The sequence below is a fragment of the Yoonia sp. genome, assembly GCF_030731595.1.
Lineage (GTDB): Bacteria > Pseudomonadota > Alphaproteobacteria > Rhodobacterales > Rhodobacteraceae > Yoonia.
This window is the reverse complement of sequence record NZ_JANQTS010000050.1, coordinates 1-50,389: the sequence shown is the minus strand read 5'-3', so window position 1 is coordinate 50,389 and position 50,389 is coordinate 1. Positions and strand designations below refer to the sequence as shown.

At 59.9% G+C, this 50,389-nt stretch carries 42 protein-coding genes; 23 read left to right on the top strand and 19 right to left on the bottom strand.

Annotation, left to right across the window (positions count from 1 at the left end; genetic code table 11):
- Positions 1–399 precede the first annotated feature (399 nt).
- From NWQ23_RS05085 to NWQ23_RS05030, 12 genes are all read right to left on the bottom strand, one after another.
- A complete protein-coding gene (locus NWQ23_RS05085; protein ID WP_306165169.1) occupies positions 400–1,248 on the bottom strand; it encodes an ABC transporter permease in 849 nt (282 codons plus the stop codon).
- Between the two features lie 3 nt (positions 1,249–1,251).
- A complete protein-coding gene (locus NWQ23_RS05080) occupies positions 1,252–2,493 on the bottom strand; it encodes an ABC transporter permease (protein ID WP_306165168.1) in 1,242 nt (413 codons plus the stop codon).
- Between the two features lie 54 nt (positions 2,494–2,547).
- Positions 2,548–3,594, bottom strand: a complete 1,047-nt coding sequence (locus tag NWQ23_RS05075) for an ABC transporter substrate-binding protein (RefSeq protein WP_306165167.1) — start codon at positions 3,592–3,594, stop codon at positions 2,548–2,550.
- Positions 3,595–3,655: 61 nt separating this feature from the next.
- On the bottom strand, positions 3,656–4,747 hold the full coding sequence (locus tag NWQ23_RS05070; RefSeq protein ID WP_306165166.1) for an ABC transporter ATP-binding protein: 1,092 nt from the start codon (positions 4,745–4,747) through the stop codon (positions 3,656–3,658).
- 152 nt (positions 4,748–4,899) lie between these two features.
- Complete coding sequence (locus NWQ23_RS05065; RefSeq protein ID WP_306165165.1) at positions 4,900–5,694, bottom strand: creatininase family protein; 795 nt, start codon at positions 5,692–5,694, stop codon at positions 4,900–4,902.
- Positions 5,691–6,329 carry an NAD(P)H-dependent oxidoreductase gene (locus NWQ23_RS05060; RefSeq protein ID WP_306165164.1) on the bottom strand — a complete coding sequence of 213 codons (639 nt, stop codon included), beginning with the start codon at positions 6,327–6,329 and terminating at the stop codon, positions 5,691–5,693. The genes NWQ23_RS05065 and NWQ23_RS05060 overlap by 4 nt, the downstream gene beginning before the upstream one ends.
- Positions 6,329–6,910: an NAD(P)H-dependent oxidoreductase gene (locus tag NWQ23_RS05055; RefSeq protein ID WP_306165163.1), complete on the bottom strand. Its 582-nt coding sequence runs from the start codon at positions 6,908–6,910 to the stop codon at positions 6,329–6,331. The genes NWQ23_RS05060 and NWQ23_RS05055 overlap by 1 nt, the downstream gene beginning before the upstream one ends.
- A complete protein-coding gene (locus NWQ23_RS05050) occupies positions 6,910–8,316 on the bottom strand; it encodes an FAD-binding oxidoreductase (RefSeq protein ID WP_306165162.1) in 1,407 nt (468 codons plus the stop codon). Before NWQ23_RS05050 ends, NWQ23_RS05055 begins: the two co-directional genes overlap by 1 nt.
- On the bottom strand, positions 8,313–9,593 hold the full coding sequence (locus tag NWQ23_RS05045; RefSeq protein ID WP_306165161.1) for a cytosine deaminase: 1,281 nt from the start codon (positions 9,591–9,593) through the stop codon (positions 8,313–8,315). The genes NWQ23_RS05050 and NWQ23_RS05045 overlap by 4 nt, the downstream gene beginning before the upstream one ends.
- On the bottom strand, positions 9,590–10,468 hold the full coding sequence (locus NWQ23_RS05040) for an ABC transporter permease (protein ID WP_306165160.1): 879 nt from the start codon (positions 10,466–10,468) through the stop codon (positions 9,590–9,592). Before NWQ23_RS05040 ends, NWQ23_RS05045 begins: the two co-directional genes overlap by 4 nt.
- Complete coding sequence (locus NWQ23_RS05035) at positions 10,468–11,268, bottom strand: ABC transporter ATP-binding protein (RefSeq protein ID WP_306165159.1); 801 nt, start codon at positions 11,266–11,268, stop codon at positions 10,468–10,470. The genes NWQ23_RS05040 and NWQ23_RS05035 overlap by 1 nt, the downstream gene beginning before the upstream one ends.
- A 61-nt stretch (positions 11,269–11,329) precedes the next feature.
- Positions 11,330–12,316 carry an ABC transporter substrate-binding protein gene (locus NWQ23_RS05030; RefSeq protein ID WP_306165158.1) on the bottom strand — a complete coding sequence of 329 codons (987 nt, stop codon included), beginning with the start codon at positions 12,314–12,316 and terminating at the stop codon, positions 11,330–11,332.
- 222 nt (positions 12,317–12,538) lie between these two features.
- Here NWQ23_RS05030 and NWQ23_RS05025 point away from each other — a divergent pair, with 222 nt between their 5' ends.
- From NWQ23_RS05025 to NWQ23_RS04930, 20 genes are all read left to right on the top strand, one after another.
- Positions 12,539–12,934, top strand: a complete 396-nt coding sequence (locus NWQ23_RS05025) for a RidA family protein (protein WP_306165157.1) — start codon at positions 12,539–12,541, stop codon at positions 12,932–12,934.
- A gap of 302 nt (positions 12,935–13,236) precedes the next feature.
- The gene (locus NWQ23_RS05020) at positions 13,237–14,328 is read left to right on the top strand and encodes a LacI family DNA-binding transcriptional regulator (protein ID WP_306165156.1); all 1,092 of its coding nucleotides are present in this window, start codon (positions 13,237–13,239) and stop codon (positions 14,326–14,328) included.
- On the top strand, positions 14,325–15,584 hold the full coding sequence (locus tag NWQ23_RS05015) for an ABC transporter substrate-binding protein (RefSeq protein WP_306165155.1): 1,260 nt from the start codon (positions 14,325–14,327) through the stop codon (positions 15,582–15,584). Before NWQ23_RS05020 ends, NWQ23_RS05015 begins: the two co-directional genes overlap by 4 nt.
- Before the next feature lie 63 nt (positions 15,585–15,647).
- Complete coding sequence (locus NWQ23_RS05010; protein ID WP_306165154.1) at positions 15,648–16,715, top strand: carbohydrate ABC transporter permease; 1,068 nt, start codon at positions 15,648–15,650, stop codon at positions 16,713–16,715.
- Position 16,716: 1 nt separating this feature from the next.
- Positions 16,717–17,595: a carbohydrate ABC transporter permease gene (locus NWQ23_RS05005; RefSeq protein WP_306165153.1), complete on the top strand. Its 879-nt coding sequence runs from the start codon at positions 16,717–16,719 to the stop codon at positions 17,593–17,595.
- Between the two features lie 3 nt (positions 17,596–17,598).
- On the top strand, positions 17,599–18,582 hold the full coding sequence (locus NWQ23_RS05000; protein WP_306165152.1) for a levansucrase: 984 nt from the start codon (positions 17,599–17,601) through the stop codon (positions 18,580–18,582).
- 3 nt (positions 18,583–18,585) lie between these two features.
- Positions 18,586–19,656: an ABC transporter ATP-binding protein gene (locus NWQ23_RS04995; protein ID WP_306165151.1), complete on the top strand. Its 1,071-nt coding sequence runs from the start codon at positions 18,586–18,588 to the stop codon at positions 19,654–19,656.
- A gap of 202 nt (positions 19,657–19,858) precedes the next feature.
- A complete protein-coding gene (locus tag NWQ23_RS04990) occupies positions 19,859–21,472 on the top strand; it encodes a GMC family oxidoreductase (protein ID WP_306165150.1) in 1,614 nt (537 codons plus the stop codon).
- Positions 21,469–22,641, top strand: coding sequence for a mandelate racemase/muconate lactonizing enzyme family protein (locus tag NWQ23_RS04985; RefSeq protein WP_306165149.1), 1,173 nt, complete (start codon positions 21,469–21,471; stop codon positions 22,639–22,641). Before NWQ23_RS04990 ends, NWQ23_RS04985 begins: the two co-directional genes overlap by 4 nt.
- A gap of 149 nt (positions 22,642–22,790) precedes the next feature.
- Entirely contained in the window at positions 22,791–24,191 is a 1,401-nt protein-coding gene (locus NWQ23_RS04980) for an aspartate aminotransferase family protein (protein WP_306165148.1), read from the top strand.
- Positions 24,184–25,572 carry a glutamine synthetase family protein gene (locus NWQ23_RS04975; protein ID WP_306165147.1) on the top strand — a complete coding sequence of 463 codons (1,389 nt, stop codon included), beginning with the start codon at positions 24,184–24,186 and terminating at the stop codon, positions 25,570–25,572. Before NWQ23_RS04980 ends, NWQ23_RS04975 begins: the two co-directional genes overlap by 8 nt.
- A gap of 306 nt (positions 25,573–25,878) precedes the next feature.
- Complete coding sequence (locus NWQ23_RS04970) at positions 25,879–27,741, top strand: SLC13 family permease (RefSeq protein WP_306165146.1); 1,863 nt, start codon at positions 25,879–25,881, stop codon at positions 27,739–27,741.
- Between the two features lie 342 nt (positions 27,742–28,083).
- The gene (locus tag NWQ23_RS04965; protein WP_306165145.1) at positions 28,084–29,178 is read left to right on the top strand and encodes a succinylglutamate desuccinylase/aspartoacylase family protein; all 1,095 of its coding nucleotides are present in this window, start codon (positions 28,084–28,086) and stop codon (positions 29,176–29,178) included.
- A 19-nt stretch (positions 29,179–29,197) separates the two neighbouring features.
- On the top strand, positions 29,198–30,796 hold the full coding sequence (locus NWQ23_RS04960; protein WP_306165144.1) for a peptide ABC transporter substrate-binding protein: 1,599 nt from the start codon (positions 29,198–29,200) through the stop codon (positions 30,794–30,796).
- Between the two features lie 51 nt (positions 30,797–30,847).
- On the top strand, positions 30,848–31,768 hold the full coding sequence (locus NWQ23_RS04955; protein WP_306165143.1) for an ABC transporter permease: 921 nt from the start codon (positions 30,848–30,850) through the stop codon (positions 31,766–31,768).
- Positions 31,761–32,633: an ABC transporter permease gene (locus tag NWQ23_RS04950; RefSeq protein WP_306165142.1), complete on the top strand. Its 873-nt coding sequence runs from the start codon at positions 31,761–31,763 to the stop codon at positions 32,631–32,633. Before NWQ23_RS04955 ends, NWQ23_RS04950 begins: the two co-directional genes overlap by 8 nt.
- The gene (locus tag NWQ23_RS04945) at positions 32,608–33,597 is read left to right on the top strand and encodes an ABC transporter ATP-binding protein (protein ID WP_306165141.1); all 990 of its coding nucleotides are present in this window, start codon (positions 32,608–32,610) and stop codon (positions 33,595–33,597) included. Before NWQ23_RS04950 ends, NWQ23_RS04945 begins: the two co-directional genes overlap by 26 nt.
- The gene (locus NWQ23_RS04940; protein WP_306165140.1) at positions 33,594–34,571 is read left to right on the top strand and encodes an ABC transporter ATP-binding protein; all 978 of its coding nucleotides are present in this window, start codon (positions 33,594–33,596) and stop codon (positions 34,569–34,571) included. Before NWQ23_RS04945 ends, NWQ23_RS04940 begins: the two co-directional genes overlap by 4 nt.
- Positions 34,568–36,382 carry a prolyl oligopeptidase family serine peptidase gene (locus NWQ23_RS04935; RefSeq protein ID WP_306165139.1) on the top strand — a complete coding sequence of 605 codons (1,815 nt, stop codon included), beginning with the start codon at positions 34,568–34,570 and terminating at the stop codon, positions 36,380–36,382. Before NWQ23_RS04940 ends, NWQ23_RS04935 begins: the two co-directional genes overlap by 4 nt.
- Positions 36,379–37,956 (top strand): N,N-dimethylformamidase beta subunit family domain-containing protein, encoded by a 1,578-nt coding sequence (locus NWQ23_RS04930; protein ID WP_306165138.1) that lies wholly within the window; start codon positions 36,379–36,381, stop codon positions 37,954–37,956. The genes NWQ23_RS04935 and NWQ23_RS04930 overlap by 4 nt, the downstream gene beginning before the upstream one ends.
- Here the strand turns inward: NWQ23_RS04930 and NWQ23_RS04925 are convergent.
- Genes NWQ23_RS04925 through NWQ23_RS04900 form a run of 6 tightly spaced genes read right to left on the bottom strand, consistent with a single transcriptional unit; the run spans position 37,953 to position 45,389 of the window.
- Positions 37,953–38,969 (bottom strand): histone deacetylase family protein, encoded by a 1,017-nt coding sequence (locus NWQ23_RS04925; RefSeq protein ID WP_306165137.1) that lies wholly within the window; start codon positions 38,967–38,969, stop codon positions 37,953–37,955. The genes NWQ23_RS04930 and NWQ23_RS04925 overlap by 4 nt on opposite strands.
- Positions 38,966–39,448: an N-acetyltransferase gene (locus tag NWQ23_RS04920; RefSeq protein WP_306165136.1), complete on the bottom strand. Its 483-nt coding sequence runs from the start codon at positions 39,446–39,448 to the stop codon at positions 38,966–38,968. Before NWQ23_RS04920 ends, NWQ23_RS04925 begins: the two co-directional genes overlap by 4 nt.
- On the bottom strand, positions 39,445–40,371 hold the full coding sequence (locus NWQ23_RS04915; RefSeq protein WP_306165135.1) for a 3-keto-5-aminohexanoate cleavage protein: 927 nt from the start codon (positions 40,369–40,371) through the stop codon (positions 39,445–39,447). The genes NWQ23_RS04920 and NWQ23_RS04915 overlap by 4 nt, the downstream gene beginning before the upstream one ends.
- The gene (locus tag NWQ23_RS04910; RefSeq protein WP_372340109.1) at positions 40,368–41,762 is read right to left on the bottom strand and encodes an aspartate aminotransferase family protein; all 1,395 of its coding nucleotides are present in this window, start codon (positions 41,760–41,762) and stop codon (positions 40,368–40,370) included. Before NWQ23_RS04910 ends, NWQ23_RS04915 begins: the two co-directional genes overlap by 4 nt.
- Positions 41,763–41,814: 52 nt before the next feature.
- A complete protein-coding gene (locus tag NWQ23_RS04905; RefSeq protein ID WP_306165134.1) occupies positions 41,815–43,329 on the bottom strand; it encodes a trimethylamine methyltransferase family protein in 1,515 nt (504 codons plus the stop codon).
- On the bottom strand, positions 43,326–45,389 hold the full coding sequence (locus tag NWQ23_RS04900; protein WP_306165133.1) for an FAD-dependent oxidoreductase: 2,064 nt from the start codon (positions 45,387–45,389) through the stop codon (positions 43,326–43,328). The genes NWQ23_RS04905 and NWQ23_RS04900 overlap by 4 nt, the downstream gene beginning before the upstream one ends.
- A 130-nt stretch (positions 45,390–45,519) precedes the next feature.
- On the opposite strand from NWQ23_RS04900, the gene NWQ23_RS04895 reads away from it, so the two are divergent.
- The 3 genes from NWQ23_RS04895 (at position 45,520) to NWQ23_RS04885 (ending at position 49,540) form a co-directional block, all read left to right on the top strand.
- The gene (locus tag NWQ23_RS04895; protein ID WP_306165132.1) at positions 45,520–47,529 is read left to right on the top strand and encodes a CocE/NonD family hydrolase; all 2,010 of its coding nucleotides are present in this window, start codon (positions 45,520–45,522) and stop codon (positions 47,527–47,529) included.
- Between the two features lie 3 nt (positions 47,530–47,532).
- Positions 47,533–48,150, top strand: coding sequence for a TetR/AcrR family transcriptional regulator (locus NWQ23_RS04890; protein ID WP_306165131.1), 618 nt, complete (start codon positions 47,533–47,535; stop codon positions 48,148–48,150).
- Between the two features lie 112 nt (positions 48,151–48,262).
- Positions 48,263–49,540 (top strand): MFS transporter, encoded by a 1,278-nt coding sequence (locus tag NWQ23_RS04885; protein WP_306165130.1) that lies wholly within the window; start codon positions 48,263–48,265, stop codon positions 49,538–49,540.
- A 270-nt stretch (positions 49,541–49,810) separates the two neighbouring features.
- On the opposite strand, the gene NWQ23_RS04880 is transcribed toward NWQ23_RS04885, so the two are convergent.
- A partial coding sequence (locus NWQ23_RS04880) for a sulfotransferase domain-containing protein (protein ID WP_306165129.1) occupies positions 49,811–50,389 on the bottom strand: 579 nt, incomplete at its 5' end.

Here is a 50,389-nt window from a genome sequence, read left to right as displayed (position 1 = left end):
GCGAGAGCGGCATCGGATAGTTCCCGCCTTCAACGTTTCTCCAAGTCTAGAGAAGAGTTGCATGGTCAACTTGCTTCAGGCTGCAGAGATACCTTCACAGTCTACGGATACGGTGAAATACCGCAAAAAGAGCGAGGGATTTTCAACCGGGCACGGCGCAAGACATTGGATGTGCAGCCAATAGATCAATGTTCACAGGACTAAGGCTTCCGCGGATGGCCCATGTGATCTTTTCTATCGTCTTCACCCCTAGACCTCTGGGCTTTGGTCTTGCAAAGAACTGCGTCGCTCTTTTGGGATGTCCCGCGCATCCTTGAGGATAAGGTGTAACCCATCTGTTCAGCATCGACACTCCGACACCCAAATTATCAGCCATTTATTTGCGGGTCAGCCTACGGGTCATCCCGTTCCACCCAATCGCACAGATCGGCGGCGCAGAGCCTCTAGGGTGAAAAGCATTGCCGCAGAAAGCACGACCAGAAGCGTTGCTACGGCCAAGATCGTTGGATTGATCTGTTCGCGCAGTCCAGAAAACATCTGACGCGGGATTGTCCGCTGTTCCGGTCCGGCAAGGAACAGCACCAAGACGACTTCGTCAAAGGACGTCACGAATGCGAAGAGCCCGCCGGAAATCACGCCGGGGCGGATCAACGGGATCACCACGTCCCAAAACACTTTTATCGGCGAGGCTCCAAGGCTCAGGCCCGCGACATAGAGCGAACGGTCAAAACCACTCAGGGTCGCGGTGACCGTAATGATGACGAATGGCACGCCAAGGGCGGCGTGAGCGATGATCAGACCGGTGAAGGTGCCGACCAGATTGAACTGCGTGTAGAAAAAGAACATCCCCGCCGCGATAATGATCAACGGGATGATCATTGGCGACAGCAATAGCGCTGTGATCACCCGTTTATAGGGCATCCAGGGGGACGCCAATCCAACAGCGGCCATTGTGCCAAGGATCGTCGCAATCAATGCCGCGGCGATACCCACAACAAAACTGTTGCGGATCGCAATGAGCCATTTCTGATCGTCGACAATCGCTTGATACCAGCGCATCGAATAGGCCTCGGGATCAAGTGACAGCATACCTTCGGTAAAGGTAAAGAATGGCTCTGCGTTGAACGACAAGGGCATGATGACGATGATTGGCAGCATCAAAAAGATCAGCACCACGAATGCGGTGACCCGCAGACCATAGTGACCTGCAATATGCCAGAACGAATAATACTCTGGAAAGCGCTTCATGATCTATCCCAGCTTCAAGTTGTCGGTGCCGACGAAGCGGTCGAACAACCAGTAAAGAACCAAAATCAGCAACAGAAGAAGGGACCCCAAAGCCGCTGCGAGTTCCCAGTTGTTGGACACTTGCATGTGGAAAGCGATGATGTTCGAGATCATTTGCCCATCCGTGCCGCCGACCAAGGCTGGCGTGATGTAATAGCCGATCGAGATGATAAACACCAAGAGCGCTCCCGCAGAAAGGCCCGGCAAACTCATGGGCAGATAGATCTTGGACCATGCCCCGAGTGGCGAGCTTCCCATGGAAATCGCGGCGCGCATAAAGCTGCTGTCGATCCCACGCATCACGGCGTAAAGGGGCAAGACCATGAATGGCAGCAGGATATGCGTCATCGCGAGGATCGTCGAAAATTCGTTGTACAAAAGCTCGAGCGGTTCATCGATGATACCTAGCCATTGCAGGGTTGAATTCACCACGCCACCCGTTTGTAGCAAGGCAATCCAGGCGGTTGTGCGCACCAAAAGCGACGTCCAAAAGGGCAGCAGGACAAACACCATCAGAAAATTTGCCAGACCGCTTGACGCATGTGCCATGAAAAAGGCGAGCGGATAGCCCAAGATGATCGTCAATCCGGTGATGATAAGCGCCATCTTCAGGGTTTTGGTGTAAAGCTGCACGTAAATCTGCGTGTCACGCTGGACGATATTGCCGTCTCTATCGCGTTCAAGGTCAACGGATGTCAGGTAGTAGCTGGCTGAATAGATCGCCCCCGCATCCCGTATGGCCCGCCAAGTTGCAGCTTCGCCCCAACGATCGTCAGCCTCAAGCAGCAAAGCAGCCCCGTTCGTTGCGATGTCGGTATCTTCAACGCGGCGCAGGTCACGCGCCGTAGATTTTGTGACGCTCGACATCCCCGGCAAAGCGCGGTTGATTTCATCGGCAAGCTGACCGGACGTGCGGTCATTCGCCATGCGCTTCATGTCGGTGGCAAATTGAATCAAAACCGCATCATCCGGCACACCTTCGCCAGACCAATCCTCAAGAGCTGTCAAAGTCTCCGGCACGAGGTTTGCAACTGTCGGGTTGTAGATACTGCGGTACAGCATCGTCGTGATCGGTGCGACGAAGGCAAAGATCAGAAAGACCAGCAAAGGCACCACAAAAAGAAACGCTTTCAGGCGCTGCCTGCGCACTTCACGCGCGGCATTGCGCGCGTCCTCAGGGGCAAGAGTTTGGGAGATGTTGGTCATGTGATGCTATTTTCAAGTATTCCCCGCGCCGGATACCGGCGCGGGGAAGGCTGCTTATTGCAGCAGCCATTCGTTGAACTTTTCACCAAGGCTCTCGCCAAAGTCAGCCCAGAAGATACCATCGGCTTTCAGGCCTTGCTCAAGGTGCGCTGTTGGCAGATCTTGCTTGATGCTCTCAGGCAGAAGCGCCTGTGCAGAAAGACGCGTTGGACCATAAGCCACATCTTGCATGCCCGATAGCGGCACAGTGCGCGTTGCAAACTTAATAAAGTCCATGGCCAGATCCAAGTTCTCTGTACCCTTCATGATCGCCCAGACGTCAAGGTCGTAGACATGGCTGTCCCAAACAATCTCAAACGGGGCGCCATCATCTTGGATCGCGGCAAAGATACGGCCGTTGGCAGATTGCACCATAGCGGCGCCACCGTCATTCAGCAGAACGGGGGCTTGCGACCAGCTATCGTACCAAACGATGTTTTCCTTGATGGTGTCGAGCTTGGCAAATGCGCGCGCCTGCCCTTCTTCGGTCGCCAGTGTTTCATAGACGTCCTCTGGCGCCACGCCGTCGGCGATCAGCGCCCATTCCATATTGACCTGTGGACGCTTGCGCAAACCACGGTTGCCTGGAAAGGCTTCGACGTCAAAGAACTCTGCGATCGTCTGCGGACCAGGTCCGTTGGTCGTGTTTGTCGCAAAGACAATGGACCAAACAATATTGCCGACGCCACATTCATTGGCCAAAGCATCGGGGATGAAATCATCCGCAGCCGCAACCCCATCGTCGCCGGCAGGCAGCACGCTTTGGTCGATCACTTCAAGATAGCCTTCCGCGCAGGCACGCTCGAGGTCGATCACTTCGACGTCGACCACGTCCCACAGGATATTGCCAGCTTCGACTTGTGCCTTCATCTCGGCGATGCCACCGCCGTAGTCTTCGAACAGGACATTCACGCCGGTTTCAGCCATGAAAGGCGCGATCATATGTTCCATTTGTGCAGCGCCATAAGCCCCGCCAAATGATGTGACCGTCAGGTCTTGCGCCACAAGCGGGCTGGCAGTCAGCGCCGCGGTCGTGGCCAGTAACGTCAGATGTTTTCTCATCGGTTTCTCCTTGTCATATCCGGGTGATTTGCAGAGCCCCGGTTTGCCCTGAGGTCGCCTTTCACGCTGGAAAGGCGGTGCAATCTTTCGCCAGCGAAAGAAGCTGGGCTTGCGCACCTTCGTCAAATTCAGGTGCGGCTAAATCGTTCAGAACCTTGACGATAATATCCGTACCGTCGGGCAGTTCGAAATAGTAGCGAATGAAATCACCAACGTAGATGCGCGTGTTGAACTTCACCGTCAGGGCGTTGTCATACGCATGGTCTGTGGGATGAATAAACAGTTTCTCCGGACGGATCGAAACGCGGCATGCCGCACCATCCCTGAGCCCCTCTGCCGGACGCGCAGCAATTGTACCCGCGTCCGTTTTCACCTTTGCGAAGCCATCAGCCGTTCGTGTAACTTCACCCGCTATAAAGTTGTTTTCACCGATAAAATCAGCGACAAAAGCATTCACGGGCCGCTCATAAAGCTCGGACGGAGGCGCACATTGCTGCACAACGCCATCGTTGAACACAGCAATGCGGTCAGACATCGACAGGGCCTCGGTCTGGTCGTGGGTGACGTAGATGACAGTGAATCCGATCTGCTTGTGCAGACGCGTGATTTCAAATTGCATCTGTTCGCGCAGGTTCTTGTCCAGCGCACCAAGGGGTTCATCCATCAAGATCAGCGAGGGTTGGAAAATCATCGCACGCGCCAAGGCAACACGTTGCTTTTGACCGCCCGACAGTTGTCCGGGGCGACGATTGCCAAAATCTGACAACTCGACCAGTGCAAGATACTGCGCGACGCGCTCTTTTATTTCGGCCTTCGGCATCTTGCGCACACTCAAAGGGTAGGCGAGATTTTCAGCCACCGTCATATGCGGGAACAAGGCGTAGTTCTGGAAGACCATGCCGATGTTGCGCTTGTTCGGAGCGGTTTTGTTTATCGATTGACCACTGATAGCGATATCGCCTGAGGTGACACTTTCAAATCCGGCAAGCATCATCAGAACTGTCGTTTTACCAGAGCCTGACGGACCGAGAAGGGTAATGAACTCACCCTGCTTCACGTCCATATCAAAGCCCTTTACGACCAGATTCTTTTGGTCATAGCTTTTCTTCACATTGTCGAAACGAAGAAATGTATCTGTTTCAAGGTCCTTCATATCAGCGCGAGCACTCCCCAGTGGCTTCGAACACCTAAACAGTTGATTGATGACTTTACAACACCAGTCGCTCTCGAGCAGTCACAAGAAGGATTTTTGCCGCCCCGTTCCACTGGTCAAGGACTGATGCGGTCCTTGGTTCCTGTCCCACCTCAGGTAAAGGGCGCGTTCACGGGCGCGAAACTCTCCAGTGGGGTCGCTTCGATCTTGCGCAGCAGGCCGATCATATCCGTGACCATTTTATCCGCTGTAGCCGCCCCTTTGTCCGGCGTCGCAAGATGCGCCTCGCCCACCACCCCATGCGGGTTCACATCAGAGGCGATCCAGCCATAGGCCACCGGACCCACCGGCGGGATCAGCGTCGTTTCAGCGGACGACCGGAAATCCTGTGCCGCCGCCATATCCACTGTCTCTGGCCGAAAATGCAGCACGAGCGATGTTTCCACATCCCCGCCGTGAATGCCGAAACCGCGTTCCTGATCCCCGTAAAGGCCCTCTGGCAACCCGTAAGCGCCCCAACCGGTGCGCACCACATACATGCCCGCCCTGACCCGCAGCTCGCGCGCGACAATCGAGATCAGATCGGTATTGCCGCCGTGGCTGTTCACGATCAGCATCTTGCGGATGCCAGCGCGCGCCACCGACAACCCGATCTCGACCCAAGCCTTCAGTGCGGTCTCGGCCGTCAATGTCAGCGTGCCAGCAGCCCAGAGATGTTCGTTGGATTTGCCCACGGTCTGCACCGGTATCAACCGCAAATGCAGATCGTCGGGGCATTGGGATTTGAGCGCGTCCAGCAGACCTTCGTTGATGATCGTATCAGTGCCCACAGGCAGATGCGGCCCGTGTTGTTCAATCGCGGCTGTGGGAAGCACGGCGATGGTGCGCATGGGGTCGATGTCCAGAAACTCGGGGGCGCGGAAGTCTTTCCAGTCGCGGGCTGTCATGATGTGACCTCTGTGTGTTGGGGGGCGGGGCTGGATTTGGTGCCGATCAATTGATCCATTTTGCGCGCGACGCGCGCCAGATGCTTGGCGCGGCTGGCCGCGGTCGAACTGTCCATCAGGAAATGAGCAGCAAACACCTTTTTGGCGCGCGGACGCAGCAGCAGACCCACACCGCGCAGTAGCGTGCGCTTGCCGGGTGCGCCGACAAAGAAGGTCAGCCACCAGCTTGCACCGCAGGTCGTGAAAACGCCCAGTTTGTCGATGTGCAGCAGCCCGGGGCGAATAGTCTCGTTCTGCGCATCAGGCATCATAAAGGCCACATCGGGCAGCATCACTCTGTCCAGCCAGCCCTTGAGCATCGCAGGCAGGCCATACCACCAAGTGGGATAGACAAAGATCAGCGTGTCGCACCATTTGAGGTCGTCGCAATGCTCGGCAACCGGTGCGCGATTTGTCGGCGCGTCCTCGTAGCCGGTCCATTCGTCGGGTGTCAGCACCGGCTGGAAACCCATGGCGTAAAGGTCAATCAGCCGCGTTTCCGCACCCGCCTGCCCCAGTTTTTCCAGCACAAGATCACGGATCGCCGCATTGAAGCTGCCTTCTTTGGGATGGCAATAGACGACGAGCGCACGCATCAGAACACCGCCATTTCCGCGCTCACTTTTTTCAGGAACGTGCCGCGTTGATCGGCTGTCGCGTTGTTCATGTCATGCAAGGCCAGATAGCGGACCTTGCCGGGCTTGGTCACACCCCAGACCGCCCGTTTGATCAGTTTGCGCGGCGGATCACCCGCCAGAAAGGCCCGCATGGGCGTGGCCCCATAGGTCGTTACCGCCGCCAGTTTGCGGATATTGGTCAGGCACCCCTGGACACCACCGTTTTCAAGCTTGAACGATACGCCGGGAATGAACACGCGGTCGAAATAGCCTTTCAGGATTGCCGGATAGCCGAAGTTCCACACCGGAAAAACCAGCACCATCGCGTCAGCGGCGCGCAGCCTGTCCACATAGCCCTGCACGGGGGCGGTGTTGATCTCGGTATTGTGGTAATTGCGTCGTTCCTCTGCGGTCAGCACGGGGCTAAAGCCTTCTGCGTTCAGGTCGCAATCATCCACCTCCCACCCTGCTTTCGTCAGGGCCTGAACCGTCGTTTCATGCAGAGCGGCGCTGAAGCTTTCGGCGCAGGGATGGGCATAGACGACCAGAACGCGTGGCATTATTCGGCGGCCTTTGTCAGTCCGGGCCAGGCATACATGCCGTCATAGCTCCAATCAGGATCATCCCATGCGATCATCTTGCCGGGGTTGAGCAATCCCTTGGGGTCGGCCTCGCGCTTGAATGCCAACTGCCGTTCGTCGGTGGACTGCCGCCCGCCTTCCTCTAGCGTATAGCGGTGCGGGTTGAAGATCATCGCGCCGTTGTCTTCGTGCAGGGCGACAATCTCGTCCAGCCGCGCTTCGGTCGTGTATTTGACAAGGCTCAGCCCGCCCATCGCCACACGCCCCTGCTGGCGGGTGACTTCGACGTGTTGCAAGACCTCGGGCGAGAAGATGCCGCGTATCTTTTCAACCAAGGCAATGGGGTCATCGGCACCATAGCCCACCTGCAAATAGGTGATCGTGGGGTCCACCTTGAGCGCACGCAAAGTCGTGTGGTTCCAGCCGTATTCAAAGGCATGGCCCGGATGGCGCGCCCAATCGTGATCGTCAGACCGATAGATCACCTTTGCATTCGGGAAACCCTTGGTAAAGGTCTCGAACCCGGGCATGGCGTGCGGGGCCACCATCAGAGCGACCATCGCGTCATCCGCATCGACGTAGGGGGCGACGCGCTGGAAATAGTCCTTTGAAATCGGGGCCTCGAAGACGGTGGCAAGCTTGATCAGCAGCCCGTCACAAGCGGCCAGATCGTAACTGTAGTGCAGCGCCTCCTTGAAATCCTTGAAAGTCACGAAAAGGTCGATCCACTCGTAGGCCGGAGCCAGCGGTATCTCGATTTCTGTGATGATGCCGTTGGTGCCATAGGCATGGCTGACGCGGTGCAGATCATCGCCTGTGATCTCGATCACGCGGGGGGTTTGCTCCATCGTCACCACGCGTAGCCGGATGATATTGCCCACGTCACGCAGACTGCCCCAGCGCACGGACCCCACCCCTCCAGAGCCGCCGGCAATGAAGCCGCCAATGGTTGCAGTGGCCCAAGTGGATGAAAACATGCGGATTTCCTGACCGGAGTCTGCCTTGCAGGCCGCGTCGATATCCTTGAGCAGGCAGCCCGGTTCAACAATGACCCGTCCGGGGTGGATTTCCTTGACCGCCGCCATCTTGTGCAGATGCAGGATGCAGCCCCCCGCCAGTGGCATCGCCTGACCGTAATTGCCAGTGCCTGCCCCGCGTGTGGTCACGGGCACGCCAAGGTCATAGCAAGTCTTGAGCACCTCGATCACCTCGGCCTCTGATTTGGGCGAGACCACGAAATCCGCCACAACCCCGTCAAGCCGGTCTTTCAGCACCGGCGAGTACCAGAAAAAATCGCGGCTCTTCGATTTGACCGCAGCAGGGTTTGTCTCAACGTCCAGATGCGAGAGCGCCTCTATGGCGGCGGCGATATGTGGGGCGGTCATGCGGTCCTCATCAATGGGTCAAGTTCGGCGTACTCGGGCAGTGTGGTATCAATCGCCTCGCCTGCACGCAGGACGATGCGGTCAAACTGCGGGCGGGCAAAAAGCTCGGTCCAGTTGCGGGCCTTGCAGATCACAAGATCGGCAGAGGCGCCCGGCCTCAGGCTGGGCGCGTCGAACCCGCAGGCCTTGGCGGGATTTGTGACAAAGGCATGGGTCCAATCGGGATCAGCGTGATCCAGATGCCCGATGCGGGTGGCCTCGCGCATCACCTCGATCATGTCCATGTCGCCATAGGCATAAAAGGGATCGCGGGTATTGTCCGACGAAAAGCTGACATTGATCCCGCGCGCCTTCATTTCATGCACCAGGGTGATCCCGCGATTGCGGGGTGTGCGGCTGGCGTGCCGGTCTTGCAGATAAAGGTTGCACATCGGCAGGCTGACCACGTGCAGGCCCGCGCGGGCGACGAGATCAAGAGTATGCAGCGCCTCGGCCTCTGGCATGGTGGACAGAGAACACAGGTGGCCCACGACGACGGGCTCTGTGAAGCCGATATCAAGGACCTTCTGCGCAAGATCACGCAGGGTATTGACGGTCGGGTCCATCGTTTCATCGACGTGGAAATCCACCGCCAGTCCGCGATCCAGAGCTGCCGCAAAAAAACCGTCGATCTGGGCGGCTAGGTTCGCTGTCGGATAGGTGACCATCCCAAGCACGCCACCTGCGGCGGCCACACGATCTGCGGTGGCGCGGAAATTGGCAGGGTCATCGACATAGTCACATGACATCAGGCAGGCCGCTTGCAGGGCAATCCTGTCAGCCCAGACTGCGCGCATTTCCTCGAAAACGGGCCAGCTGATGCTGTCCTGCGGGGCGTGGCTGTCCAGATGCGTGCGGATCGCCCGCGTGCCATGGGCATAGGCGCTGCGCAAGGAAAACGACATCCGCGCGCGCAGATCATCGGCGCTCCAATTGGCAGGGGCATCGGCGCGGACGGCATTGATCGCCCCGTCAAAGGTCCCGTCCCGATTGGGGTTGCGGGGCGAGATATGGCCTTTGTCCAGATGCGTGTGCATATCGACAAAGGCAGGAAAAACCATCGCCCCGCCCATATCGACGACCTGCGCATCGGAGCGTGCATCGGTGATCTTGCCATCCGCAATGGTCAGGCTGATCTGCGCCAGCGGTTCAGCTACGCCGATCAAACAGCCGGGCACGGTCAACTGGTCCAGCTGCACTGCGCCGGCGTTGGGTAGTGTCATAAAGCCTTGGGTCATTCGCGTTTCACCGCACTTTCATGCCATTTGCGCAAGGCAAGGTGACTGATCAGCGACGTGGTCGCGAAAATCACGACCCCCGTCAGCGCAATCAACAGCAATGCCGCGAACATGCGCGGAATATTCAATCGGTACCCCGCCTCCAGGATACGGAAGGCCAGACCGGACCCGATCCCGCCGGTGCCCGCCACATATTCGGCCACAACCGCACCGATCAGCGCCAGACCGCCCGCAATGCGCAAACCGCCCAGAAAATAGGGCAAAGCGGAAGGCAATTGCAAATAGCGCAACCGCTGCCAGCGGGTTGCCTTGTAGATGGTCATCAGGTCCCGCAAGTTGTGATCCGCAGATTTCAGCCCCAGCGTGGTATTCGCGAGGATCGGAAAAAAGGCCACGATCCAAGCGCAAAGCAGCAATCCCACCAAACGGCTTTCGACATAGATGAAGATCAGCGGCGCAATCGAGACGATGGGCGTGACTTGCAGGATCACCGCAAAAGGCGAGAATGACATCTCGGCAAAGCGGCTTTGCGCAAAGAGTACCGCAAGCCCGACGCCGCCGATGATCGCGACCGCAAGCGCCATGAAGGTGATCTGCAGCGTCACGAGCAAGGACCACCCTAAGGTAACGCGATCCTCGATCAAGGTTTGGACAACAAGCCCCGGACCCGGCAAGATGTAATGCGGGATCTCGTTCCAGACCACGACACGGTCCCACAACCAGATCGTCAACGAGATCACAAAGATCGGCAGCACCCATTTTGCAATCGATTCAATGCGTTGCGCGCGGGCGAACCGCTCTTCTTCGGCGTCGAACATTGGGCCAGCGCCAGATTCGTTCACGGCTTTTCCGGTGGTGTCTTCGACGACGGCCATCAGTGGATCTCCTCGGGTCGGAGGGTGCTTGTCAGCGTATCTGACGTTTCACGGGCGATGCGGGCGTATTCGGGCGATGTGCGCCAATCCAGCCCGCGCGGATAAGGTGCATCAACGACGATCTCTTTCACGATCCGACCGGGACGCGCGGCCATCACAAGAATGCGGTCCGAGAGGAAAACGCTTTCAAAGACCGAATGGGTGACGAAAATAACTGTCGCCCCCATGTTTGCCTTCAACGCCAACAAATCATCGTTCAACTTCTGGCGCGTGATCTCGTCCAGTGCGGCAAAGGGCTCGTCCATCAGGATCAGGCGCGGGTTGGTCACCAGTGCGCGCGCAATGGACACACGCATTTTCATACCCCCCGACAGTTCGCGCGGATAGCTGTTTGCGAACTTCTCAAGACCGACAAGGGCGAGGCTTTCGGCAATCTGGTCCTTGACCGAGGCATAGGACTTACCGCGCAACCGGAACGGCAGGTAGACATTCTGGGCCACGGTCGCCCAAGGCATCAAAGTGGGTTCCTGAAACACAACACCCAGATCATCGCTGCCCTGCCCGCCTTCCCACAGAATACGCCCCAAAGACGGGCGCATCAGGCCGGCGATCAGCCGCAGGGCCGTCGATTTGCCGCAACCCGATGGCCCCAAGAGCGATATGAAATCGCCCTGATTGACCGTCAACGACAGACGGCGCAGCGCGACGATGCCGCCGTTGAACGTCTTGTCCACCTCTTGCAGGCGCAAGACGGGTTCGCGTTGGCCGATGGGCGGAATGGATCGGTCGTGTTTGGTCATGAGGCAGCCTTTGATGGAGGAATCAGGCGGGTGGATCACCCGCCTGAAGGACCGGTATCAACTAGGGGCGCAGATCAAGACCAAGCCCCGCATTGACGAATGCGGTCGTGTAGGATGCGGTGATATCCAGCCCGCCGGAAATCACACCTGCGTCGACCATCTTGCTATAGAAATCCTGCATCCTCGCATCCGTCATCGCACCAATGCCCAGTTCCAGCGTGTCGCCGCTGTCAACGATGCCCTCTTCCTTCATCTTGGAAATGGCAAAGTCGATCTTGTCTTGCGACATGTCGGGATTGTCAGTCAGGATCAGCGCGTCGGCCGCAGCATTGTCGCCATACAGGTAATTGTACCACCCCAGGATAGAGCCTTCGACAAAGCACTTTACAACCTCGGGCTGGGTTTCAACTGTTTCGCGTGTGGCCTGGATCGTCGTCGAATAGGCGCTGAACCCTGCGTCCGCAATCAGCCAAACATCGGGCACCATGCCCGTTTCGCTGGTGATTGCATAGGGTTCGGACGAGAGATAGCCCTGCATTGCGGACTCTTCATTCACCAAGAACGGGGCTGCGTTAAAGGTATAGGGCTGGCGCTGTGCATCATTGAACCCATAGGCCGCTTTCATCCATTCATAATACGTCGCCCCGTCCTGCACGATCATGGTGAGGTCCTTAAGCCCCTCAAAGCTGCTCACTTTGCCCGGATGCGAAATGATGACCTGCGGGTCCTTCTGGAAAGAAGCCATCACGTTGACGATCGGCAGACCCTGCTCGATCCCAAAGAAGGCATCCAGAGTGCCGCCCATGTAAAAATCAAGGCGACCTGCCACCATCAGGGCTTGATTGTTCACCTGAGGACCACCCGGAACGATGGTCACATCAAGACCGCAGGCGGCATAGGTGCCATCTGCGACGGATTGATAGAAGCCACCATGCTCTGCCTGCGCGACCCAGTTGGTCCCGAACGTCACAGCGGTGTTTTGCGCGCTGGCTGTGGTGGCAGCAGCGACTGCACCAATCACAGTCAAAATTGTTTTTTTGTTCAGCATTTTTTTCCCCTCAGAAAACTCTTCTCTTAGCGAATGAAAGAAGCGATGCGTTGGGAAGCCCCATGAAGGTGAACCTTTGCAAACCCTGTTCGATTGCACGTTTCATCAGCAATACGCATGGGCGCCGTCCAAATAATGTGCGATTTATCCTTGGGTCTTCGTTAACCTAAAGCTGATGATGCCAACTGCCCCGCAAGAGGCAATCATGCAGCAGGAGAATCCATGAACAAATCGCTTTCGCCTGTCGGTATGCCACCGCCTTTCGCCAAATACGCCCATGGGGTCGCGGTGCCTGCGGGCAGCCGTTTCGTGTTCACCTCGGGGCAGTTGGGCATTGATGCAGCAGGGCAAATCCCTGCGTCGACCTTCGCGCAGGCACAGCTGTGCTTTGCCAATTGCGCCGCTATCCTTGAAGCGGCGGGGATGTCTGCGGCAGATGTTGTTCGGATCAATGCTTTCGTGACGGACCGGACGCACATGGCCGACTACATGGCCGCGCGTGATCTCTTTACCGCGGGATGCACACAGTTGCCTGCATCGACTTTGGTGATCGTTGCGGGCTTTACGCGGCCGGAATTCACGGTCGAAGTAGAAGTGACAGCAGCGAAAGCACCCTAACCGACCAACGCTTTTCGCCAGCCCTTGTCGCCCGGGTCAGTAGTGATGTGCAGCGCTCATTCACGAGCGCAACGCCCGGACAGCGACTGTGAAAAGACAGCGTGACTGCCCTCTCCCAATCAGTGTCCCACAAATTGTAGCCAAGAGACTTTGCGGGCCACAGGGTCAAGGCCGCGCTTCATGCAATCGAAAAACGAAAAAAATGCTTTGACACCATAATGACATCGGTGTCATGACATCGGTGTCATTATGGGCATCGTCGATTCTGAGGCGCGCCCGATGAGGTTTGGGAGGATACTCAGATGGCGACGATCTATGATGTTGCGCGTGCCTCCGGGGTATCGCCCAAAACAGTCAGCCGCGTGATCAACAGGGATGGAGCGGTCAAGAAGACCACCAAAGATGCCGTCGAAAAGGCCATCGCTGAATTGGGTTATGTGCCCTCGACAGCCGCCCGCGCGATGCGCTCTAACAGGTCAGGTTTGGTCGGGCTCATTACCGGGGCCATCTCCTTGTCGCCAAGCCGGACCGACAATTCGGGTTTGCCCGATCTGTTCATCGTGCAAGGCATTCAAAAGGCGATGGAGTCCAGCGGCAAAACGCTGCTGATCGCTGACACAGGCGGGCGCATGGACCGCGTGCCTGAACTGATCCGCACCTTTGAAGAGCACCGTGTGGAAGGCCTCCTTTATGTGGCCGACCATCACAGAGAGGTATCACTGCCGCCCGTGTCGAAGACAACCAAACTGGTGCTGGCAAATTGCTACGACACAAAGGGCACGCCCGCTGTTGTGCCGAACGATTACCAAGGCCAGCTGAATTTGGTAAAAAGCCTGATCGCCAAGGGCCACCGCCGCATCGCCTATCTGACGCTAAGTCCGCGCCTGGTTGCGACACGGCATCGCTCGGCTGGGTATAAGGACGCCTTGGAAGCTGCTGGAATCGCTTTCGATTCTTCGCTTCTGGTCGCGGCCGATATCGACAACCCTGACAGTGATGCCGAGGTTCAACTGCTTTGGGATGCCATTGACCGCGTACTGGCCCTGCCGGAACCGCCCACTGTCATCTGCTTTGGCAATGACCGTATGGCAATGCGTGCCTATGGCATCTTGCGCAGCCGCGGGTTGTCCTTGCCCGAGGATTTGTCGGTTGCGGGCTATGACAATCACAAACTGATCACGCAAACGCTCTACCCCACATTGACCTCTGCCGAGTTGCCTTACGCCGCCATCGGCATTCGCGCGACAGAACTGTTGCTGGGGATGATCAACGGCACCACCGACGAGCCCTCTGCGCCGATTTTGGTCAGCGGCCCCGTCACCCCCGGCAATTCCGTTCGCAACTTGCCGGCACCTATCACCAAACTTTCGTCAATAGGGAGGACGACTCAATGAAACTCGGATTAACCTTTGGTGCAGCGCTTGTTGCATCCGTCAGCTGGGCCAGTCTGGCCGCGGCGCAAACAGAACTGAGCATGTGGTATCACGGAGCGGGCAACGAGGTTGAGGCCAATATTCTCAACGGGATCGTCGCTGATTTCAACGCAAGCCAATCCGATTGGACCGTCGTGGTCGAAAGCTTCCCACAGGAAAGCTATAACGACTCTGTCGTCGCTGCAGCCCTTGCTGGAAACCTGCCTGACATCATCGATGTTGACGGCCCCGTCATGCCAAACTGGGCCTGGTCAGGTTACCTGCAGCCATTGACGATTGATGAAAGCATCATCGAAGGCTTCCTGCCCGGCCCAAAGGGGTATTGGGATGGCCAGCTTTACTCTATCGGTCTGTGGGATGCGGCCGTTGCGCTGGTCACACGTCAATCCACGCTTGACGCACTCGGCCTGCGCACACCCACACTGGATCAGCCTTGGACAGGCGATGAATTCATGGCCGCCCTTGATGCCGCCAAAGCATCCGGCAACTATGAGTATCCCCTTGATCTGGGCATGGCTTGGACCGGCGAATGGTACCCATATGCGTTCAGCCCGTTTCTGCAGTCCTTCGGAGGAGATATTGTTGATCGCTCAACCTATCTGACAGCAGAAGGCGCCTTGAACGGCGATGCAGCACTGGCATTCGGCGAATGGTGGCAGACCCTGTTCACAGAGGGATACGCACCTGGCACCAGTCAAGACCCCGCAGACCGCGACACAGGTTTCATTGACGGCAAATATGCCTTTTCGTGGAACGGGAACTGGGCCGCATTGGGGGCTTTGAACGCCCATGACGATACGCTGTTTCTGCCAGCCCCCGACTTTGGCAATGGACCGAAGATCGGGGCCGCTTCTTGGCAGTTTGGTGTGTCTTCCGCCTCAGAACATCCCGAAGGCGCGTCTGCGTTCATCGAATTCGCTTTGCAGGACAAATACCTTGCCGCCTTCTCTGATGGCATTGGCCTGATCCCGCCGACGACCACATCTGCCGCAATGACCGAAAACTATGGTCCCGATGGTGCGATGGCCGTGTTCTACGACCTGACAAAAGCTCAGGCTTTGGTGCGCCCTGTCACACCCGGGTATGTGGTCGGCGCGAAGGTCTTTGAAAAGGCGCTTGCCGACATCGCCAATGGCGCTGATGTGGCCGATACGCTGGATGCGGCCGTTGATGAAATCAACACCGATATCGAACGCAACGGCGGCTACGGTCACTGATACTTCCCTGGTCGGGGGCGGCCCAAACGCCGCCCCCGGACATCCGCGTGAAGGAGCAAAACAATGGCATCCAAGCTGACAACCTCGAACCGCGCAGGCTGGGCCTTTGCCCTGCCCGGCTTTGGCCTGATCGCGCTGTTCATCGTGGTGCCCTTCTTTTTCGCCTTCTACCTGTCGCTGACCAACCAGCGCCTCATTTCCCCCAACCCGACCGAGTTCGTCGGGCTGGAAAATTACCGCAATCTTCTGAGCATCAGCGTGCTGTCCATTGAACCTGAAGTCGACGAGACAGGCGCTCTGATCCGCGACGCTGATGGCAATCTCGCGTATCCCCGCGTGCGGACCTTCACCCGCGATAATCCAGATTATCCTCAATATGCTGGCATGCGCGAATGGTTCCGCTGGCACAGCGGGGACACGGCCAAAGTCGTTGTGGCCACCGATGTCGTGTTCTGGAAATCGCTGCGTAATACTTTGATGTTCGTTCTGGTTGTCGCACCGGTGCAGGGCGCGCTGGCGCTTGGCCTTGCGCTGCTGATCAACCAGAAACTGCGGGGCATAAACATCTACCGCGCCATCTATTTCATGCCTGTGGTGGTCTCGATCGTCGTCGTGTCCCTGCTCTGGCGGTTCCTTTACGCTGAAGAGGGATTGCTGAATTCAATCCTGAGCGCGTTCAGCTTCGGACTGTTCGAAGGGCGCGATTGGCTGGGCGATGAAAACACAGCCTTGGGGGCCATCAAGGCGATGTCGATCTGGCAGGCTGTCGGGTTTCACATGGTGATCTGGCTGTCAGGGCTGCAAACAATCTCGCCGACGTTGTACGAAGCGGCGTCCATCGAAGGTGCGTCCAAATGGCAGACCTTTCGCTATGTGACATGGCCGGGACTGCGCAACACGGCTGTTCTGGTGCTGATCGTGATCACCATGCAGGCCTTTGCCCTGTTCGCTCAGATCGACGTGATGACAAATGGCGGCCCGTTGGACAGCACGACGACTGTCGTGTTCCAAGCGGTTGAACGCGGCTACGGCAAGCAGGACATCTCTGGCGGCTCTGCCATCTCGGTCATCCTGTTCTTGCTGGTCCTGTCGATCAGCCTGATCCAACGCTATCTCACGCGGGAGAAATAAGATGGCGGCCATCACACAAGACAACCACGGCCTGCGCCTGATCATGCGCTATGTCGTTCTGACCCTCATAGCGATCATCTTTATGTTTCCGCTGGTGTTCATGGTGATGTCCAGCTTCAAACCGGACCTGCAACTGCTGCGCGATACATCCAGCATTCGGGCGTTTCTGCCTGTCGGAGATTTGAGTTTCGACAACTACCGCGACGCATCCAGCCGCGTTCCTATCGGGACCTTTGTCTTTAACTCTGTTCTGGTGACGGGGGTGACGGTCCTGTTGTCCTTGCTTGCATGTTCACTTGCAGCCTTCAGTTTCGTGTTTCTTAACTGGAAGGGGCGCGATGTCTTGTTGTCGATCATTCTGGCGACGCTGATCGTCCCGTTCGAGACGATCGCAATTCCATTGCTGCTGCTGGTCAGCCAGATGCCATGGATCGGGCTGGAGGGATTTCAGGTCGGTTGGCTGAATACCTATCGGGTACAGATCATTCCGTGGATCGCTGACGGGCTGACGATCTTTCTTTTTGTGCAATATTTCAAGGACTTGCCGCGCGATCTGATCGAAGCAAGCCGCGTTGAAGGCGCGTCTTGGCTGCAAATCTATCTTAAGGTTGTCATGCCCCTGGCCGGCCCGGTGATCGCCACTGCCGCAATCCTGAAATTCCTTGTGATGTACAACCAATACCTGTGGCCGCTGATCGTGGTCCAGCAGGAAACCTACCGCCCTGTGATGGTCGGGCTGCAATACTTCTTTCAGCTCAACACAGCATGGGGAGAAATCATGGCCTATCTGACGATCATCACGGTCCCGGTTCTGGCGTTTTATCTTGTCTTGCAACGGGCGTTTATCGCCTCGATTGCCTCAACTGGTGTGAAAGGTTGAACGATGGTTCTCGCACTTAAAGATCATTTTGTCTGGGATAGCTGGTATATCCACGACGGCTCCCGGTGGCACGGCTTTTTCCTCAAGGCACCGCGGTCGATCGGCAACCCCGAACTGCGCCACTTCAATGTCAGCTATGGTCATGCGGTCAGCGATGACCTGACAAACTGGGCCCATCTGGGCGAGACCTTCCAGCCAAGCCAAGGGCCGGCATGGGACGATTACACGACATGGACGGGTTCGACCGTGAAAGGCGACGACGGCTTGTGGCACCTCTACTACACGGGCAGTTGCAAGGCTGAACAGGGCCTGAAGCAACGGATCGGTCACGCGACTTCGACCGATCTGCACAATTGGACCCGCGTCGGGGATGGTCTGATCCTCGATCTGGTGGGACCTAACGCACACCACTACGAAGCGGACCACACCGGAAAATGGCACGACCGCGCCATGCGGGACCCTTGGGTGATGAAGGACCCGGAGAGCGAAGGCTGGCTGATGTACTTTACCGCCCGCGCGGATGGCGTGTCAGAGGCGAATGCAGGCGGCTGCATCGGCTTTGCAACCTCGCCCGACGGATATGCGTGGACATTGCAACCTCCCGTGTTTGTCGGCGGGTTCGGGCAGCTTGAGGTGCCGCAGGTCTTTGAAGTGGACGGCACGTGGTATTGCCTGTTTTGCACCGCAGATGAACATTTTTCCAAAGAGCAGGCCGCAAAGACGACGCCGGTGACCGGAAACCACTATCTGGTCGGCGACGGTCCGCGCGGTCCGTGGCGGATCGCCCCCGGTTTCCTTGATGGTGATCTGCCATGCCGCCGCTACGCCGCCCGCATTGTGGATACGGGCGACGGTCTGGTCATATTGGGCTTTGCTGACAGGCCGGACGGGGTCGACTTCATCGGCCATGTGATGGACCCGGACCCCGTCGAAGTCACCTCGGAGGGGCTGCTGAGAATTGTCCCCCGCCTCAAAGCGGCGGAGTAGATCATGGCCAACGTCAGATTGCGCAACATCCGCAAGAACTATGGCAAGGTGGAGGTCATCAAGGGCGTCGATATCGATATCAACGATGGAGAATTCGTCGTCTTTGTCGGCCCCTCGGGGTGCGGCAAATCCACCCTGCTGCGGATGATAGCGGGCCTTGAGGATATCACCGACGGTACGCTTGAAATTGACGGCACATGCGTCAATGATCTTGAGCCGTCCAAACGCGGCATTGCTATGGTATTCCAGTCCTACGCCATCTTCCCGCATATGACCGTCCGCGAGAACGTGGCTTTCGGATTGACGATCAAGAAAGCCAGCAAAGCCGAAAAAGAAAAGAAGGTGGCAGAAGCAGCCCGCATTTTGCAAATGGAAAACCTGCTGGATCGCCGCCCCTCTGAATTGTCGGGCGGTCAGCGGCAGCGCGTCGCAATCGGCCGTGCAATCGTGCGTGACCCCAAGGTTTTTCTATTCGACGAACCGCTCTCGAACCTTGATGCCGCCCTGCGCATGGACATGCGGATGGAGATCGGCAAGCTGCATCAGGACCTTGGCGCCTCGATGATCTATGTCACGCATGATCAGGTCGAGGCGATGACGCTTGCAGACAAGATCGTGGTCCTCAAGGATGGGCAAGTGATGCAAACCGGCGCACCGATGGAGCTTTATCACGAACCGGCCAACCTGTTTGTCGCGGGCTTTCTGGGGGCTCCCTCGATGAACTTCATGGATGTGACGGTCAATGCGGTCAACGACACGACTGTTGCGGTCAGTAATCCGTCACTGGACCGGATCGAGGTGCCGCATAAAGGACGTCCTTTCACCGTCGGGCAAACCGCAACCTTGGGGGTGCGACCGCAGTATCTGCAGCCAGCCGGCGACGGAGCCGGCAAGCTGCATGGCAAAGTCATCCTGACCGAACGGCTTGGCAGCGAGACCGTCATCGAAGTCGTGCTTGCCGATGGCAGCAAGATCATCGCGGCATTGGCTGAGGACAGCATTCAATCACCCGGCACTGCCGCCAACTTCGACTTTGATCCGAACCGGGCGCATATCTTCCCCGAAACCCGATGACCAATCCATCCTGACCTGCGGCAAAGGTTCCTTTGTTTTTGGCAGGTGCGGCGCTTCTTTAGGGCCAAGCACCGTCTAAACTGTCGCTGTTGTGGCCCGCCTTGTGACTTTGCTCTGGCAATTCCCGACCAACTCCAGTTTGGATTTGAAAGACCGCGACTCATTGGTCGTGTTCGGGTGCGTTGTGTCCTGCAGGGGTAAAATGGCAGACTTTGATTACATCATCATCGGCGCGGGATCAGCCGGTTGTGTGCTTGCGGAAAGACTGAGTGCGTCGGGACGCCACAAGGTGCTTGTTCTTGAAGCGGGCGGGCGCGGCCGGTCGCCTTGGATCAGTTTGCCGCTGGGCTATGGCAAGACTTACTTTGATCCGCGCGTGAACTGGAAATACCATTCCGAACCGGAAGAAACGCTCGCAGGTCGCGCAGGCTATTGGCCCCGCGGCAAGGTGGTCGGCGGCTCCGGGGCGATCAACGCCTTGGTCTATGCGCGCGGACTGCCGCGCGATTTTGACGATTGGGTTGCCGCCGGAGCCTCGGGCTGGGGTTGGGAGACAGTACGCCAAACATACGAGGCGATGGAAACCCAAGTCAGCGCAGATGGCACCCGGCGGGGGAATGGGCCGATGCATGTGCAGGATGTCTCGGACCAGATCCATCACGCGAACCGGTTTTTCTTTGCTGCTGCCAAGGAACTGGGCCTTCCGGCTACGGACGACATAAACGGTGCCCAGAACGAAGGGGCCGCGGTCTACCGGATCAACACGAGTGGCGGGCGGCGGATGCATTCGGCCCGCGCCTTTCTGGGTCCGGCCCTGAAAAGACCCAATGTCACGCTGATGACAGGCGCTTTTGTCGAACGGATCGTTTTTGAGGACAGACGCGCCAGCGCAGTCGTGCTGCGCCACAAGGGGCGGACCGTGACCCTGCGCGCCGGACGTGAAATCATTCTGTCTGCGGGTGCTGTGGCATCGCCCAGCATCCTGCAGCTTTCCGGGATCGGTCCGGCAGAAACGCTGAAGGGTCTGGGCATTGCGCCTATTTTGAATGCGCCGCACGTCGGCGGCAACCTGCAGGACCATCTGGGCATCAATTACTATTTCCGCGCCACTGAACCAACACTGAACAACGTGCTGAGCCCTTTTCACGGGAAGGTCCGCGCCGCTTTGCAGTTTGCGCTCAGCCGGCGGGGGCCATTGTCGCTGTCGGTCAACCAGTGCGGGGGTTACTTCCGCTCTGCACCGGATCTGGCCCAGCCGGACCAGCAGCTTTATTTCAACCCTGTCACCTATACCACCCTGCCTGTCGGAAAACGCAGCGTGGTGCGTCCCGATCCCTTCCCCGGCTTTATCATCAGCTTTCAGCCGTCGCGGCCAACCAGTCGTGGACGCATCGACATTCGTGCAAACGACCCCGATGCACCGCCGCTGATCTGTCCCAATTCGCTGGCAACTGAGGAGGATCGCAAGCAGGTCGTCGCCGGTGGCCAATTGTGCCAGAGACTGATGAACACATCCGCCCTCAAGCAACTGGTCGAAAGCGCGGTCGCGCCGGATTTATACAGCATGTCACCAGACGACATACTTGCCGATTTTCGGCAGCGGTGCGGCACCGTGTTTCACCCTGTAGGCACCTGCCGGATGGGCGCGGATTCAGCGACCTCGGTGGTGTCGCCACGGCTGAAATTGCATGGGCTCGCAGGGCTTCGCGTTGTGGACGCGTCGGTTTTTCCAAATATCACCTCGGCCAATACCAATGCACCGACCATGATGCTCGCTCACCGCGCAGCAGACCTCATTTTGGAGGATGCACATTGAGCACCCCTTACTCATCCTCCGGTGCCGTACCCGTCAGTTTTGACCGTGGCAAGGATGACACCGGCCTGCGGATCAGCCAGATCGAGACATTCTGCACTCCACTGGTCGGTTTCGTGCGCGTCACTGCCGAAGACGGGTCTACCGGCTGGGGTCAGGTTTCGACCTATAACAGTGATCTGACCTGCGAGATCCTGCACCGTCAGGTCGCCCCCTGGGCACTGGGGCGCGGCATGGATGCACTTGAGGCGGTGATTGCCGAAATTCCGCTGCGCGAACACAAATACCCCGGCACCTACCTGCGCAGAGCCATGGCCGGGCTCGACACGGCGGTCTGGGATTGGCGTGGCAAAGCGGCAGGCAAGCCGGTGGCGGAGCTGCTGGGGGGCGCGGCGGGTCCGGTGCGGGCTTATGCGTCCTCGATGCGGCGCGATATCACGCCCGAGGATGAGGCAAGACGTCTGTCCATTTTGCGCGACACGCAGGGATTTGATGCGTTCAAGGTCCGCGTTGGAGCGGAATGCGGGCAGGACCGCGATGAATGGCCGGGCCGCACCGAAGCGATCATTCCTGCGATCCGCAAGGCGCTGGGACCTGACGCAGCGCTGCTGGTTGACGGCAACTCCGGCTTTAGCCCTGCCCGCGCCATCAAGGTGGGCCGGATGCTCGAAGACAACGGTTATGAACACTTTGAAGAGCCCTGCCCCTATTGGGAACTGGAACAGACCGCGGAAGTGGCGCGCGCCCTGTCGATTGATGTCGCAGGAGGCGAGCAGGACTGGGACCTTCAGAACTGGAAACGGATGATCGCGCTGTGTGCGGTGGACATCATCCAGCCCGACATCCTTTATGTCGGCGGCATGTCACTTGCCATGGACGTGGCCCGCATGGGACATGCACAGGGTCTGCCCTGCACGCCGCACGCTGCAAACCTGTCCCTTGTCACCCTGTTTACCATGCACCTGCTACGCGCCATGCCCAATCCGGGCCGCTATCTCGAGTTTTCGATTGAGGGCGACGATTATTATCCTTGGCAGCGCGACCTGTTCCGCAATGATCCTTACAGGATCGAGGATGGCCAAGCGGTCGTCACTCAGGCGCCCGGCTGGGGTGTAGAGCTGAATCCGGAATGGCTTGCAAAATCGCTTTACAGGACCAGCACGAAAGGCTGATTTAACAAGCGGCACCCTCTGCCCTGCCCTATCCCAAGCCTGCGACTTTGTGTGGTGTGGTCCGCGCCTTGACGCGCCGCACATGCGCCAGATGCTTGGCAAGGCAGTTGCACGCGAATAGGGTTGTTGCACCGCCTTTCGGAGCTTTTATGTCAACACTTTCTCCTGATTTCGCAATGGCCACCGTGGCCGGTGTGCATGGACAGCGGCTTGAGGCTTTCCGCGCCAAGGAAGCCGCCCGTTTCGAGGCCGCGCGCCCCCGCAGCCGGGCCGCACTTGATGCGGGTGCGGCCCCTTGGCTGAACGGGGTGCCGATGCACTGGATGCGCGACTGGCCCTCACCCTTTCCTTTGGTTGTGAAGACGGCAAAAGGCGCGCGATTGACGGATCTGGATGGTCACAGGCTGGATGATTTCTGCCTTGGGGATACCGGATCAATGTTCGGTCACGCGCCCCCCGCCGTGGCCCGCGCCATCCGCCGTCAGGCCCGGCGTGGGTTGACCTATATGCTGCCCTCCAAAGCGGCGCTGCGGGCGGGGGCGCTGATGTCCGCGCATTTCGGCGATTTCATCTGGCAGATGACGCTGAGCGCGACAGACGCAAACCGCAATGCCTTGCGCGTGGCCCGTGCCATCACAGGGCGACGCAAGGTTCTGGTGTTCAACGGCTGTTATCACGGCACGCTGGAGGACACGATGGTAGAGCTGCACGCAGGCCAGACCGTCGCGCGGGCAGGTCTGGTGGGGCAAGGCTTTGATCTTGTTGAAGGGGCCGTTTGCGTTGAATTCAATGATCTGGAGGGGGTTGCTGCCGCTTTGTCCAAAGGCGACGTGGCTGCGATCCTGACCGAACCTGTGATGACAAATTCCTGCATGGTCTTGCCGCAGCCGGGATTTCTGGACGGCTTGCGCGCCCTGGCCGATGCGCATGGTGCGCTGTTGATTATTGACGAAACCCACACGCAATCGACGAGGCACGGCGGGTATACCGGCCAGCACGGCCTTGCGCCCGACATCTTTGTGATCGGCAAATGCGTGGCGGGCGGGATGCCAACGGCTCTTTGGGGTATGACAGATGCTGTGGCAAAGCGGTTCCAAACCTATGACGCGGCCCGTCCCTCGGGGCATTCGGGCATGGGGACCACATTGGCCGGCAACCCGATGCAGTTCGCCTGTCTGGAAGCGACCTTGTCAGAGGTCGCAACGCCCGAGGCCTTTGATCATATGAATACCGGTGCCGCGCGTCTTGCCGAAGGACTGCGCGCAGCGATTGCGCAGGCGGGGCTGCCTTGGCATGTGGTGCGCGTGGGCGCGCGGGTGGAATTCATCTGCGCCCCGGGGCCGTTGCTCAATGGCAGCCAAGCAGCGGCGGCGCATCATCCGGCGCTGGAAGGTGCCGTGCATCTGGGCCTGCTGAACCGCGGCTGTCTGATCGCGCCTTTCCACAACATGATGCTGGTCAGCCCCGTGACCACCGACCGGCAAATCGACAGGTTGATCGCGGCCTTCACAGCGGTGATCACAGAACTTAACGGAGCCATTCATGCCTGATACCTGCCCGTCGGGCGCCAGCCTGCAAGAGGCCACCGATTTCCTTGCGGCCCACCCCCAGATTGAAGCCATCGACATCGTCTTGCTCGATTCCAACGGGATCGGGCGCGGCAAGATTATCCGCCGCCACGAACTCGAAGCGCTTTACAAGAGCGGGCGGCATTTGCCGATCTCGATCCTTGGCCTTGATGTGGTTGGCGAGGATGTGGACGAGACCGGGCTGATCTGGGACACCGGTGATGGTGATCTGCGGGCCTGGCCTGTGCCGGGCTCGCTGGTGGCCCAGCATGGCACGATGCCGCCGCGCGCCGAACTGCTGTTGTCGCAGTACCATCTTGATGGCACGCCGATGCTGTCAGACCCGCGCCATGCGCTGCGCCGTCAGATCGATGCGATGGCGACCCTTGGTCTGCACCCGACCGCGGCGCTCGAGCTTGAGTTTTTCCTGCTTGATCCAGAGCGCGACAGCGCAGGCCGCGTGCAGCCAGCGCGCGATGTCGTGGACGGACGCAGATCGCGCAAGACCGAAGTCTATTCCGTGGACCACCTGATCGGTATGCAGCCGCTCTTTGCGGATATCTATGCGGGGGCAGCCCTGGCCGGGATCAAGGTGGAAACGCTGATTTCGGAATATGCGCCCGGGCAATACGAACTGACGCTGCACCACCGCGCCGACATCATGCAGGCCGCAGACGATCTGGTGCGGCTCAAACGGATCGTCCGCGCGCAGGCGCGACGGCACGGTGTGGTCGCCTGCTTTATGGCAAAACCGATTGCGGATTATGCCGGTTCCGGCATGCACCTGCACGTGAGCCTTTGCGATGCGGCGGGCCACAACAGACTGGCCGAAGAACCGGACGCGGGCTGGACCGACATCTTGCGTCACGCCATTGGCGGTATGCTGTCCACAATGGGAGAAAGTATGCTGGTGTTTGCCCCGCACGCCAATAGCTGGCGCCGCTTTGCCAATCAAAGCTATGCGCCGGTCGCGCCGACGTGGGGCGTCAACAACCGCTCTGTCGCGGTACGTGTCCCCGCTGGTGCGCGGTCTGCCCGCCGGGTCGAACATCGTCTGTCCGGCGTCGATGCCAACCCCTATCTGGTCGCCGCCACCGTGCTGGCCGCCATGCGCAAAGGCATCACCGAACAGATTGAGCCCGGCCCGGAAACCACCGGCAACGGCTATGACGCGGACACAAGCCGCGCGCTGCCGCGAGACTGGAACGCGGCTATTGCTGCGGCCCAAGCATCAGCTTTCCTAAAGGATGCCTTGGGGGAAGAAATGCACCGTACCTTTACCGCCGTGAAGGCCGCCGAATATGCGCGCGTCGCCCGCACGATCCCTGATGTGGATTATGATCTCTATCTGCATACGATCTAGGGTCTGGGACAGTGGCCACTGTGGCTAACCGCTTGTCGGCATAGACCTGCGCAGGGGTGCTGACGTCGGCCTCACCCCGCGCCTGCCGCAAAGCGCGGTCAAGCCCATTGCCTTGCACAGCACCGGTCACATGCGCTAGCTTTACGTTGGGCGTAAGAGTGAAACTTGCTTTCGTGACGCAAACCCGGCGAGTGGACCGTGATCGCCCAATGCCATTTGATCAGAAAGGGTCTGCTGTGCTGACCCGGATCAGCACCACGTCGCAAAACCTGCGCTAAGCCAAGACCCAGCACGAAAGCCGTTTTGTTGACCGATCCACAGATTCTGATTTTCGCGATGATTGCTGCCATGATGGGGCTGTTCCTTTGGGGGCGGTTTCGCCATGACGTGGTAGCCCTCGCTGCCCTTTTGGCCTGTGTCATCGCGGGCTTGGTCCCGCCAGACGCTGCCTTCGCGGGCTTTGGCCATCCGGCGGTGATCACAGTGGCCTGTGTGCTGGTGCTCAGTCAGGGATTGCGCAACACAGGTGCTGTGGATTGGCTGGCGCGGAGTCTCCTGCCGCGCGATGCCGGACGGATCACGACGATGCTGGCGCTGATCGGACTGGGTGCCGCGCTGTCGGGTTTCATGAACAACGTGGGTGCTATGGCGCTTTTGATGCCTATCGCCGTGCAGGTGTCTGACAGGCTTGGACTAGCGCCCGGACAAATCCTGATGCCGCTTGCCTTCGGGACGATATTGGGCGGCATGACGACGCTTGTGGGCACGCCCCCGAACCTGATCGTATCAGGCTTTCGCGAAGAGGCCGGACTGGGCCAGTTTGCCATGTTCGACTTTGCCCCAGTGGGCTTGGCGGTTGCAATCACGGGCGTTCTTTTTGTCGCGATCATCGGTTGGCGCTTGGTACCTGCGCGCAAATCTGCCGCCGGCAGCAGTTTTGACACAGGCACCTATTTGACCGAGGTCCGCGTGCCCGAGAAAGGCAAGGCCGTCGGCCTGACAATGCGCGGTTTCGAGGCCGAGATCGACGACAGCGGCGCACAGATCGTCGGTCTGGTGCGCAACGAGGTGCGCATGACCGCGCCGCATGGTGCGCGCAAGATTCATGCAGGGGACGTTCTGGTGATACAGGCCGATGTCGACGCATTGGCCGAAGCTTTGTCGGTCTTTGGGATCACGCTTGAGGCACAGCAAACCGCCCCGCGTGACAAAGACGATGCGCCCGGGAAGACATCGAAAACGGCCAAAGCGGAAACTTCCACCGGCAAGACGGACAAGGTCGCCGACGCCGATCAAAGCGATCAGCGTGACGAAGATATTGTCTTGCGGGAACTCGCCGTCCTGCCGGGCGCGACGATCGTCGGGCGTTCGGCCAGCGATCTGCGCCTGCGCACCCGATATGGGCTCAATCTGCTTGCCCTCTCGCGGGAAGGGCGCCAGCCACAGGCGCGGCTTCGCAAACTAAAACTGAAATCCGGTGATCTGCTGCTCTTGCAGGGCCCGGCCGAGATGATGGCCGAATTTATCAACGACACGGGCTGCGTTCCTCTGGGCGAGCGCGAGTTGCGCATCCCCGACAAGCGCATGGCCATCATCGCGGGCGCGATCATGTTGGGCGCTGTCGGCATTGTCACGCTGGGTCTGCTGCCTGCACCGGTGGGCTTTGCCCTTGGGGTTCTGGCCTCCATGCTTTTGCGGACGGTCCCGCTGCGGAAAATCTATACGACAATTGATTGGCCGATCATCGTCCTGCTGGCGGCGCTGATCCCAGTTGCGGGCGCGATGCAGACCACCGGAGCCGCCGACATGCTGGCGCGGTTTCTGGTCGGGACCATCGCACAAGGCAATCCGATCGCCGCCTTGGCCGTGGTGTTGATCACCACGATGTTCCTGTCGGACGTGATGAACAACGCCGCCACCGCCGCCATCCTGTGCCCCATCGCCCTTGGGATTGCCGCGACACTTGGCGTCAATCCGGACAGTTTCCTGATGGCGGTCGCAATTGGCGCGTCTTGCGCGTTTCTTACCCCGATCGGACACCAGAACAACACGCTGATCCTGGGTCCCGGTGGATTCCGGTTCGGTGACTACTGGCGGCTGGGACTTTTGGTCGAGGTCATCGTGGTTGTTGTCAGCATACCGCTGCTGTTGATCGTCTGGCCGTTGTGACCGGGTTTTGGACTGGTCTGGCCCGCAGAGCGAAGACAAGCAAACGGCGGTGATCAAAGAGGACGATGCGGAAGCTGACAATATCCGACGCCTGACGCGCGATTTGGCGCGGGTGCCAGAGGTCGCGGCTTTTCACGTTGACGGCTTCTTGGCGCGTTGTATAGTCGTTCAATAGCTGGAGCTGCCAGCATCCCTGACATCATGATTTAGGCGCTGCCTGATGCCAAATAACCGGTGGGACATTCCCCGAATAGCCAGGCAATCAGTCTTGCCGGGGATGCCTATTTCAGTTGATGCGTCCCATCATCTAGGAGACCGACCATAAGGTCGGTCCGCCATATCATGGCCGGGGACAGCCCCGGCACGACCCGCACGCTTGATGCCCGGGTCTGGGGCAAAAGCGACGCCCGCCCAAAGGTTTACATCCAAGCCGGTCTGCATGCAGACGAAATGCCGGGCATTCTGGTAGCCGATCATCTGACGGAAATGCTGGACGCGGCAGAGGCGCAAGGACAGATCACGGGCGAGATATGGCTTGTGCCCATCGCAAACCCGATCGGTCTGGAACAATGGATCGCGCATAAACCGCAAGGGCGTCAGGACCTGACTGCGATGCGCAATTTCAACCGGGGCTTTCCTGATCTCGCCGCACTGGCAGCAGACGCCTTGGAACCAGTGCTGACCGGATCGGAAACCGAGAACCTGACCCTGATCCGCCGCGCTTTTGGAGAGGCTTTGGCCGCTTTGCCGCGCGGCAATGCGCTGGCGGACCTCCAACTGGCCCTTTTGACGTGGTCGCATGATGCCGATTACGTCCTCGACCTGCATTGCGACCATCAGGCGGTCTTGCACTTTTACGCGTCACCGGCGCGCCCAAAGGACACAGCCCTGCTGAGTCGCGCCACAGGTGCAAAGCTGGTGCTGGAGCAAGAAGTATCCGGCGGCAATGCCTTTGACGAAGCGCATACTGCCCCTTGGGCCAGCCTGCGCCAGCGTTTCGGCAAGAGCTTCCCGATCCCGGCGGGCTGCTTTTCCGTCACGCTGGAATATCGCGGCCAGAACGATGTGAGCGACGCGTTAGCCACAAAGGATGCCGCAGAATTGATGGTGTTCTTGGGAGCAATCGGAGCTGTCAACGGTCAGTCGCAACCCGCCTTTGAAGAAGCCCCTGTTTTGCCGCTGGGCGGAGCCGGTGAAATCTTTGCGCCACAAGGCGGAGTCGTGCTTTGGCGGGCCGCGCCGGGCGATTGGGTAACCAAAGGCGACATCATCGGCGAAGTGCTTGATCCGGTCACGCGGGTGCGTGCGCCCGTCCAAGCCGTTACCACCGGTCTGTTGTTTCGCATCGAACTCTGGCCGTCGTGCCTGCGCGGACAAAGCCTTGCCCATATCGCGGGAAAAGACGTCCTGCGTGCGGGTCACTTGTTAACAGATTAATCATTAAAGGAGGATTGAAATGACCACGACACGACTTTCTATCTTGGCTGGCAGTTGGCTGGCTCTGGCTTGCGCCTTTGCGGCGCCTGCATTTGCGCAAGACGACACGCTTGATCGCGGGATCGGGTCGGAATGGTCGTCAATGGATCCGCATGTGAACTTTGACGCCGCCGCAGGGTCCATCCTCAGCGATGCCTATGAGGGCCTTGTGAATTATAACGGCTACGACATCCTGCCCGGTGCTGCCGAAAGCTGGGAGGTCAGCGAAGACGGTCTGACCTATACATTCAACCTGCGCGAGGGACTGGTCTGGTCAAACGGCGATCCGCTGGTGGCCCAGGATTATGTGGACGGGCTGATGCGCACGCTGCTGCCCGATACCGGATCAGAGCGCGGCTATTACTTTACTTCGGTTGTGCAAGTCGTGGGCGCTGCTGACATCATCAACGGCGATGCGACAGATGCATCCGGCCTTGGCATGACAGCACCGGATGACCGGACTGTCGTGATCCAGCTGGAAAATCCTGCACCCCATGTCATGAACATTCTGGGCGGGGCCTTTTCGATGCCACCGCTGCACAGCCCCAGCGTTGATGCGGGTGGTGCGGGTGTCTTTGTCGATCCCGCGCGCGTCGTCACCAACGGCGCCTATCTCATCCGCGAGATCGTCCCGCAAAGCCATGTGCTTCTGGAACGCAACCCGCTCTACTGGGACGCGGCCAATGTCTCTATTCCTTTCGTGAAGTATCATGTGACCGAGGACGCCTCGACCGAATTGCTGCGCTATCAGGCGGGTGAATTGGAAGTGACCTATGATATTCCGCTCGCCCAGATGGAAAGCTTGCAAGCCACGGTTCCTGACGAGGTCAAGATCACAGCAGGTGTCGATATTGTCTATTATTCGTTCAACCTGCTGCGCGAGCCGTTTCAGGACATCAACCTGCGCCGTGCGCTGACCATTGCGATCGACCGCGAAACGCTGGAAGGGCGGATTGTGCGTTCGGGGGCTACGCCCAACTATTCCTTCTCGGGCGGTTTTGACCCGAACTACAACATGCCGGTCTTTGACGAAGCCGCGATGACACAGGAAGAACGTAACGCCTTGGCGCAAGAACTCTATGCCGCCGCAGGCTATGGGCCGGACAACCCTTTGACGATCAACATCCTGCCGACCGTCGCCGAAGAATCCGTGCGCAGAGCGCAGGGGATCGCCTTGATGTGGAAACAGGTTTTGGGCGTCGATGCGGTGGTCGAACCACAGGAACGCAAAGCATGGCTTGATGCCTTCTATGCCGGCACATGGGACGTCTTTGCCGATAACCTTGTGGGTGATTTCCCGGGGCCAGAGACATTCCTTCCTTACATGCGCCCAAGTGCAGAGGCAGGTTACAACTGGGTCTCGCCTGAATACGAGGCGGCAATGGACGTGGCATCGGCGCAGACCGACCCGCAAGCGCGGCTTGATGCGCTGGCGGTTGCGGAAAAGATCCTGCTGGATGACTACATCGTCGCTCCGATCTCGATCATCCCCACACGGCAGATGGTCAGCCCAAGGGTCGGCGGCTGGGTGGAATCGCCAGTGGGCTATCACAACAGCCAATACCTGACGCTGGAATAACAATCGGCATTGGGGCGCGGTCCGCCGCGCCCCGTTTATCGCAGGGATGGTATGCTAAGATTTCTGACCAAACGGGCGGGCGACGGAATTCTGACCTTGGCGGCACTTGTGACGCTGACGTTTTTCGTCATGCGGCTTGCCCCGGGCGGTCCGTTTTCCTCCAACCGCAAGATTTCCCCCGATATCTTGGCCAATATCGAGGCGACCTATCATCTGGACGAGCCGCTCTTGCAGCAATTCCTGCGTTATGTCTGGGGCGTCGTGCGGTTCGATTTCGGCCCTTCCATCCGTTTTCGGGATTATTCCGTCGCCGATATCCTGATCTCTGGATTGCCCTATTCGCTGACCATCGGGTTCTGGGCCGTCATGGTGGCCACGGTCACGGGGGTGACGCTGGGCATTCTGGGTGCGCTCAAGCGCAATTCGATCATCGACTATTCGGCCGGCGTCATCGCTGTGATCGGCATCGCGGTGCCCATCTTTGTGCTGGCCCCGCTGATGCAAGTCTACTTCGCCCTGACACTGCGCTGGTTGCCGGTGGGCGGATGGGGCGACAGCTGGCGCAATCTGGTGCTGCCCATCGTAGCGCTGTCATTGCCCAATATCGCCTATATTTCGCGGCTGACCCGTGCCGCAATGATCGAGACATTGCGCGAGAACTATATCCGCACCGCGGTGGCAAAAGGGATCGGCGGCCGCAGGGTTGTCTGGAACCACGCCTTGACCGGTGCTGTCTTGCCGGTGGTCGCCTATCTTGGGCCCGCAACAGCGGCGATCATCACCGGGTCTATCGTGATCGAGACGATCTTTGCCTTGCCCGGCATCGGGCGTCATTTCGTGGATGCGGCACTGAACCGCGACTATCCTTTGGTGATGGGGATCACGATCCTTTACGGCGGTTTCCTGATCGTGTTCAACATTCTGGCCGATATCCTGCGCGGCTGGCTTGACCCGAGGGTGCGCAATGAGTGACACCAGCCTCGCCCCGATCCCGCAAAGCACCCTGTCGCTTCAGATGGGCCGCTTTCGGCAAAACCGCTTGGCCATGGCCAGTATCGTGGTGCTGACAGCGATCATTCTGGCGTGCTTTATCGGGCCATTCTTCTTTCCCTTCACAGGCGAGGATGCAAATTTCGACGCCATCAATCAGGGGGTCGATTTCACTTCGATCCATCTGTTTGGCACCGATAACTTTGGGCGCGATCTGCTGGTCCGCACCCTGGAAGGGGGCCGCGTTTCACTGACGATCGGATTTCTGGGGGCGCTGGTGGCGGCGCTCATCGGCGTGCTTTATGGCGCGATCTCGGGGTTTATCGGCGGCAGGATCGACCGGATCATGATGCGTCTGGTCGAGGTCCTTTACGGCTTTCCCTATGTGATCCTTGTTATCCTGCTGTCGCTGCTCTTTGGCGGCGGCAATATCGCGCTGTTTGCGGCCATCGTGTTCACGCTCTGGCTGACCCCTGCCGTGATCGTACGCGGCCAGGCCCAATCGCTGGCCCGGCGCGAATTCGTGGAGGCCGCCCGGGCAGGCGGCATGACTGACGGCCAGATCATCGTGACCCATATCGTGCCCAACACCCTGTCCACCGTGATCGTCTATTCCAGCCTGTTGGTCCCCGAGGTGATCCTGTCGGAAAGTTTTCTGTCCTTCCTTGGCATCGGCATCAAGGAACCGCAGGCCAGTTGGGGCAACCTGATCCAAAGCGGCACAGCAGCGATGAGCACCGATATCCGCCTGCTCTTGCTGCCCGCAGGTATGCTGGCAACTGTTCTCTTCTGTCTCAACTTCATAGCGGACGGGCTGCGCGATGCCTTTGATCCCAATGACAGATAGCCTGCTGCGCGTCCGCGACCTCAGCGTGCGGTTCCGCCTGCCCGAAGGTGAAGTGACCGCCGTGGACCATGTCAGCTTTGACGTGGCCCCGGGCGAGGTTTTGGGCATCGTCGGCGAAAGCGGTTCGGGCAAAAGCCAGATCCTGTTTAGCCTGATGGGACTGCTGGCCGGAAATGGACGGGTCAGCGGGGCGGCACATTTCGCGGGGCAGGATCTGCTGGCGATGTCGCCGCGCGCGCTGGATCATGTGCGCGGCGTGGCGATGTCGATGATCTTTCAGGATCCGATGACCTCTCTCAGCCCTTACAAACGTGTCGGAGATCAACTTGCCGAAGGGCTGATCGTGCACAAGGGCCTGTCGCGGCGCGATGCGGGGCGCGAGGCTGTGCGGATGCTGGACCGTGTGCGCATTCCCGACGCGGCGCGGCGCGCGCGGTCCTATCCGCACGAGTTTTCCGGCGGCATGCGCCAGCGGGTCATGATCGCGATGGCGCTTTTGGTGAAACCCCGGCTTTTGCTGGCGGACGAGCCGACGACGGCGCTGGATGTGACAATTCAGGCGCAAATCATTGATATTCTTGCCGAACTGGCCCGCGAGATAGGCACAGCGATCATTTTTGTGACCCATGACCTGGGGGTTGTCGCCCGGCTTTGTGATCGGGTGATCGTGCTTTATGGCGGGCGGATCATGGAAGAAGGTCCCGCAGCACCCCTTTTCGCAGCCCCCGCACACCCTTATGCCAAGGGGCTTTTGCACGCCACGCCGCGTATTGCGGCGCCACTTACGCCACGCTTGGAAACGATAGCGGGCGCACCGCGTGCGGGCGGTGCGATGCTGCCCGGTTGCCCCTTTGCCCCCCGTTGCGACCAGCGGATCGACATCTGCCAGACGACCCCGCCACCCTTAAAGGCCATTGCACCCGGACGCCTTGCCGCCTGCCACCTGACGGGAGAGACCGCATGAGCCCGCTGCTGGAGGTACGCAATCTGAACGCAGGCTATCCGCTTGCAAGCGGTCTGTTTTCGCGTCCGCGTCACCTGCCCATCGTCCATGATGTGTCTTTCACGCTTCAGGCAGGGCAGACCTTGGGGATTGTCGGGGAATCCGGCTGCGGTAAATCCACTTTGGGACGGGCGATCCTGCATTTGCTCCCACCTGTTTCCGGTCAGGTTTTGTGGGAAGGCGAGGACCTTGGCCAACTGCCCCCCAAAGCCCTGCGCAAAAGACGGTCGGAATTCCAGATCATCTTTCAGGATGCAGTCGCCGCACTTGACCCGCGCATGACATTGGGCCGGATCGTCAGCCAGCCCCTGATCACCTTCGAGCCGGGCCTGAACCGCGCAGCCCTGCACGAGCGCGCGGCCGAGGCCCTGCGCCTTGTGGGCCTGTCGCCGGATTACGCGGCCCGCTATCCGCATGAACTCTCGGGCGGGCAAGCCCAGCGCATTGGCATTGCCCGCGCGATTATCGCGGGGCCAAAGCTGATCGTCTGCGACGAACCCGTCTCGGCCCTCGATGTGTCGATACAGGCGCAGGTGGTTAACCTTCTGATGGACCTGCAAGACCGGCTGGGGCTGGCCTTGATCTTTATCTCGCACAACCTGTCTGTGGTGCGCCATATCAGCCATGATGTCATGGTGATGTGCCTTGGCCGCACGGTCGAAGCAGCGGGGCGGGATGCGTTTTACGCAGGCCCACTGCATCCCTATGCCCAAGCACTCATGGCGGCAGTTCCGGAGCCTGATCCGGTTCGCGAACATGCACGTTTGGGCCAATCGCTGCCGGGTGAATTGCCGTCTGTCCTTGCCCCGCCACCCGGGTGCGTCTTTGCCAGCAGGTGCCCGCATGTCGTCCAGCGCTGCAATACAGCGCGGCCCGCGTTGCGCGAAATTACGTCAGGGCACAACGCTGCCTGTCACTTTGCCGAGGTCCTATGACACCTGTTCAGACCCTTGCCCGAACATGGGCCGCCCTACCCCAGATCGAAACGCTGCGTGCCTCGGGCGATGGGGCATGGGCCTTTTGGTCATGGTCCGGCCTGTCTGAGGTCTCTGAAATCTGGATGGCCCCCACCGATGGGTCATCCCCGCCAATGCCCCTGACCAAAGACAGTGCCGACCACCTGACACTCCGTGATGTGAGCCACGATGGCCACCGCCTGATCCTCGCCCATTCGCCCGATAGCTGCGAACACGATCAACTGCTATTGCTCGACCGCGACAAGGGGAATGCCCTCACACCGCTCACCCCGCTCCAGCGGGATCACTATGTCTACGGCGGTCAGTTTTCGCCAGACGGGCGCTCCATCAGCTATATCAGCGACTATGATGATGAGGCCCAAGAGGTCATCGCGGGCAATCTGATCTATCTGCACGACTTGGAGACCGGAGCGCGGAAAATCCTGTTCCGCAACCCCGACCCCTTCGGCGCTGGCACGGAATGGAGCCCCGACGGGCAGCATCTTTTGTGGCATCGCCATCGCCTGGCCCCCGGCGCCACGCAAATCTGGGTGATCGGTGCTGATGGTAGCGCTCCGCGGGAACTGGTTTGTCTGGGCGAAAAAGCCGTCGCAACGGGCTGGTGGCTGGATGCCGACCGCATTGCTGTCGTGGCGGATGGGGCAGAGGGCGACCGTGTCGGCATTGTGACCCTGGCTGACGGGGCCATCACATGGCTGGCGGCAGAGCCGGAACTGCGCCCGCAAACGCTGGTGATTGGCGCAAACGGGCAGTTTGCCTGTCACAGCTTTACCGATGCGGCGCTTGAAACCGTCGTGTTCACCGATGGCACCTATGCACCGCTGCCCAACCGTTCTGGCAGGCGGTCGCTCTTGCCGCTGGCAGGTCTACCGGACGGTGGCTGGCTGGCCGAAGGCTATGACGCCTCTGCCCCGCACGACGTTGTCCACATCGGACCTGATGGCACCTGCACAACGCTGGCCTCCGCCCCGACCAAAGCACTGTTTAGCGTGCCGGAAAGCCTGCATTGGACAGCCCCCGATGGTGAAACCATCCAAGGCTGGCTTTATCGTCCAAAGGGTCCGGTGCGCGGGCATATCACCTATGTCCACGGCGGGCCGACTTGGCATTCCGAAGACTGGGTGAACCCCAAGATCCAGTTCTGGGTCGCTTTGGGCTATTCCGTGCTTGACCCCAATTACCGTGGCTCGACCGGACGCGGCATGCGCTGGCGCGAAAAGGTCAAGGAAGACGGATGGGGCGGACGCGAACAGGCCGACATCCGTGCAGGCACCGAAGCGGTGATCGCCATGGGCGTCGCACCCACAGACAAGATCGCCGTTGCAGGCAATTCCTATGGCGGCTTTTCAAGCTGGTACGCCATCACGCGCCACGCCGATCTTGTGACTGCGGCGATCCCGATGTGCGGGATGTACAAGCTCGACATCGACTATAACGCGACCGAAATGCCTTGGGGGCGTGCCTACAGCGAAGAAATGATGGGCGGTTCGCCTGATGAGGTGCCTGAACGCTATGCCAATGCAAGCCCCGGCAATTTCATCGACCAGATCCGCGGGCATGTGATGGTCGTGCATGGCCTGGCCGACAGCAACGTGGGACCGGAAAACACCCATGTCGCCGTGCGCGAACTGACGGCGGCCGGAATCCCGCACGAGGTGATGCTGTTTGCCGACGAAGGCCACGGGGTGACGCGGCGTGCCAATCTGACCGCCTATCTGGAAAGGACAGCCGCGTTTCTGGAACGCGCTTTTGCAAAGGGGCGGCGGTGAAAGGCTTTTTCGTCGCGGGACCACTGGATGACGGCGATCCGGTCACCGGACATTATTACGAGACCGCATCCGATGACCCTGCCCGCCCGCAGGTCTGGGCCTATACCGACAAGATCAGCTATGCGCCGGGCGAGGTGCTGCGCCTGCATGCGATCTCCCATACCGACCAGATCGCTGTCACAATCTGGCGCGATGATCTGGTCCCTGACACGGTGCTTTCTTCCACGATCCCCGGCGGTTTTGCCCCCACACCACCCGATTGCGCGATGCGCGGCTGCGACTGGCCACAGCGGGCGGCCATCACGATCCCCGATCATTGGCGGTCGGGTGTTTACCGCATCACCTGCGATGTGCCGGGGCATCGGTCAGAGCATGTCTTTGCACTGCGGGCAAAGGACCGGGCCGCGCCTTTGGTGATGATCCTGTGTACTGGCACTTGGTGTGCCTACAACGACTGGGGCGGGTCGAACCACTATCAAGGTCTTAGCGGGCCTTCGGGTCATGAATTTGCGGCGCATGTATCGCTCCACCGCCCTTGGGCCACGGGGTTCGCGCAATGGCCTTCGGCGGCACCGCGCATCCCCCATGCCTCGCCTTTGCGGACAAGACCGCGCTATCCGCATATGGAATTCGCACGCGCCGAAGGGGTCTCAAAGAAATACGCGTCTTCCGGCTGGGCCGCCTTCGAGCGACCCTTTATGCACTGGTGCGCAGCGCAAGACATCGCCTGCGATGTCATCACCCAGCATGATCTTCACCATGACCCTTCGGCCCTTGCCGCCTATCGCCGCGCCGTCATTGTCGGCCATGATGAATACTGGACATGGAACATGCGCGACCATCTGGACGCATGGGTCGATGCAGGTGGGGAACTCGCGCGCTTTGCCGGCAATTTCTTTTGGCAAACCCGCCTGTCTGACGATCTGAGCATCCAGACCTGCCACAAGTCACGCGCCGAAGCAGAGGATGATGTCGCGGACCCCCAGCACCTGACCTCCTATTGGGATCACCCCGCCGTGGGGCGCCCTGCGGTGGCAACCATGGGGCTGACCGGCAGCGCAGGGGTCTATGCCGGTTGGAGCCGCTGCGCCGCCCATGGCACAGGCGGTTTCACGGTCTATCGCCCTGATCATTGGGCCTTGCGCGATACCGGACTGGGCTATGGCGATATCTTGGGCGCTGCCGCGCGGGTCTTTGGCTACGAGGTGGACGGGATCGACTATACAATGACCCACGGTCTGCCCTCTCCCGCAGACGGAACCGGACTTGCCGGTGATCTGACGATCATCGCCTTGTCGCCTGCGACGACGCTGGCCCATGCCACAGGGCCGGACGACGCCGACGGCTTCATTGGTTCAGCCGATGCCGAGGATCTGGCCTTGCGGGTCTTTGGCAGCACCGATCCGGAGGCACTGGGCAGGGCATCACGGGGGAACGGCTGCATCGCGGAATACAGGCGCGGCAAAGGGGCGGTCTTTAACGCGGCCTCTTGCGAATGGGTCGCAGGGCTGATCGCGGCTGATGAACCGGTGGAAGAGGTCACGCGACGGGTCTTGCTACAGCCTTGGCGCTAAAGGAAGGCCCGCAACACCGCGTCAAGGTTCTGGCCGAGTTCCGGGCAAAGATACCCGCCCTCTTGCACGATCACCACAGGCAAGCCGAGCGCCGCAATGGCTTGGCCGATCCGGGCAAATCCTTGCGTGGTCACGGCAAGGCCCGCAAATGGATCGCCTTCGAAGGCATCAAGCCCCAGCGCAAGCACCAGATGCGTGGGCGCAAAATCCGCCACACGACCAAGGGCCATATCCAAGGCCGCCAGAAACCCGTGATCGCCCGTCCCGCGCGGCAGCGGCAGGTTGAGGTTGACCCCTTCGCCCGCACCTTCCCCCGTTTCAGTCGCATAGCCCCAGAAGAACGGGTAATAGCGGACGGGATCCGCATGGATCGACACCGTCAGAACGTCACCACGGCTGTAGAATATGCCTTGGGTGCCGTTGCCGTGATGCAGGTCAACATCCAGGATCGCCACGCGCGCGCCCTGCCCTGTCAGGCTTTGCGCTGCGATGGCGCTGTTATTGAGATAGCAAAAGCCACCCGCAAGTTCGGCAAAGGCGTGATGGCCGGGCGGACGGCACAGCGCATAGGCCGCGCGTGCGCCAGACCGCACCAGATCGGCGGCCTCTAGGGCGGTCTGCGCACTGGCATAGGCCGCCTCCCAGGTGGCGGGACCGATGGGGCATGACGTATCCATCATATGATAGCCCGCCTGCCCGACGGCCGAAGCGGGATACCCCACAAGCCGGTGGTCGGGGTGGATATTCGGGATGACCTCGGCACTGGCGCCTGCGATGCGTTGCCAGCGCTGGTGGATATTCTTCAGGAAAGTCAAATAGCGTTCGGGATGGACGGCCTCGATTGGGGCCACGCCCCGATCCGTTGGTTGCTTGACGGTCAGCCCAAGCTGCGTGACAGCCTCGAGCAAGGCTTGCGCCCGGTCAGGCTTTTCCGGGCATGGCTGCGGCGCACCGGACGACAGAAAGAACTGCGGATCATGCGCCGCCTGACGCGGATCAAAGACTGCGATCATGCGCTGACTTTCCGCGCGAAACGCGCCAGCGCTGCCCCGTCAAGGATCAATAAATCGCCGCGTTCGCGCAGGGCGAAACCCTGTCTGGCGTACCAGCCCTGTGCCGTGATGTTGTCTTGATCCACCATCAGCGTCACATAGCTGGGGTCCCAGTCCTCACAGCAAGCGAGCGCCGCACCGATCAAGGCAGAGGCCACGCCCTGCCCCCGCGCCGCTGGCTGGACATAAAGGTCCTGCACATAAAGCCCCAGGGCACCACGCCAGCTTGAGTATTCGGGAAAGACCAGCGCCAGCCCGATGCTTTGCCCTTCACGTTCGGCCAGAACCGCCCGAAACCGCGGTTCAGGGCCAAAGCCGTACTTGCGCAGGGCCGTGTCAGACCCCGCGATACTGCGGCCCGCTTCGGCCGCCATCTGCTGCAAAAGCGCATGGATCGCCGCCACGTCCGCCGCGACCGCCCTGCGATAGCCGACGGTCAAACGCCCACCCCCGCCCGTCCCTTGAGGTGGAGCATCGCGCGCGCCTCGGCAGGCGTGGCCACCTCGCGTCCCAACCCTTCGACGATCGTGCGGATCCGGGACACCTGTGCAGCGTTCGACGGGGCCAGCACCCCTTTGTCCAGATATAGATTATCCTCGAGCCCCACGCGGACATGCCCGCCCATCGCGGCGGCCATCGTTGCCATAGGGATTTGCATCCGGCCTGCTGCGAGGACAGAAAACAGATAGTCATCGCCGAAAAGCCTGTCGGCGGTCCGCACCAAATGGGTCAGCGTATCCGGTTCGGCCGCCATCCCGCCCAGAACGCCAAAGACGAACTGGATGAAATAGGGCGGCTTGACCAATCCGCGATCCACGAAATGGCGCAGCATGGTCAGATGCGACAGGTCGTAACATTCGAACTCGAACCTTGCGCCGCGCTGCGTCCCCATCTCGTCGAGAACCTGCGCGATATCGCGCGGCGTATTCTTGAAGACAAGATCGTCCGTGCCTTCCAGAAAGGGTTTCTCCCACGGATGCAAAAAAGTCTTGATCCGGGGGATCATGGGATAAAGCGCGAAATTCATCGTGCCCATGTTCAGGCTGCACATTTCGGGTGCGACAGCGCGGGGTGCTGCCAGTCGCTGGTCAAGCGTCATGACCGCCGAACCACCCGTCGTCATATTCACAACCGCATCGGTACCCACAGCGATCTGTGGCAGGAAACCGGCCCAATGATCGGGGTCCGATGACGGGCGTCCGGTGGCAGGGTCACGCGCGTGCAGATGCAAGATAGCGGCACCCGCTTCAGCAGCCCCGATGGCCTGTTCAGCGATCTGCGCGGCCGTAATCGGCAGATAGGGCGACTGCGACGGCACGTGGATAGATCCGGTGATGGCGCAGGTGATCAGGATCTTGCTCATGACAGCGGCAATTCGGATGCGATGGCAAAGGCCGTCAGCGCGTCGGTCAGTAGCGCCACGATCTCGTCGGCCTGTTCGATCGTGGTGATCATCGGGGGGGCAATCAGGATGTGATCCCCCTCGTATCCACCCCGGGACCGGCGCGGATAGACGATCAGGCCAAGGGCATAGGCGGCCTCGGTCAGGCGGTCGTAGGCTTTCATCGCCGGTGGCAAAGGCGCGCGTGTGATACGGTCGGAGACAAGCTCGATCGCCAGCAGCAGACCCATGCCGCGCACATCGCCGATGAAGGGAAACCGGTCCATCAGTCCCACCAGACCACGCTTGAGGTGGTCACCCACGACTTGAGCATTGCGCATCATGTCCTGCCGGATGATTTCATCCAGCACCGCAAGACCCGTCGCGCAGGCCAGCGGATTGCCTGCATAGGTAAAGCCATGGGCAAAGCCGCCTTTGGCCATCACCGCCTCGACAATCTCGCCGCGTGCGACAATGGCACCAAGGGGGATGTAGCCCGCCCCGAAACCCTTGGACAACGCCAGAATATCGGGTGCGCCTGCCCAATGCTGCCCGCCCAGAAAGCGCCCTGTGCGACCGCCACCCGACATCACCTCGTCATGGATCAAGAGCACGCCGTGACGGGTGCAGATGTCGCGGACGGCCTCCATATACCCCGCAGGCGGGACAAGCGCCCCTGTCGAGGCACCGCCAATCGGCTCGAGTAGGAAGGCAAGAACCGTGTCCGGCCCTTCGGCCAGGATCGCCGCCTCCAGCATGTCGGCGTAATGCGCTCCGGTGGCCGGATCGGCTGGGTCCAGACCGTCCAGCCATGCACGCGGTGCAGGCACCTTGGGCATGGCCTGCATCATCGGCGCGAAAGGATCGGTCAGGCTGTCATAGCCTGTCACCGAAAGCGCCCCCAGCGTGCAGCCATGATAAGACGGCCAGCGCGAGATCACTTTCCAGCGGCTCCCCTCTCCCACCGCCACCGCATAGGCGCGGGCAAGCTTCATCGCCGATTCCACGGCCTCTGATCCGCCCGAGACAAAGAACACGCGGTTCATGCCGGGCCAGACCAGTTCGACCGTGCGCTCGGCCAGCGCTTCAGAGGCTTCGGTGACAAAATGCAGGCGGTAGCCAAAGGTCGACTTGTCCATCTGGGCGCGCATCGCTTCCAGCACGGCAGGATTGCTGTGGCCGATATTGCAGACCATCGCCCCGGACGATCCATCAATGAACCGCCGCCCTTGGGTGTCCCACATGTAAATGCCTTCGGCCCTGTCCAGCATCGGTCGGGGGTGCTCGGTCTGGTAGAACAGGTAGGATGGTCTGTTGCGCAGGGTATCGGGTGACATGGCGCTGAATTCTCCACGGATGGTCAAGAGTTGCATGACAAAGGACGTTTGAGAAGGGGCCTCCTGAACGGGGACCGTTGTCGCGCGGTCAATTCATCGGCGCGCCGCCTTCGGCTTTGCGGCGGGTGATATAGGCGTCGATGGCCTCAAGCCGCGCAGGATCAAGCGGGGGTTGCTCGTAATCGGCAAGGAGCTGTTTCCAGACCCCATTGGCCCGTTCTCGTGCGGTGATACCCCCGTTTTCAAGCCACTGTCCGTGGTTGTCCCAATTCGACAAAAGCGGTGTGTAGAATGCGGTCTCATAGCGACTCATCGTGTGGTCCGCGCCAAAGAAATGGCCGGCAGGCCCGACCGCACGAATCGCGTCGACCGCCAAGGTATCGGGCGTCACCACGATGGGGTCGAAATAGGCCGCCATCATCTGCAACAGTTCGGCATCAAGGATCAGCTTTTCAAAACTGGCCGTCAGCCCGCCATGCATCCAGCCCGCGGCATGATTGACCAGATGCGCCCCGCCCATGCAGGCCCCCCAAAGTGACATCTGCGATTCGTATGCCGCCTGTGCATCGACCTCGTTCGCAGCGGTCACATTCGACGACCGGAAAGGCACACCGATAGAGCGGGCCAGTTGCCCGCTGGCCTGTGCCGCCTTGACGTATTCGGGCGTGCCAAAGGCAGGCGCACCCGAGCGCATATCCACGTTAGAGCTGAAACCACCATACATCACCGGGACACCGGGCCTGACGATCTGGGTCAGGGCAATGCCTGCCAAAGCTTCTGCATGTTGCTGGACGAGCGTGCCCGCCAAAGTCACAGGCGACATCGCCCCCGCCAGCGTGAAAGGCGTGATCACATTGACCTGACCATAGGTCGCCAGACAGATCAGCCCTTCGGCCATCGGGATATCAAGCTGCAACGGCGAATTGGTATTGATGATCCCCAAAAGCGTCGGCCTGTCCTTCAGCCCGTCAGGGGTGGTGCCCAGCGCAAGCGCGGCAAGTGCGATTCCGTCCATCGTGCGCGCATGACCGAGCGTCTGGGTTTGCCAGTTCTTGTCCAGCAGGGTGATCTGCGCCCGAAAGATATCCAGATGCCGCGTTGCGGCGGGCAGGTCCATCGGCTCAAAGGGTCCGCCGCCCTCTTGGTGCAGGATGTTCAGGCTTTGAATGACGCGCATGTAGTCGCACATCTCGGCAAAGGTGCCGTCACGCTTGCCACGGTCGTTGTCCATCACATAAGCGGGCCCGCCCACCGCGCCGAAAATCAGATCGCGCCCGCCAAGCCGCAGGTTGCGGGCCGGATTGCGGGCTTCCAGCGTGAAATGCCGTGGCACGGTCTGAATAAGCCGGGGGATCAGATCGGGATCGAACTGCACCATATCGCCTTGGACCGTTGCCCCTGCCGCGCGGAAATGATCCCGCGCGGGGGGGTGCAGCACTTTCATCCCAATTTCTGCCAAGACCCGTAACGCAGCCTGGTGGATCATCGCGACCTGATCATCACTCAGCACCGCTACCGGATCATAGGGGCGGGTGAGTTGCGAAAAGGGCGGCTGGTTCACCACGCCGATCATCCGCCCTTCGCGGGATTTGCCCCGCCTCACGTCACAGGCTCGGTCAGCGGGACAGGCCCGTCGCGGCGCAGCGCGGCATTGGACGGGGCCAGATCAAGGCCGCGGGCTGTCTCATGCGCCTGATAGACCGCATGCACCAAGGCACCGGGCGCGCGCGCGTCACCGGTGACAGAAAGGGAGAAGCTGTCATCTCTGCCCCCTGCCAGACTGTCAAAGAGCGCGCTACCCCCTGCCCGTTGACCCACGATCACAAGACTGCGGGCCGCGATCTGCCGCGCCGCCCCTGAAAACACATGGGCCAGGTCCAGTGTGACCCCGTCAAAGCCGGTCACGATTTCACTTGTGCGCAAGGCGACACCCAACCGTTCAAGCGCCTGATGCATACCCGGTTGCTCGTTGGTCATGATGCCCCATGCGCCAGCGGCACCACCCGTCGTGATATAGGTGGTTTGCAAGCCAAGCGTGGCCAGATGTTCGGCAATGGCCGTCCCCAGATAGTAATTGTCAAAGTCAAAGACAGCGACCGGCCCTTCAGGGACTTGGCCCCGCGCCAGATCATCAGGTGTGAGGATGCGTGGCGCCTCCAGTCCCGCAACCGGCAGTTCGTTGGCCCCGCAAAGCCGTGTGGTCCAGCGTGCGCCCGTGGCGACAATGACGTGATCGGCGCCGAAATCGCGCACATCCGCGTCGGTCATCGGGCTGGCCGGATAGAGCGACACATGGGGCAGCTTGCGCAACTGGCCCAGACGGTATTCGGCCACACGCATCCATGCCCGCAGACCGGGCAGCGCGCTTTCGAACAAGAGCCGCCCGCCAAAATCGTCCCGTGCCTCGGCCAAGGCCACATCAAAACCGCGCCGTGCTGCGGTCAATGCTGCCTCCAGCCCCGCAGGCCCGCCGCCGACGATCAGCACCTGCCCCGCGCGATCCCGCGTGACGACCTCGGGATGCCAGTCGCGCCGCCATTCTTCGCCCGCCGTCGGGTTTTGCGTACAGCGCACCCAGACACCGTCATGCCACGAGGCGATGCACATATTGCAGCCGATACATTCGCGGATATCTTCCTCGCGGCCTTCGTCGATCTTTTGGGGCAGAAACGGATCAGCGATCGAGGGGCGCGCGCCACCGATCAGGTCAAGCACGCCGCGACGGATCATGCCCACCATGGTATCGGGCGATGTGAACCGCCCCACCCCGACCACGGGCTTGTCCGTGACGGATTTCATAAAGTCGATCACCGGCTCGTGGCTGCCTTCGGCGGCGAACCGCGACGGCGCGCAGTCATAGGCGGAATAGTCCATCTTGACGTCGAACAGATCAGGGGCGTCCTTGAGCAGGCCAACCACCTCATGCGCCTCGCTTTCGGCCACTTCGGAGGGTCGCGCGCGCAGTTCCTGCATCGACATCCGCAGCGCCACGGCACAGCGCCCGTGTGTCGCTTCGCGCACGGCGTCCAGCAATTCCTCGACCAGACGCACGCGATTGCGGACCGATCCGCCATAGGCATCGGTGCGGTGATTATAGTCGGGCAGCAAGAACTGATAGGGCAGATAACCCATACCGGCATAGACATAGAGAATATCAAAACCGGCCTGTTCGGCCCGCACCGCCGCATCGGCATGCCATTGGATCAAGGCGCGAATATCCTCTGCATCCATGATCTTTGGGCGTTGCGCGGACATGAACCCCACATGGGTCGGCATCCAAGGCACGCCGGAAGGGCTGAGAGGTGCAATCCGGCTGGTCCGGTTCACCGATGCAGCCCCGCCGTGCCAAAGTTCGATCCCCGCAAGGGCCCCATGGGCATGGACAGCATCGGTCATCAGGGCGTGGGCGCGGATGTCCGCATCATCCCAGATCGTGGCGCAAGGAAACGGGCTGTCGTCAGAAGACGGATCGACCGAGGCCGCTCCGGTGCAGACCACGCCCCAGCCCCCTTCTGCCTTCATCCCGCGAAAGGCCGCACGCACATGCGGGGCCGCATTGGTCATGCCACTGGCGTGTGGCACCTGAAAAAAGCGGTTCTTTGTGGTTTTGGGCCCGATCTTGAGCGGCTGAAACAACGGATCGTACTGGGGATTGCGGGCCAAGACAGTCTCCTTGTTGAATAAACATATCATAAGCTGCGCAAAGAGGCTGCGTCAATCGAAACAGGGCAACATCGGCGTTGCGCCAAAAGGCCCATATTGTACAGTCGTCCAACAACAGCGAGGTGTCGCGATGCCAAACGTCAGAACTGATTTTCCCTATCCTGTGGAAGTGATCGAAAACATTTTTGTTCCGCTCCCCGACGGGACACGGCTGGCCGCCAAGCTGTGGCGTCCAAAAGGCGCAGGCCCCGTGCCTGCCATTCTGGAATACCTGCCCTACCGCAAGCGCGACGGGACGCGTTACCGCGATCAGGGGATGCACGCATATCTTGCAGGACATGGCTATGCCTGCGTCAGGCTCGACATCAGAGGATCGGGAGACAGCGAAGGCCTGATCGACGACGAATATACCGTGCAAGAGCAGTTGGACGGATGCGACGCCATCGCATGGCTGGCCGCACAGGACTGGTGCGACGGTCAGGTGGCGATGATCGGCATCTCCTGGGGCGGTTTCAACGGTTTGCAGATCGCGGCACGGCAGCCTGACGCGCTCAAGACGATCATCACCGTGGGGTCCACCGACGACCGCTATGCCACCGACATCCACTGGATTGGCGGCTGCTTAAGCAAGGATAACTTTGACTGGTCGGCCACGATGATGGCCACCAACGACCTGCCCCCTGATCCCGATGTCGTGGGCGAGAACTGGCGCGCGATGTGGCAGGCGCGGATGGCGCATCAACGGCCATGGATCACCGATTGGCTGCACCACCAGCGGCGCGATGATTTCTGGAAACAAGGGTCGGTCTGCGAGAACTTCAGCGCGATCAAGGTTCCCGTCTACGCGGTGTCGGGCTGGGCGGACAATTATTCCGAAAGCGTTCCGCGCCTGCTTGCCGGTCTGAGCGTGCCACGGCGCGGGCTGATCGGACCTTGGGCGCATTCCTACCCGCATGACGTGACCGTGGAACCCGCGATCGGCTGGCTGCAAGAGGTCGTGCGCTGGTGCGATCACTGGATGAAGGGGCGTGACACCGGCATCATGCAAGAGCCGATGTATCGCGTCTGGATGCAGGACAGCGTGCCACCGGCGACCTGCTACCGCACCCGTCCGGGGCGCTGGGTCGCCGAGGACAGCTGGCCTTCGCCCCGGATCACGATGCGACGCCTGCCGCTTGGCGCGGACGGGCGGTTCAGTGACACCGCAGGGACGCGCAGCATATGCTCGCCCTTGTGGGTTGGCATGAATTCCGGCGAAGTCGGGCGCTATGGCGAAGATGCGGATTGGCCCGGCGACCAGCGCGAAGACGATGGCGGCAGTCTGGTTTTTCTGTCGGACCCGCTACCCGAGGCCGTCGAGATCCTTGGCGCACCGCGGATTGCTTTGCGCTTTTGCTCTGACAAGCCCTTGGCGCTGGTCTCGGCCCGGCTAAACGATGTCCGGCCAGATGGCAGTACGACGCGCGTGGGCCTTGGCCTGCTGAACCTGACCCATCGGGACAGCCATGAACACCCGACCCCCCTTGAACCGGGGCAGGACTATGACGCTGTCGTCGAAATGGATGACATCGCACATCACTTCCCCGCTGGGCACCGGATCGCTGTGGCCTTGTCGACGGTTTATTACCCACTGGTCTGGCCTTCCCCCGAACTGGTGACCTTGACGATCCATTGCGGCGCGTCCGAACTCCAACTGCCGATACGTCCCCCACGTCCCGAGGATGACACGCTACGCCCCTTCGATCCGCCCGAAGAGGCCGCCCAAACGCCCGTTGTGCATCACTCCAGCCCTGCCACAAACCGTCGACGCATCACCCGCGACCTGCTGAATGGCACGATCGTCGTGGATTTCCCGCGCTGGACTTACGCGATGGAGATGACGGATATCGAACAGACCCAAATCTCGACCGGTACTTGCCGCCATGAAATCACCGAAGGCGATCCGTTGAGTGCTGCGACCTATACGGACAACCGCGTTGAAATCCGGCGCAAGGATACCACGATCCTGCACCACTCGACCGGCAGCCTGACCTGTGACGCGACGCATTTCATCGTCCAGATGCAGGTGCGCCTGTCAGAAAACGGACAAGAAGTCTTTGCGCGAGACTGGCATGACCGCATTCCACGTGACATGATCTAGGTGATGACAGCACACACTCCGAAATACCGCCGATACGAGGCCCCCGAACGCCGCGAAATGCTGGTCGAGGCCGGGCTTGCCTGCCTTGCCGACGGCGGTGTCTCGGGCTTTACCATCGACCGGATTTGTGAAGCGGCCGGGGGGGCATCGCGCGGGCTGATTACACATCATTTCGGGTCCAAACAGCAATTGCTGCGCGCCTGCTATGCGACTGCCTATGACCGGATGTTGGGGGCAGCGGCCCCGGGCGGTTCTGCGCAGACCTCATTGACCGAGATGATCGAGGCGCTTTTGTCTGATGACTACACATCCCAAGGCACGCTTCGGGCATGGCTGGCGATGTGGGGCGAGGTGGCCAATGACCCAGACCTAATGCTGGAACACCGACGCTATTATGACCACTATCTGCAGCGCGTGGTGCAGGCGATCCGCGAGGCTTCGGATGGCCGGACTCTTGCGATCTCCGAAGATGCTCTGGCGACACTGTTCATCTCGATGGTGGATGGACTCTGGCTCGAACGCTGCCTGGACCCCGAAAGGCTTTCACGGGCCGACGTCCGGCAGGCCTGTTATGATCTGCTGGAAGCCTTTCTTGGACCGATCCGACCGCAGAATGACTGAGTTCAAGGCAGGCTGAGCGCCCTGTTCCACTGAGCCGTCCGCGATTTCGGGGATCACATCAATTTTTGAACGTCCCTAGCGCTGCATATGGGGAAATGCCAAGACTGGAATTATGCCCGCCGACATCGCATTCTCCTTCGCTCAGCTCACCCGTTCCGCCCGGCGGCACATTCGGGTTTTCCAGATTCACCAGTTTCTGGACCGCTTTGCGATGGGCTTGACGGTGGCAGTTGTCGCGCTCGCCTTGATCGACCGCGGCATGGACCTTTTCCAGATTTCGCTGCTGTTTGGTGTGTATTCAGTCACAACCATGACGATGGAACTGCCCTTTGGCGGTCTGGCTGACAACATCGGCCGCAAGCCCGTCTTCCTGTCTGCGGTCGTTGCAAGCTTGATCTCGCTGGGTCTTTTCCTGTCGTCGAGCGATTTCTATGTTCTGGCATTGTCGTTCGCGTTTATTGGGTTTGGCCGTGCTTTGCGCTCGGGAACACTCGACGCATGGTTTGTTGAGAACTTTGGTGTCATGGCCCCGAACGTCGATATTCAGCCCGCCCTCGCAAAGGCCCAATGGGCAAACGCAATGGGTCTGGCCTTCGGTGCGATCTGCGGGGGCTTGTTGCCCGACGCATTCGGCGCAACCGCAGTCAGGCTAGGGTTCAGCATTTACGATGTCTCCTACGCTGCAAGCTTCATTATGATGACTGTCTTGTTTCTTTACACCCTCTTTGCCATCACAGAAGAGCCGCGCCCGCTGCATCCCAAGGCGCTTTTGCAGGGCTTCACGAACGTTCCTGCCGTGATAAAGGAGGCTGGTTTCCTTGCCTTGAAGCATCCTTCACTGTCGATGCTTTTACTGGCGTTGACGTTGTTTTTGATGGCAACGAACCCGGTCGAAGTATTCTGGCCCACCCACGTCAAGGGTATGCTGAGCGAAGGCTACGCCAATACTGCAATTGGCGCACTGACGGCGATCTACTTTTTCTCAATTGCCTTTGGAGCGTCACTGTCTTCTCGGATCAGTCGGATTTTCAGACGCCGGCACGCGATCACATTATCAGTGATTTTTGCCTGTCTTGCGGCCGTTCAAATCGCGTTGGCGTTACAGGGCAATATCATTGGCTTCGTTGCGATCTTCGTCCTCTACTCGGTCATCTTGGGCGCGAGCGAAACGCCTGCCAGCAGCATTCTGCATGCCTGCGTTGAAAATCGACAGCGGTCTACAATGTTGTCACTGCGCTCACTCCTACAGCAATTGGGGGCTGCACTTGGCTTGATCGTGGCTGGAGCAGTTGCCGAAGTTTACACAACGCCCACCGCGTGGATGGCAGGGGCCACCTTCCTTGTATTTGCACTGCTCCTGATGGGCGTGTTGGCCAGAAGAATGACGTAGCGACATTCGTTTGCTATGCAGCATCACACACAATGGGCTCAAATTGGCCCTGCGCTGCATCTGGCGAACAGACATTCCGACGGTAAAATCAGTCACACGAGGCCCAAAGCCGTGGTTGCTTGGGTGGGGCATGCGACCGGGGATTTCGCACGGGGTGAGGTCAGTTCGGGCGGAAGAGTGCATTCGCGGCGGCCCGGTGCCTAGGTCAGCATAGCGGGACGAAGCGGACGGACAATAATCCAATCCCGATTGAATGCGCGCTCTTGCAGCCTATCCGGCACCGCCTTCAAGCCAGTCGCGCGCCCGGACATCCGGAATTAACTCTTCGAGCCGCGCGCGATAAAGCGCGAGTTCTTCGTCGGAAAGCTTTCCATCCCATTTCTTGGAACTGGCAGAGTCAAAGAAGTTCGCGTCATTTTTCCAGAACCCCGTGCCGCCCACCGGCGCATAGTCGGCTGCCTTGGCCTTCATCGCGCCAAAAGCTGTGGCCTTGGCCACCTTGTCGATCACGCTGGCACTCGCTTCGATCCCTGCCGCGGCTGCCAATGCCGCGACCGTGCCCCGACCGTCACGAACCATGTCGGAATAATGGAATACCTTGAGATCAGGCAACCTACCGGAAAGCACCGTATTGGTATAGTGTATCGCCATCGTCATCAGGGTCTCTTGGCCAAAGTTGTCGCAATCCGACACGTTGCTGACATAGGCACGGATTGAGCGCGGGACGGGCCATTTATACAGATCGTCATCACTGGCTTCGCTCCTGTTGGCGGTATGTTTTCGCAAGGAAAAAAAGACGTCTAGCGGGTGGCGATAAACGGCAATAACCGTAACGCCCTCCCAGATCGG

Bases quoted from the DNA above. Each gene is read 5' to 3' on its own strand.
- NWQ23_RS05085 (WP_306165169.1), bottom strand. From the start codon at position 1,248: ATGAAGCGCTTTCCAGAGTATTATTCGTTCTGGCATATTGCAGGTCAC.
- NWQ23_RS04935 (WP_306165139.1), top strand. From the start codon at position 34,568: ATGACACCTGTTCAGACCCTTGCCCGAACATGGGCCGCCCTACCCCAG.
- NWQ23_RS04975 (WP_306165147.1), top strand. From the start codon at position 24,184: ATGCCTGATACCTGCCCGTCGGGCGCCAGCCTGCAAGAGGCCACCGAT.
- NWQ23_RS04895 (WP_306165132.1), top strand. From the start codon at position 45,520: ATGCCAAACGTCAGAACTGATTTTCCCTATCCTGTGGAAGTGATCGAA.
- NWQ23_RS04950 (WP_306165142.1), top strand. From the start codon at position 31,761: ATGAGTGACACCAGCCTCGCCCCGATCCCGCAAAGCACCCTGTCGCTT.
- NWQ23_RS04965 (WP_306165145.1), top strand. From the start codon at position 28,084: ATGGCCGGGGACAGCCCCGGCACGACCCGCACGCTTGATGCCCGGGTC.
- NWQ23_RS04945 (WP_306165141.1), top strand. From the start codon at position 32,608: ATGCCTTTGATCCCAATGACAGATAGCCTGCTGCGCGTCCGCGACCTC.
- NWQ23_RS05045 (WP_306165161.1), bottom strand. From the start codon at position 9,593: ATGACCCAAGGCTTTATGACACTACCCAACGCCGGCGCAGTGCAGCTG.
- NWQ23_RS05070 (WP_306165166.1), bottom strand. From the start codon at position 4,747: ATGAAGGACCTTGAAACAGATACATTTCTTCGTTTCGACAATGTGAAG.
- NWQ23_RS05005 (WP_306165153.1), top strand. From the start codon at position 16,717: ATGGCGGCCATCACACAAGACAACCACGGCCTGCGCCTGATCATGCGC.
- NWQ23_RS05030 (WP_306165158.1), bottom strand. From the start codon at position 12,316: ATGCTGAACAAAAAAACAATTTTGACTGTGATTGGTGCAGTCGCTGCT.
- NWQ23_RS05060 (WP_306165164.1), bottom strand. From the start codon at position 6,329: ATGCGTGCGCTCGTCGTCTATTGCCATCCCAAAGAAGGCAGCTTCAAT.
- NWQ23_RS04980 (WP_306165148.1), top strand. From the start codon at position 22,791: ATGTCAACACTTTCTCCTGATTTCGCAATGGCCACCGTGGCCGGTGTG.
- NWQ23_RS05050 (WP_306165162.1), bottom strand. From the start codon at position 8,316: ATGACCGCCCCACATATCGCCGCCGCCATAGAGGCGCTCTCGCATCTG.
- NWQ23_RS05065 (WP_306165165.1), bottom strand. From the start codon at position 5,694: ATGACAGCCCGCGACTGGAAAGACTTCCGCGCCCCCGAGTTTCTGGAC.
- NWQ23_RS05040 (WP_306165160.1), bottom strand. From the start codon at position 10,468: ATGGCCGTCGTCGAAGACACCACCGGAAAAGCCGTGAACGAATCTGGC.
- NWQ23_RS04955 (WP_306165143.1), top strand. From the start codon at position 30,848: ATGCTAAGATTTCTGACCAAACGGGCGGGCGACGGAATTCTGACCTTG.
- NWQ23_RS05000 (WP_306165152.1), top strand. From the start codon at position 17,599: ATGGTTCTCGCACTTAAAGATCATTTTGTCTGGGATAGCTGGTATATC.
- NWQ23_RS05075 (WP_306165167.1), bottom strand. From the start codon at position 3,594: ATGAGAAAACATCTGACGTTACTGGCCACGACCGCGGCGCTGACTGCC.
- NWQ23_RS04885 (WP_306165130.1), top strand. From the start codon at position 48,263: ATGCCCGCCGACATCGCATTCTCCTTCGCTCAGCTCACCCGTTCCGCC.
- NWQ23_RS04940 (WP_306165140.1), top strand. From the start codon at position 33,594: ATGAGCCCGCTGCTGGAGGTACGCAATCTGAACGCAGGCTATCCGCTT.
- NWQ23_RS05035 (WP_306165159.1), bottom strand. From the start codon at position 11,268: ATGACCAAACACGACCGATCCATTCCGCCCATCGGCCAACGCGAACCC.
- NWQ23_RS04910 (WP_372340109.1), bottom strand. From the start codon at position 41,762: ATGCAACTCTTGACCATCCGTGGAGAATTCAGCGCCATGTCACCCGAT.
- NWQ23_RS04915 (WP_306165135.1), bottom strand. From the start codon at position 40,371: ATGAGCAAGATCCTGATCACCTGCGCCATCACCGGATCTATCCACGTG.
- NWQ23_RS05025 (WP_306165157.1), top strand. From the start codon at position 12,539: ATGAACAAATCGCTTTCGCCTGTCGGTATGCCACCGCCTTTCGCCAAA.
- NWQ23_RS05080 (WP_306165168.1), bottom strand. From the start codon at position 2,493: ATGACCAACATCTCCCAAACTCTTGCCCCTGAGGACGCGCGCAATGCC.
- NWQ23_RS05020 (WP_306165156.1), top strand. From the start codon at position 13,237: ATGGCGACGATCTATGATGTTGCGCGTGCCTCCGGGGTATCGCCCAAA.
- NWQ23_RS05055 (WP_306165163.1), bottom strand. From the start codon at position 6,910: ATGCCACGCGTTCTGGTCGTCTATGCCCATCCCTGCGCCGAAAGCTTC.
- NWQ23_RS04990 (WP_306165150.1), top strand. From the start codon at position 19,859: ATGGCAGACTTTGATTACATCATCATCGGCGCGGGATCAGCCGGTTGT.
- NWQ23_RS04925 (WP_306165137.1), bottom strand. From the start codon at position 38,969: ATGATCGCAGTCTTTGATCCGCGTCAGGCGGCGCATGATCCGCAGTTC.
- NWQ23_RS04995 (WP_306165151.1), top strand. From the start codon at position 18,586: ATGGCCAACGTCAGATTGCGCAACATCCGCAAGAACTATGGCAAGGTG.
- NWQ23_RS04890 (WP_306165131.1), top strand. From the start codon at position 47,533: ATGACAGCACACACTCCGAAATACCGCCGATACGAGGCCCCCGAACGC.
- NWQ23_RS04960 (WP_306165144.1), top strand. From the start codon at position 29,198: ATGACCACGACACGACTTTCTATCTTGGCTGGCAGTTGGCTGGCTCTG.
- NWQ23_RS05015 (WP_306165155.1), top strand. From the start codon at position 14,325: ATGAAACTCGGATTAACCTTTGGTGCAGCGCTTGTTGCATCCGTCAGC.
- NWQ23_RS05010 (WP_306165154.1), top strand. From the start codon at position 15,648: ATGGCATCCAAGCTGACAACCTCGAACCGCGCAGGCTGGGCCTTTGCC.